A 57,671-nucleotide genomic window follows, 5' to 3' on the forward strand; every position below is an offset into this window, starting at 1 on the left:
CCGGGCGGCCCGCGGCGGCGCCCGTCCGCCCGCTCCGGGCAAGCGCCCGGCCAAGCCCTCCGCCCGGTCGCGCGCCGCCGAGCCGGGGCCCGAACGGGATCCTCGCCAGGCCGCGGGGCGCGACCGCCGTCCGCGGGGCCAGGGCCGTCCGCCCGCCCCGGATCCGACGAAGCGCCGGTCACGCGACCGCAGGCCCGCCCCGGAGACCGGGGCGGGGCGCGAGCGCCGCTGGGGCCGCAAGCGGCGGCAGCCCGACGCCCAGGCCGCCGTGCAGATGCCGCACGACGAGTGGCAGGGGCCGGCGGACGAGTGGCAGGGGCACGCGCCCCACGGCCAGGGAGCGCCCGCCGACTGGCAGGAGCCCGGCGAGCAGTGGCACGGCCAGGCGGAGGACTGGCGGACCACCGGGGGGCAGCCCGTCCCGGACTGGCAGCAGACGGCCGCCGAGTGGGCGGGGCAGGACGAGCAGTGGCAGGAGCCGCCCGCCGGGTGGCAGGACCCCCAGGCCGGCTGGCAGGACCCCGAGTCCGCGTGGCAGGACCCTCAGACCCGGTGGCAGGACGCCGAAGCCGAATGGCAGGACGGGCAGCACGCGCAGGACGGCGGCCCGCACCAGGGCGCCGAGCCCGACAAGCCGGCCAAGAAGCGCCTGCGGGGCAGGAAGGGTGAGCGCACCCGGCGCCCGCGGGGGCCGGCGGGCCGGCCGGACGCCGAACGCCCCGCGCGCGGGCCGGAGGGGCCGGGCCGCGACCCGTCCGCGGGCCGGCGGCCGAAGAAGGCGGGGCGCGCGGGCTCGCTGCCGCCCCGGGTCTTCTACGGCGCCGCCGGCGCCCTCGCCGTGGTCTTCCTGGTGGGGGCGCTGGCCGTGGTGCTCGTGGGCGGCGGCGACGGCGCCTCGGACGGGCGGCAGGCCCCCCAGAGCATGGGCCGCAGCCCGGCCGCCAGCGGACCGGCGCCCGCGTCGTACTCCAGTTCGCCGTCCACCGAGGCGTACCGGGGCATCGCCCAGCGCTCGGCCGACCGGACGCCGCTGACCGCGGCCGAGGCGTTCCCCGAGTCCGCCGACAAGATCACCGTCCAGGACGCCGGGATGCGGCTGACCCTGAAGGTCAAGAGCCTGGACGCCGACTGCTCGCTCGCCGTGTGGGGCACCGACATGGGCGGGCGGCTGCGCGAGCACGGCTGCACCCAGGCGGCGCGTACCCTGTACGCGGACGACGGCGGCGAGTACGCGCTGTCGGTCACGGTGTTCAACCTGAACTCGGTGACGGACGCCGACCGGTTCGTCGACGAGATCGGCCAGGGGCGCGGCGGCGGCTTCGTCCGCCCGCTGCCCGCCGCGTCGCCGCTGGACCGCTTCGGCCAGGGCTTCGGCATGGCCCGGGGCCTGGCGATGGGGCACTACGCGGTGGTGGCCTGGGCGCAGCGCCTGGACGGCAAGGGCGACGAGACCGACGAGACGCTGCTGTCGCTGCTGATCGAGGGCGGCAAGGCCCCGGGCCCGCTCGGCCGCGCGGCCCGCGCCTCCTGACCACCGCCCCGCCCCGCGCGAGGGCCGGCCGGCCGGTCGTCGCCGCCCCGCCCGTGACGCGTCCGAGAATCTCGCGTACCGGCGGGTGACGGCGGAGTGACGGTGGGAAACCCGGTTGCGCGCAGGGTTCGGCACCGCACGCGGGGGAATGATGCGGATTGCCGGGGTGTTGCGGCGTTCACCATGTGAACATCCGAAGCGGTGATGATCATCACCGTGCGCCGGGCGTTTTGTGGTGGTATGTCGTCGGTATCCTTGGTTGGACTGACCAGTCACGCACGCGCCGGGAACGCGGACACGGGGGAAGTTTCGCGATCATGGCGTGTCGGGGATGATCCCGACAGTGATGTAATGTCATCTCACCGCAGCAGGGCCAACGTCGTCCCGAGCTTGCACTGACCCCTTAGCAGTGACACGACGACGACGGGAGGGTTGATGGCTGCTGCTGCGCTCACACCGGGTGCTCCCCAGAACCAGGGGCTGTACGACCGGTCCTTCGAGCACGACGCCTGTGGCGTCGGCATGGTGGCCGACCTGCACGGTCGCAAGAGCCATGACATCCTTCGCAAGGCCCTGACCGTCCTGAAGAATCTGGACCACCGCGGCGCCGTGGGCGCCGAGCCCGACGACGGCGACGGCGTGGGCATCCTCACCCAGATCCCCGACGCGTTCTTCCGCGAGGTCTGCGACTTCGCGCTGCCCCCGGCCGGCGCGTACGCGGCGGGCATCGCGTTCCTGCCCACCGACCCCGACGAGCGGGCCGCCGCCGTCGCGCACATCGAGACGCTGTGCGTGGAGGAGGGCCTCACCGTCCTCGGCTGGCGCGCGCTGCCGCACGACCCGAACTTCGCCGGGCCCGCCGCCCGCCGCGTCATGCCGCACTTCGCCCAGCTGTTCGTGACCGCCGCCGAGGGCGGCGAGCACGCCGGCAAGACCGGCATCGAGCTGGACCGCGTGGTGTTCTGCATGCGCGAGCGCGCCGAGCAGGACGTCAAGGTCTACTTCCCGAGCCTGTCGGCGCGGACGATCGTCTACAAGGGGATGCTCACCACCCCGCAGCTGGAGCCGTTCTTCCCCGACCTGTCCGACCGCCGCTTCGCCAGCGCCATCGCCCTGGTGCACTCGCGGTTCTCCACCAACACCTTCCCGGCCTGGGAGCTGGCCCACCCCTACCGGTTCATCGCGCACAACGGCGAGATCAACACCGTCAAGGGCAACCGGAACTGGATGCGGGCCCGCGAGGCGCTGCTGAAGTCCGACCTGATCCCCGGCGACCTGTCGCGCGTCTTCCCGGTCATCGACATCGAGGCCAGTGACACCGCCTCCTTCGACGAGTGCCTGGAGCTGCTGCACCTGGGCGGCCGGTCGCTGCCGCACGCGGTGCTGATGATGATCCCGGAGGCGTGGGAGAACCACACCGGGATGGACCCCGACCGGCGCGCCTTCTACGAGTTCCACTCCACGCTGATGGAGGCGTGGGACGGCCCGGCCAGCGTGTCGTTCACCGACGGCACCGTGGTCGGCGCGGTGCTGGACCGCAACGGCCTGCGCCCCGGCCGCTACTGGGTCACCGACGACGGCCTGGTCGTGCTGGCCAGCGAGGCCGGCGTGCTGGACATCCCCGCCGCCAAGGTGGTCCGCAAGGGCCGCCTGCAGCCGGGCCGGATCTTCCTGGTCGACACCGAGGCCGGGCGGATCATCGAGGACGACGAGGTCAAGGCCGAGCTGGCCGCCCAGCACCCCTACGGGCAGTGGCTGCACGAGGGCCTGGTCCGGTTCGAGGAGCTGCCCGCCCGCCAGCGCGAGGTCCCCACCCACGAGACGCTGGTCAAGCGGCAGCAGACCTTCGGCTACACCCTCGAAGAGCAGCGGGTGATCCTCACCCCGATGGCCCGCACCGGCGCCGAGCCGGTCGGCTCCATGGGCACCGACACCCCGCTGGCGGTGCTGTCGCAGCGGCCGCGCCTGCTGTACGACTACTTCAAGCAGCTGTTCGCCCAGGTCACCAACCCCCCGCTGGACGCGATCCGCGAGGAGCTGGTGACGTCCCTGCAGTCCACCCTCGGCCCCGAGGGCAACCTGCTCGAACCCGGCCCGGACTCCTGCCGCCGGCTCGTGCTGCCCACCCCGATCCTGGACAACGGCGAACTCGCCAAGATCATCCACATCAACGACGAGGGCGCGCTGCCGCACCTGCAGGCGCACGTCGTGCACGGCCTGTACGAGGTGAGCGGCGGCGGCGAGGCGCTGCGGACCCGCCTGGAGGAGATCTGCGCCGAGGTGTCGCGCGCGATCGCCGCCGGGGCCCGCATCATCGTGCTGTCGGACCGCGGCGCCGACTCGGCCCGCGCGCCGATCCCGGCGCTGCTGCTCACCGGCGCGGTGCACCACCACCTGATCCGGGAGAAGGCCCGCACCCGCGTCGGCCTGGTGGTGGAGACCGCCGAGGCCCGCGAGTGCCACCACATGGCGCTGCTCATCGGGTACGGCGCGTCCGCGATCAACCCGTACCTGGCCATCGAGACCGTCGAGGACCTGGTCCGCACCGGTGACATCGCGCTCGACGCGGCCACCGCCGTACGCAACCTGATCAAGGCGTACGGCAAGGGCATCCTGAAGATCATGTCGAAGATGGGCGTGTCCACGGTGGCCTCGTACACCGGCGCGCAGATCTTCGAGGCGATCGGCCTGGGCGCCGAGGTGATCGACCGGTGCTTCACCGGCACCACCTCCCGCCTCGGCGGCGTCGGTTTCGATGTGCTGGCCCGCGAGGTCGCCGAACGGCACCGCCGCGCCTACCCGCCGCGCGGTGTCGAGCCCGCGCACCGCACCCTGGAGGTCGGCGGCGAGTACCAGTGGCGCCGCGAGGGCGAGGAGCACCTGTTCAACCCCGAGACGGTGTTCAAGCTCCAGCACGCCACCCGCACCCGCCGCTACGAGATCTTCAAGGAGTACACCCGCCGGGTGGACTCCCAGGCCGAGAAGCTGATGACCCTGCGCGGGCTGTTCCGGCTGCGCGAGGGCGTGCGGCCGCCGGTGCCGATCGAGGAGGTCGAGCCGGTCAGCGAGATCGTCAAGCGGTTCTCCACCGGCGCGATGTCCTACGGGTCCATCTCCGCCGAGGCGCACGAGACGCTGGCCATCGCCATGAACCGGCTGGGCGGCAAGTCCAACACCGGCGAGGGCGGCGAGGACCCCGAGCGGTTCACCCCCGACCCCAACGGCGACCTGCGGCGCAGCGCCATCAAGCAGGTGGCGTCCGGCCGGTTCGGCGTGACCTCCGAGTACCTGACCAACGCCGACGACCTGCAGATCAAGATGGCGCAGGGCGCCAAGCCCGGCGAGGGCGGCCAGCTGCCCGGCCACAAGGTCTACCCGTGGATCGCCAAGACCCGGCACTCCACCCCGGGCGTGGGCCTGATCTCGCCGCCGCCGCACCACGACATCTACTCGATCGAGGACCTGGCGCAGCTCATCCACGACCTGAAGAACGCCAACCCGTCCGCGCGGGTGCACGTCAAGCTGGTCGCCGAGGTCGGCGTCGGCACCGTCGCGGCCGGGGTGTCCAAGGCGCACGCCGACGTGGTGCTGATCTCCGGGCACGACGGCGGCACCGGCGCGTCCCCGCTGACCTCCATCAAGCACGCGGGCGCGCCGTGGGAGCTGGGCCTGGCCGAGACGCAGCAGACGCTGCTGCTCAACGGGCTGCGCGACCGCATCGTCGTGCAGACCGACGGGCAGATGAAGACCGGCCGCGACGTGGTGATCGCCGCGCTGCTCGGCGCCGAGGAGTACGGCTTCGCCACCGCCCCGCTGGTGGTGTCGGGCTGCGTGATGATGCGGGTGTGCCACCTGGACACCTGCCCGGTCGGCGTGGCCACCCAGAACCCGGTGCTGCGCATGCGGTTCAGCGGCAAGCCCGAGTTCGTGGTGAACTTCTTCGAGTTCATCGCCGAGGAGGTCCGCGAGTACCTGGCCGCCCTGGGCTTCCGCTCGCTGGACGAGGCGATCGGGCACGTCGAGCTGCTCGACACCACCCGCGCCGTCGACCACTGGAAGGCCGCCGGCCTGGACCTGTCGCCGATCCTGCACCGGCCCGAGCTGCCCGAGGGCACCGCGCTGCGGCAGGTCGCCCAGCAGGACCACGGCCTGGAGAAGGCCCTGGACAACACGCTGATCCAGCTGGCCGAGGGCGCCATCGAGCACGGCCGCCCGGTGCGCCTGGAGATGCCGATCCGCAACGTCAACCGCACCGTCGGCACCATGCTCGGCCACGAGGTGACGCGGGCGCGCGGCGCCGACGGCCTGCCCGACGACACCATCGACATCACCTTCACCGGCTCGGCCGGGCAGTCGTTCGGCGCGTTCGTGCCGCGCGGCATCACGCTGCGGCTGGTGGGCGACGCCAACGACTACGTCGGCAAGGGCCTGTCGGGCGGGCGCATCACGCTGCGGCCGCACCCCGACGCGCCGTTCGCCGCCGAGGACCAGATCATCGCGGGCAACGTGCTGCTGTACGGGGCGACGTCCGGCGAGCTGTTCGCCCGCGGCGTCGTCGGCGAGCGGTTCTGCGTGCGCAACTCCGGCGCCACCGCCGTGGTCGAGGGCGTCGGCGACCACGCCCTGGAGTACATGACCGGCGGCCGCGCGGTCATCCTCGGCCGCACCGGCCGCAACCTGGCGGCCGGCATGTCCGGCGGCATCGGCTACGTCCTGGACCTGGACCCGCAGCTGGTCAACCCGGAGATGGTCGACCTGGAACCGCTCACCGCCGAGGACGCCGAGTTCGTCCGCGGCCTGGTCCAGCGGCACCTGGCCGAGACCGGTTCCACGGTCGCCGAGAAGCTGCTGGCCGACTGGGAGGGCTCCGCCGCCCGGTTCACCAAGATCATGCCGCGTGACTACCGGCGCGTCCTGGAGGCCATGGCCAAGGCCGAGGCCGAGGGACGCGACGTCGACGAGGCCGTCATGGCCGCCGCCAAGGCCTGAGGAAGGGGGTTTCCACACTCATGGCAGACCCGAAGGGTTTCCTGACCGTCCAGCGGGAGCTCCCGAAGCGCCGCCCGGTCGACGTGCGCATCAAGAGCTGGCGCGAGGTCTACGAGGACTTCGGCCCCGACCGCCTGGAGAAGCAGGCCAGCCGCTGCATGGACTGCGGCATCCCGTTCTGCCACCAGGGCTGCCCGCTCGGCAACCTCATCCCCGAGTGGAACGACCTGGTGTACAAGCGGGACTGGCAGGCGGCGATCGAGCGCCTGCACGCCACCAACAACTTCCCCGAGTTCACCGGGCGGCTGTGCCCGGCGCCCTGCGAGAGCGCCTGCGTGCTGGGCATCAACCAGGACCCGGTCACCATCAAGCGGGTCGAGGTCGAGATCATCGACCGGGCCTGGGCCGAGGGCTGGGTGCGCCCGCTGCCGCCGCCGGTCAAGACCGGCAAGAAGGTCGCCGTCGTCGGCTCGGGCCCGGCGGGCCTGGCCGCCGCCCAGCAGCTCACCCGCGCCGGGCACGAGGTGTGCGTGTACGAGCGCGCCGACCGCATCGGCGGGCTGCTGCGCTACGGCATCCCCGAGTTCAAGATGGAGAAGCGGCACCTGGACCGCCGCATCGCCCAGATGCGCGCCGAGGGCACCGAGTTCAAGACCTCGGTGAACGTCGGCGTCGACATCACCGCCGACGAGCTGCGCGCGCGGTACGACGCGGTGCTGCTGGCGGGCGGCGCCACCGCCTGGCGCGACCTGCCCGTCCCCGGCCGCGAGCTCAAGGGCATCTACCAGGCCATGGAGTACCTGCCGCTGGCCAACAAGGTGCAGGAGGGCGACATGGAGGAGTCGCCCGTCACCGCCAAGGGCAAGCACGTCGTCGTCATCGGCGGCGGCGACACCGGCGCCGACTGCATCGGCACCGCGATCCGCCAGGGGGCGCGCTCGATCACCCAGCTGGAGATCATGCCGCAGCCGCCCGCCACGCGGCCCGACCACCAGCCGTGGCCGACGTACCCGATGCTGTTCAAGATGGAGAGCGCCCACGAGGAGCTCGCCGACATGGGCGGCGACCGGCTGTACGCGGTGTCCACCCAGGAGTTCCTCGGCGACGAGGACGGCAACGTCCGCGCCCTGCGCCTGGTGGAGGTGGAGGGCCCGCAGACCGGGTTCAAGCCGGTCCCCGGCACCGAGCGGGAGATCCCCGCCGAGCTGGTCACCCTCGCCATGGGCTTCCTCGGCCCGCAGCGCGAGGGCCTGCTGGAGCAGCTCGGCGTGCAGCTCGACCAGCGCGGCAACGTCGTCCGCGACGCCGACTACGCCACCTCGGTGGACGGCGTGTTCGTCGCCGGCGACATGGGCCGCGGCCAGTCCTTGATCGTCTGGGCGATCGCGGAGGGCCGGTCCGCCGCGCACGGCGTCGACAAGTACCTGTCCGGCGACACGGTGCTGCCGTACCCGATTCCCCCCACCGCGCGGCCGATCGCGTAAAAGATTCACGTACCATCGGGTAAGAAATGTTCGAGGCCGGCCCCGGCGCCCGGGGCCGGCCTCAACCATGGTGCGCCTGCGAAGGGGGGAGCCGGATGCCGCGCCGCCGGATCGACGTCACCACCTGGTACCTGGAGCAACGCGATCCCGGCGAGCTGAATCCGGCCCGCGAGACCTCCGCCGACATCGTCCGCGCCGAGGTCGTCCTCCCCGAGCTGAGCCGCTTCCTCTACAGCGCCGTCGGCGGCGACTGGTACTGGACCGACCGGCTGTCCTGGACGTACGAGCAGTGGCGCAACTGGCTGGAACGGCCCGGCGTCGAGACCTGGATCGCCTACGCCGGCGGCGCCCCCGCCGGGTTCGCCGAACTCGACCCGCAGCCGGACGGCCAGGTCGAGCTCGCCTACTTCGGCCTCCTGCGCCCCTTCCACGGCCGGGGCCTCGGCGGCCACCTGCTGAGCGTCGCCGCCGCCCGCGCCTGGGACCTGGCCGACCGCTGGCCCGGCCGTGAGGCCACCACCCGCGTCTGGCTGCACACCTGCTCCCTCGACGGGCCCGCCGCCCTGCCCAACTACCAGTCCCGCGGCTTCCGCGTCTACGACACCAGGGTCAAGACCAGGGAGGTGCCCCACCAGCCCCCCGGCCCCTGGCCCGGCGCCCGCTGACTGTTCCCGGCCGTCCCCGCGTCCGGTGGAGCGGTTCACTCCTGCCAGCGGGAGCCCGCGTAGGTGCGGATGATCCGGGCCAGCTGGTCGCTGTCGCGGTCCAATTCGCGGAGGTGGGCGAGCACCACCCAGTTGCGCTCCTGGCGGTCGCGGTGGAGGGGCAGCGTGTACGGGCGGATGAGCGAGCTGCGGCGGGGGGTGGGGATGCCCGGCGCGGGCGACACCACCAGCATCAGCGGGCGGGACCCCCTGACGCGCAGCATCGACACCCGGGTGAGGTGCTCCCACCCGTAGAAGGTGGTGCGTCCGCCGTAGCGCACCTGGATCCCGGGCGTGCCGACGTGCACTTCGTACGGCTGCGCGACGGCGAGCAGGTGGTACACGGCACTGCGCAAGGCGCCGACCATGCCCACCACGTACACGGCCCCCAACAGCACCTCAGACGGCGTCCGGTCCGGGTTGTTCATCAGCAGGGCCACGAGGAAGAACGCGAAGGCGATGACCAGCACCAGGGATCCGGCCAGGCTCAGCGCCTGCGCCGTCCTGCGTCCCTTCAGGGTCACCCATTCGGGGACGGACGGCACCGGGGGAGGGGCCGTGACCGGCGGGGCGGGCTCCGGGGGCGGTCCGGTGAGCCGGCGCGTCCCGTCGGTGTCGGGCGGCGGGACGGCGGTGACCCGCTCGGTGACCATGGTGCGCACCGGGCCGGGCAGCCACGCCGTCGGCGCCTCCCCGGGCGGGGCGTCCGACAGGCGGCCGAGCAGCTGCGCGGCCGTGGGACGGCGGCCGGGGTCCTTGGCCAGGCACGCGGCCACCACGTCGCGCAGGGAGGCCGGCACGCCGTCCAGCACGGGCTCCTCGTGGAGGGTGCGGTGCAGCAGCGCCTGGACGGGGCCGTCGCCGAAGGGGCGGACGCCCGCGGCGTGGCACAGGACGACGCCGAGCGCGAACACGTCGGCGGGCGGACCGGCCGGCTCGTCGTTGAGCCGCTCGGGGGCCAGGTAGCCGGGGGTGCCGGACACCGCGCCGGGACGGGTGAGCGCGGTGGCGTCCAAGGCCCGGGCGATGCCGAAGTCGATGACGCGGGGCCCGTCGTCGGCGAGCAGGATGTTGGACGGCTTCAGATCGCGGTGCACCAGCCCGGCCGCGTGGACGGCCTCCAGGGCCTCGGCCAGCCCCGCCCCCAGCCGCCGCACCGTGGCTTCGGGCAGCGGGCCGTGCTCGGCGAGCACCTCGGCCAGCGACGGCCCGGCGATGTAGGCGGTGACCAGCCACGGCGGGTCGGCGTCGGGGTCGGCGTCCACCACGGGCGTGGTGTGGAACCCGCCCACGGTGCGCGCGGCCTGCACCTCGGCGGCGAAGCGGCGGCGGAACTGCGGGTCGGCCGCCAGCTCCGGGTGGACGACCTTGACGGCGACCGCCCTGCCGCCGGGGGAGACGCCGAGATACACCCGGCCCATCCCGCCGGCGCCCAGCCTGGCCCGCAGGCGGTAGCGGCCGATGCTGCGGGGGTCGTGCGCGGCAAGCGGCTGCATCGCACCCTTCCCAACGTCCGGTGACGATCGATGCGTCCGGCCCGTTTCTACCGGTCCGGCGCGGCGGCGCGCCACCGCGCCGGACCGGGCGGCCGTCACCGGGGGAACCGCGCCACCCAGCGGCGCTGCCAAGGGGTCTCGACGGCGCGGGGGTGGTGGTGCTCGCGCGCCCAGGCGACGGCGTCGGACGGGGCGACGCCGGACAGCACGGCCAGGCAGGCGATGACGGTGCCGGTGCGGCCGACACCGCCGCCGCAGGCGACCTCCACGGCCTGGCCCGCGCGGGCCCGTTCGTGCAGTGCGCGGATCGCCCGGACGGCGCCGTCGCGGTCGCGGGGGAGCAGGAAGTCGGGCCAGTCGATCCAGTCGGACGGCCACGTCAACCGGTCCTCGTGGCGGCGCCGCAGCCGGGAGGTGCCCAGGTAGAGGCCGAAGTCGGGCGCCGGGCCGTCGGGCGCGGGGCCGCGCAGCGCGCGCCCGCGGATCCACGCGCCGTCGGGGAGCCGGATGGCGCCGGGCAGCCGCGGGGCGCTCACCGGGCCACGCTCCCCAGGCGCCGCCGGGCGCGGTGGCCGGCGACGTTGACGCGGTTGCCGCACCGCTCGGGCATGCAGTAGCGGCGCTTCCCGGCCCGGCTGGTGTCGACGAACACGCCGCGGCAGCCGGGGGCGGCGCACGCGCGGAACCGCTCGCGGCCCAGCGTGCGGACGACGCCGAACAGCCCGACGCCGACGAGCGCCGCCAGCTCGTCGGCCAGCGGGGCGCCGGGGGCGGTCGGGACGTGCCACTGCCACCGGCCGGCGCCGTCGCGGTGCAGCACGGGCGCCAGACCGGCCCGCCCGATCAGCTTGGCCGCGCCCGCGACGGCGTGCTCCTCGGTCTCGGTCTCCAGGACGACGCGGATCTGCATGCGCAGCACGTGCACCAGGCGCAGGTCGTCGTCGGTCGGCGGCGGCGCGTCGAGCCGCACGCCGTGCTCGGCGAGGAACCGCGCGAGCGCGGCGGGGTCGGGGAGGGCGTCGCCGGCGGCGACGCGCACCGTGGGGGAGGTGTTGACCAGGTCGGACGCCACGGTCGCGCCGGTCGTGTAGTCGCTGAGAGGGATGATCACGGTCGGTCGCCGCTCCATTCATGTAACCGGTGAAACGAGACTATAACCCTTACAGAGGCGGGTCTGCCGCCGTTCCCGGGAAGCGGTGCGCACGCCGCGGCGGCCCGTCCGCGATCGGCCAGGGGGTTGACTGCGACCGCGAAACAGGGATCATCGCTCCTGGCCCCCGGCACCTGGTGCGCCGGCGTGACCCACGACTGGAGGCCGAGTGCGCCCGCCCACCCTGATCGCCCTGCTGGCCGCACTGATCGGCACGCTGCTGTCCGCCTGCGGAAGCAGCCGCGGCGAGTCGCTGCTCGACAAGAAGACCTGGGTGGTCGGCGTGCGGCCCGACCTGCCCGGGCTGGGGCTGCGGCGACCGGACGGCACGTTCGAGGGATTCGACATCGACGTCGCCCGCCATATCGCCCGCGACCTGGGACGGACGGTCGCATTCGTCCCGGTGCTGGCCGCCGACCGCATTCCGGCGCTGGAGGCGAAGAAGGCCGACCTGGTGCTGGCCACCCTTTCGGTCACCCCCGAACGCAAGACCCGCATCGCCTTCGCCGGCCCCTACCTCACCTCCTACCAGGACGTCCTCGTGCGCGCCGGCATGCCGGGCGTCACCGGCCTGCGCGATCTGAAAGGCCGCAGATTCTGCGCGGTGGAGGGCGCGGACCCCGCCACAAGGCTGCTGGCGGTCCGGGGAATGACCGCCACGCTCGTCCCCGCCCAGGACTACGACCGCTGCATGGCCCTGATGCGCTCGAACGGCGTCGACGCGATCACCACCAACGACGTGATCCTCGCCGGACTGGCCAAACGCGCGGGCGGGGGAATGCGGCTGCTCGGCGCGCAGATCGCCGAGCAGAACAGTGGAATCGGAATACGCCGCGGCGACCCGGACGGCTGCGAGGCGCTCAACGGCGCCATCACCCGCATGTACCAGGACGGGACCGCCGCGAAACTGCTGCGCAAATGGTTCGGCGGCACCGGGCTCGACCGGCGCCCCATCATCGAGGTGCCCCAGTTCGAGGGCTGCCTGTGAACGCCGCCGCCGGCGGGCGCCGTCACACGGCCGACCGCCGGTAGAGTCCAGCAGGTCGGTGCCCTGCGACCGCCACACCCCGAGCAGCGCCCTGCCGTCCCCCTGCCCCCGGACCGGTTCGAACTCCGCCCGCGTCGCCGGAATCAGCGTGATCACCCGCAATGCGGGCCGCCCCTGCTGATCACGGAAGACGTCGAAACCGTCTCCGGCGAAGGGGGCCGGCCGCCGGCAGGAACTCGATCCGCGAGCCGGGAATCAGCGGTTCGCAATCAACTCCTCGGGCGGCGTCGCGGTCACCTTCTGGAACCGCACACCGGTGCCGGCCGCCGACACCATCGCCATTTCGGAATCGGCGAGGAAAACGATGGAGAACCCCCGATTGCGCCCGTCGCCATGACCGGCCCCTGCGCTTTCACCGCCCGGCCCAGGTGGCGCCGCATACGGGCGAGCAGCCCCTCATAACGGTCCGGGTCTGCAGAGGGACAACTCACCGGCCAGATCTTAGGGGGACGCCCTCCGCGCACCGGACGCACCGTCCGCGGGCGGCCGCTCACCCTGCGTGCCGGAGGCCGGCGGCCCAAGGCCGTTATGTGCGGTCGGTCAGGCGTTGTTCACCTGCGATCCGCCGGGACGTCAGTCGAGCGCTCTAGTTTCCCACCGGCGTTCCGACCGCCCCGGACCACCGGAACGCGCCAAAGTAACATTGAGTGATGAGGTGCGTACATGACCGTCGACCCTGACGACATCAGCTCCAACCCGTCGCACAACGCGACGTTCGGGCAGATCGTCCAGGCCCGCCTGTCGCGCAGGGCGGCGATCCGCGGCGGCACGCTGCTCGCCGCCGCGGGATTCCTCGGCGCCGGCGCGGGCACCGGCACCGCCGCGGCGGCGGTGACCGCGGCCCCGGCGTCCCACGGCCGCGGCAAGCGCGGCCTGCTCGGATTCAAGCCCGTCCCGACCGGCACCGCCGACAAGGTGACCGTCCCCGACGGCTACACCGCCGACGTCCTCATCCCGTGGGGGACGCCGGTGCGCGCCCGCGGCCCCAAGTGGAAGAAGGACGCCTCCAACACCGCGGCCGAACAGGCGCAGCAGATCGGCATGAACCACGACGGCATGCACTTCTTCCCCCTGCGCGGGGGACACGAAGGACTGCTGGTGCTCAACCACGAGTACGTGGACCAGGCGCTGCTGTTCCCCGACGGCGACACCGTGATGACCAAGGAGAAGGTCGCCAAGGCCCTCGCCGCCCACGGCGTCAGCATCGTCAAACTCGCCCGCGTCAAGGGCCGCTGGCACCACGTCGACTCCCGCTACAACCGCCGGATCACCGGATCGACCCCCGTCACGTTCTCCGGGCCGGTGCACGCCGGCCACCCCGCGCTCAAGGCCGAGAACCCGCCCATGGGCACGCTCAACAACTGCTCCAGCGGCGCCACCCCCTGGGGCACCTACCTGGCGTGCGAGGAGAACTGGAACAGCTACTTCGGCACCACCGACACCTCCTGGAAGCCGTCCCCCGAACTCGCCCGCTACGGGGTGAGCGCCGCGGGCGGCGGCTACAAGTGGCACACCGCCGACCCCCGCTTCGACGTCGCCGTCAACCCCAACGAGACCAACCGCTTCGGCTGGGTCGTCGAGATCGACCCGTTCAGCCCCCACCACACCCCCGTCAAGCGCACCGCGCTGGGCCGCATCAAGCACGAGAGCGCCACCGTCACCGAATCGCGCGGCCGCGTCGTCGTCTACACCGGCGACGACCAGGACGGCGAGTACGTCTACAAGTTCGTCGGCAGCGCCCCCTGGCGCCGGCTTCGCGCACGCGGCAAGAGCCCCCTCGACCACGGCACGCTCTACGTCGCCAGGTTCGACGACGACGGCACGGGCACCTGGCTGCCGCTGACCTTCGGCAAGGGCCCCCTCACCAAGGCCAACGGCTGGAAGGACCAGGCGGACGTGCTGCTGCGCACCCGCCAGGCCGCCGACGCCGTGGGCGCCACCAAGCTGGACCGCCCCGAATGGGTCGCCGTGCACCCCCGCAACAAGGACGTGTACCTCACCCTCACCAACGGCTCCGGCTGGGACAGCAAGGCCAACCCCCGCAAGCCCAACCCCTACGGCCACATCATCCGGTGGCGGGAGAGGCACGGCGACAACACCGCCACCTCCTTCGAGTGGGACATCTTCCTGCTGGCCGGCGACCCCGCCTACGACGCCAACGTCGCCCTGGCGCCCGAGGACGTGTTCGGCTCCCCCGACGGCCTGGGCTTCGACCCGAGCGGCCGCCTGTGGATCCAGACCGACGTGTCCAACTCCTCGCAGAACCTCGCCTCCAAGGGCTACGACAACATCGGCAACAACCAGATGCTCGCGGCGGACCCCCGCACCGGCGAGGTGCGCCGGTTCCTCGTCGGCCCGCGCGGCTGCGAGATCACCGGATTCGCCGTGACCCCCGACGGACGCACCCTGTTCGTCAACGTCCAACACCCGGGTGAGGCGACCACCGCCTGGGGCGCGCCGACCCCCGCCGACCCGCGCGCGGTCAGCAACTGGCCCGACTTCGACCCCGCGGGCCGCCCCCGCTCGGCCACCCTCGTCATCCGCAAGAAGGACGGCGGCGTCATCGGCACCTGACACCCTGCCCCGACCGCTCAGGCGGCCCGCGCCCCCCGAGACGAGCACAGGGCGCGGGCCGTCGGCGCACGGGCGGCGCAGCGGCGGGACACCGCAACCCCGCCCGCCTCCTACAGCAGCGCGCTGATGGGCACCCCCGCCAGATCGCGCACGTCATGCGCCAGGTGCGCCTGGTCGGCGTAACCGGCGCCGTGAGCCACCTCGGCCAGCGGTACGCCCGCCCGGGCCCGCGCCAGAGCACGCTGGAAGCGCAGCACCCGCTGCAGGGTCTTCGGCCCGTACCCGAACGCCGCCAGCGCCCGCCGCCGCAACTGCCGCTCACCCAGCCCCAGCATCCCCGCCACGTCCCGCACCGGCACACCCCGCGACAACGCCCGCACCACCCCCGGCGCGATCGGATCGGGCGGCCCCTCGGCCCGCGCCAGCGCCGCCCCCGCCAGCACCGCATGCGGCGAAGCAGACCCGGCCACCGCCTCCCCGAGACGGTCGGCGTCCGCCCCCCACAGGTCCCGCAGCGGCAGCCGCCCGTCGCGCACCGCGTCCGCCGGCACCCCCAGCACCGGCGGCGCCGCCCCCGGGCCGAACCGGATCCCGACCAGACGCTCACCCGGCCGCAGCTCTGCCAGATCAGGGCCGGTGTCCGGGCCCGCCACGGTCACCCGCGCGTCCCCGCTCCACCAGATCAGGTCCACGCACCCGTCCGGCACCACACGATGCACCTGCGGCCCCGCGTCCGCGGCCGCCTCCCGCGACCACAGGCACACCAGACCCGACCCGGGCGGAGCCGGACCCTCGCGGTAACGCACGACGCCCACCCTCCCCTCCTTACCACCGCACACCGCCGCCGTCCGCATGCGGACCCCGCCTACGGGTAGGGGACCGCTGGTCGACCGCGAGCCGGAAGGGGACCACCACATGGCCACCGAACTGCAGGGCAAGACCATCGCCTTCCTCGTCGCCCCCGAAGGCGTCGAGCAGGTCGAGCTCACCGAACCCTGGAACGCCGTCGAACGGGCCGGCGGCCGACCCGTCCTGGTGTCCACGGAGATGGGCCGCGTCCAAGCCTTCGACCACCTCGACAAGGCCGACACCTTCGACGCCGACGCCGTCGCCGGCGGCACCGACCCCGCCGACTTCGACGCGCTGGTGCTGCCCGGCGGCGTCGCCAACCCCGACCACCTGCGCACCCAGCCCGAAGCCGTCGCGTTCGTCAGGGGCTTCTTCGACCACGGCAAGCCGGTGGCCGCCATCTGCCATGCGCCGTGGACGCTCATCGAGGCCGACGTCGTCCGCGGCCGCACCCTCACCTCCTGGCCCAGCCTGCGGACCGACCTGCGCAACGCCGGCGCCATTTGGGTCGACGAGGAGGTCCAGGTCTGCCGCGCCCGCCACAACACCCTGGTCACCAGCCGCAAACCCGACGACCTCAAGGCCTTCTGCCAGGCAATCGTCGAAGCCTTCCGCGCCTGACCCGCCCGGCCTCGCGGCCGCCCGCGCCGACGCCGCCCGGCGGCACTCCACGCGGCCGCCGGACGCACGGGCGTGTCGGGGCTTGTGCGGGGTGTTGCGGGGAGTTGCGAGCGCGGGTCCGCGGCGGCCGGCGGCAGGCGCGAACACGGTGCGCCAGACGGCTTCCAGCCCGGTGGTCTAGACCTTGCCCTAGACCAGTCGGTGAATCTTCGACGACCGTATCCTGCATGAATATCCGTACTGGCAGGTAACTAAGTAGCGTTGTGCCCGTGACCCGTCGAGCGAAGATTGTCAGCACCATCGGTCCCGCCTGCTCCAGCGAGGAGCAGATCCACGCGCTCGTGGCGGCCGGCATCGACGTCGCCCGCCTCAACATGAGCCACGGCGAACACGCCGTCCACGAGCAGGTCTACCACCGCCTGCGAGCCGCCGCCGAGGCCACCGGCCGCGGCGTCGGCATCCTGGCCGACCTGCAGGGCCCCAAGATCCGCGTCGGACGCTTCCCCGACGGGCCGGTACGCCTGACCCTCGGGGACGAGTTCACCATCACCACCGAGGACGTCCCCGGCAACCGCCAGCAGGTCTCCACCACCTACCAGGGCCTGCCCGGCGACGTCGCCCCCGGCGACACCATCCTCGTCGACGACGGCCGCGTCGCACTGCGCGTCACCGAGGTCGACGGCCCCCGCGTGCGCACCACCGTCACCGTCGGCGGCATGGTCTCCGACAACAAGGGCCTCAACCTGCCCGGCGTCCCCGTCAGCGTCCCCGCCCTCACCGAGAAGGACGAGGCCGACCTGCGCTGGGCGCTGCGCCTCGGCGTCGACATGGTCGCCCTGTCCTTCGTCCGCACCCCCGAGGACGCCGCCACCTGCTACCAGATCATGGACGAGGAGGGCGTCCGCGTCCCCCTCATCGCCAAGATCGAAAAGCCGCAGGCCGTGGAACGCCTCCCCGAGATCGTCGCCGCCTTCGACGGCATCATGGTCGCCCGCGGCGACCTCGGCGTCGAACTGCCCCTCGAGCAGGTCCCCATCGTCCAGAAGCGCGCCATCGAACTGTGCCGCGAAAAGGCCCGCCCGGTCATCGTGGCCACCCAGATGCTCGACTCGATGATCTCCTCGCCGCGGCCCACCCGCGCCGAGACCTCCGACGTCGCCAACGCCGTCTTCGAAGGCGCCGACGCCGTCATGCTGTCCGGCGAGACCAGCGTCGGCCAGTACCCCATCGAGTCCGTCCAGACGATGAGCCGCATCGTCGAGACCGCCGAGAAGGCGTCCCTGCAGGCCACCCACACCCTCACCCGCATCCCCGAGACCGTCGGCGGAGCCATCGCCCGCGCCGCCGCCGAGGTCGGCGCCATCGTCGGCGCCGAGGCCCTGGTCGCCTTCACCATGTCCGGCGAGACCGCCCGCCGCCTGTCCCGCTACCGCTCGCCCATCCCGCTGCTCGCCTTCACCTCCGTGCCCGCCACCCGCGGCCGCCTCGCCCACGTCTGGGGCGTCGAGACCTTCATCGTCCCCCACGTCGACCACACCGACGAGATGTTCCGCCAGGTCGAGCAGGCCCTCCTCGAACTCGGACGCTGCCAGAAGGGCGACCGCGTCGTCGTCGTCGCCGGCTCGCCCCCCGGCACCCCCGGCTCCACCAACGCCCTGCGCGTCCTGCGCATCGGCGACGCCATCTCCGGCGCCATGCGCGAATGACTCACGAGCACCACACGGGGGACGATCGACTTTGTAACGGCTCGCGCACCACTCTTCCCATCAAGGGCACCGGCCGTCTACGGTCCTGGGGATCTCACTGACGTTTCCCTCGTCCCCCCGGTGGTGCGATGAAATCGATCGAAGACTTCCTGACCGACGCCAGCGATTTCATCTGGGGCCCCTGGCTCCTCATCCCCCTCCTGCTGGCCACGGGCGTGTACCTGACCGCCGTCCTGCGCGGCGTGCAGATCCGCCGCTTCCGCCTGGCGTTCTGGCTCGCCTTCGTCAAACGCTCCGACGAGGGCGCCGACGGCGACATCTCCCACTACCAGGCATTGGCCACCGCCCTCGCCGCCACCGTCGGCGTCGGCAACATCGTGGGCGTCGCCACCGCCATCTCCCTCGGCGGCCCCGGCGCCGTCTTCTGGATGTGGTGCACCGGCCTGATCGGCATGGCCACCAAGTACAGCGAGGCGTTCCTCGGCGTCCGCTTCCGCCGCACCGACGCCGCCGGCGAGCAGAGCGGCGGCCCCATGCACTACCTGCGCAACGGCATCAAGGGCCCCCTCGGCGTGTTCCTCGGCGGCTTCTTCGCCATCGCCGGCGCCTTCGCCGCGTTCGGCATCGGCAACATGACCCAGGCCAACGCCGTCGCCTCCAACGTCAACGACGAGTGGGGCCTGCCCACCTGGGCCACCGGCCTGATCATCACCGCGCTCACCGCCGCCGTCATCCTCGGCGGCATCAAGAGCATCGGCCGCGTCACCAGCGCCTTCGTCCCGCTCATGATCGTCCTGTACGTGACCGGCGGCCTGCTCGTGCTGCTCCTCAACGCCGACGAGGTCCCCGGCGCCCTCGGCACCATCGTCTCCGACGCCTTCACCGGCACCGCCGCCACCGGCGGCTTCGCCGGAGCCGCCGTCGCCACCGCCATCCGCTACGGCGTCGCCCGCGGCATCTTCTCCAACGAGTCCGGCCTCGGCACCGGCGGCATCGCGGCCGCCGCCGCCAAGACCACCCACCCCGTCCGCCAGGCCCTGGTGTCGATGACCCAGACCTTCATCGACACCCTCATCGTCGTCACCATCACCGGCCTCACCATCGTCGTCACCGGCACCTGGAAGGCCGACAGCGACGAGGCCGCCGCCTTCACCGCCCGCGCCTTCGCCGAGGGCCTGCCCGGCACCTGGGGCAGCGTCATCGTCACCATCAGCGTCGTCTTCTTCGCCTTCTCCACCCTGCTCGGCTGGTCCTACTACGGCGAACGCTGCATGGAGTACCTCTTCGGCCGCAAAGCCGTACTGCCCTACCGCGTGGTCTTCATCGTCGTCTCCTACATCGGCGCCACCACCACCCTCACCGCCGTGTGGACCTTCTCCGACGTCATGAACGGCCTCATGGCCCTGCCCAACCTCATCGGCCTGCTCCTGCTGTCCCCCCTCGTCTGGCGCGAGACCCGCGACTACTTCCAGCGCGGCCCCCAGGACGAACTCAAACCGCAAACCACCACCAACTGAACCCCTCAACGGCCCGCCCTTCCCAACCGAAGGGCGGGCCACCCCCAAACCCAAGGGCAGTCAGGACGCCTCTCATGCGCGGACGCGTCGGTCAGTACTTGGGGCCCACGAACTCGTCCAGCCGCGCCACCGCGTCCCTCCGCGCCACCGAGATGTTCTTGCGGTTCATCTGCCTCCACGCGATGCCGAGCCGGTCGAGGGCGTCCGTGAAGAGCCGCTGGATGTCCTTGGACTCGTTGGTGAACGTGTAGCGGGGGTACTCGTACCAGCGGTCGCCGTCCTTGAGCGGCCGACGGACGCGGTTCATGCTCCGGCAGCCGTCCGAGTGGATCAGGCCGCGGATGAACTCTTCGGTGTGCTCGTCGACGATCTTCTGCTGCCGGTCCGCCAGCTCGATCTTCCGCGTGTGTTTCATGCCGGGCCCGTGCTGCGGGAACAGGCAGGGCCAGTGCTTGGATGTGGCGCGCAGGACGACGCAACCGGTTCTGTGGCGTCGCCCCACCGTGAGGCCCGGCATGACCTGGGTGATCGCCGTGGCCGCGGCTTCGCGGATCCCAGGCCAGCTTTCGCTGCAGGCGAGCTCGAACCCGTGGCCGCCCTGTTCTTTCGGGCGCGTACCGACGATGTAGCCGTCCCCCAGGTAGAGCCCGAGGAGGTAGGCGTACGCCCGGTGATCCAGTTCGCGGCCGTGACAGCGCGGGCAGAGGCACTTGGGTGTTCCGATGCGCGTCCGGGAGCGCGGACCCCGTCGGGTGCCGCGGCGCCAATGGCGCACGGCGGAGACGGAGACACCGCATAACTGCGCGACCGTCCGGTCGGTGAGCCCCTGAGCCTTGAGCTGAAGGGCGCGATCGACGACTCCTCTGTCGTACATGGAGGAATCGTCGCACAGTGCTACGACAAAATCGCTGTGCGTGAGTCCCGGAGCAGGCGGATATGAAAAATCCGCCGTCCCGCAGACGGCGGCCGAGTGCCCCGAGTGGGATTCGAACCCACACTGAACGGTGTTTGAGACCGCACTCTCTGCCAATTGGAGTATCGGGGCAGGTCCGAGCAGATCGGACATCTCTATGAAGCTGTGAGCGCGGCGGGTCTGGGGCGACCTGCCGCAGACCAGATTAGCGGGTCCCGGTAGTCTCGTGCGCGTGACGCAGAGCGCTCGGCGAGTTGTGATCGCAGAAGATGAGGCCCTGATCCGCCTGGACCTCAAGGAGATGCTCCAGGAGGACGGTTACGAGGTCGTCGGGGAGGCCGGAGACGGGGAGGCCGCCGTCCGGCTGGCCACCGAGCTGCGGCCGGATCTGGTCATTCTCGACGTCAAGATGCCCGTGCTGGACGGTATCTCGGCGGCCGAGCGGATCTCCGCCGAGCGGATCGCGCCGGTGGTGATCCTCACCGCGTTCTCGCAGCGCGAGCTGGTGCAGCGGGCCACCGAGGCGGGCGCGATGGCGTATCTGGTCAAGCCGTTCACCAAGACCGACCTCGCGCCGGCGATCGAGATGGCGGTGAGCCGGTACACCGAGCTGCGGGCGCTGGAGGCCGAGGTCGCCGGGCTGCAGGAGCGGCTGGAGACCCGCAAGATCGTCGATCGGGCGAAGGGGCTGCTGCAGGCGGCCAACGGGTGGACCGAGCCCGAGGCGTTCCGCTGGATCCAGAAGACGTCGATGGACCGCAGGCTGACCATGCGCGCGGTGGCGGAGGCGGTGCTGGCCGGGGCCGCGGGGGAGGGCCCCGCGAAGTCCGCAGGTGAGGCGGGGGGCAGGCCGTCGGGCGGCACCGCCAGGCCCGCCGGGCCGCGTCCGGATGCCGCCGGCGGCGAGGCCGGTGCTAACGCCGGGTCGAACGGCGGCAGCGGCCCCCGGCCCGGCGGCGCGGCGCAGGGCTGAGCCGCACCGCCGGGCCGCGGCCCCGAGTCGCGCGCACCGCCCTGAGGCAGGGCGGTCACTGTGTGTGATGGTCGCTGGTGGTGGCGCTGTTTTTTGGCCACGGAGCCGTAACGACTGAGTAACCCTTCTGTCCGGGGGAGCTGTTCTGGCGAGGGTCGTCGGTGTACGACATACCTGGCCCCCGAGTGACCGATATCTCCCGCTTGACGTCGGTGTCGGGGTTGGATCTCGTACCCGATCCCTTCCGGATCCGGATGGAAAGGTTGGCACCTTGCGGCGCAACATGATGAGGGTCACCGGTGCGGTGGCGATGAGCGCGGTGCTGGCGCTCGGTGCCGTCGCCTGCGGCGGCGATGACGGTGGCAGCGGCGGTGGCGGCGGCGACAGCGTCACCATCGGGTTCATGGGGGACCTCACCGGCGAGAACTCCGGCCTGGTGATCCCGCCCAAGCAGGGCGCCCAGCTGGCGATCGACCAGTACAACGCCAAGAACCCCAAGGTCAAGATCAACTTCAAGACCTATGACAGCCAGGGCAAGCCGGAGCAGGCCAGCCCGCTGGTGCAGGGCGCGATCAAGAACGACAAGATCGTCGCGCTGATCGGCCCGGCGTTCTCGGGCGAGTCGCAGGCCACCGGGCCGATCCTGGAGGAGGCCGGGGTGCCGAGCGTGTCGCCGTCGGCGACCGACATCACGCTGGCGCAGAAGGGCTGGAAGTACTGGCACCGGGTGGTGGCCGACGACTCGGTGCAGTCCGCGGGGGCCGCCGAGTTCATCACCGGCTCGCTGAAGGCCAAGAAGGTCTTCACCGTCCACGACAAGCAGGTCTACGGCAAGGGCCTGGCGGACGCGATCGCCAAGGCCGTCCAGGCCAAGGGCGCGCAGACCGGCACCGAGGGCGTGGACGACAAGGCCACCGACTACTCGTCCACGGTGAACAAGATCAAGCAGTTCAACCCGGACGTGGTGTACTACGGCGGCTACTACTCGGTGGCGGGCCGGCTGTTCAAGCAGCTGCGCGAGGCCGGGTACCAGGGCAAGGTGATGTCGGGCGACGGGTCGGTGGCGACCGGTCTGATCGACGGCGCGGGTGAGAAGAACGCGCAGGGCGCGCTGCTGTCGTGCGGGTGCAACATCGACGCGTCCGGTAAGAGCGGCAAGACGGCCGCGGACTTCGCCGCCGCCTACAAGCAGAAGTACAACGCCGACGTGGCCATCTACTCGGCCGAGGGCTACGACGCGGCGACCGCGCTGATCAAGGCGATCGAGGCGGGCAACACCGACTCCAAGTCGATCAACGAGTTCCTGAAGACCGTCAGCTTCGAGGGCGCCGGCAAGCAGATCAAGTTCGCCGAGAACGGTGCGCTCGCGACCGAGGACATCTTCATCTACGAGGTGCAGGGCCGGGCGATCACGCTGCTGGGCAACAGCAAGGAGGCCAAGGCCAGCAGCTGAGGCGGATGACGCCCTGCTCGGCCCGTGCCCTCCGCGGTGGTTCGTGAGGGCGACATGTTGGCGTGGGGGCGGGAGCGCCGCGAGCGCTCCCGCTCCCTTCAACAAAGGCTCCTAAGGTGTTCGAAGACTTCATCTCACAGTTCTGGCCGTCGACCGTCGACGGCCTGGCGCTGGGCGCCATCTACGCGCTCGTCGCCCTCGGGTACACGATGGTCTACGGCGTGCTGCGACTGATCAATTTCGCGCACGCGGAGATCTTCATGGTCGGCACCTTCGCCGCGCTGGGCACGGTGCAGGTGCTGGGCGTGTCGGATGTGGGCGGCGTCGCGCTGATCGGCGTGGTGGCGGTCATGGCGGTGGTGGCGGCCGTGATCTCCGGCGGCGGGGCGATGCTGCTGGAGCTGGTGGCCTACCGGCCGCTGCGCAAGAAGGGGGCGTCGCGGCTGGCGGCGCTGATCTCGGCGATCGGCGCGTCGATCTTCCTGCAGCAGCTGTTCGCGACGCTGCTGGTCCCGGCGCTGTTCGGCACCTCCAAGGAGGGCGGGCGGCTGCCGGTGGACGAGCATTTCGTGGCGCGCAGCAACGTCATCGACCTGGGGCCGATCCAGGTCAGCAACGACAAGTTGATCATTTTCGTCGGCGCGATTCTGATGATGGTGGCGCTGGACCAGTTCGTGAACCGCACGCGGCTGGGCCGGGGCATCCGGTCGACGGCGCAGGACCCGGAGACAGCGGTGTTGATGGGTGTCAACATCGACCGGGTGGTGTCGGTGACGTTCGCGGTGGGCGGCGCGATGGCGGGTGTCGCCGCGGCGCTGTACTTCCTGCGGTTCGAGCAGGCCTGGTACTTCACGGGGTTCCTGCTGGGCATCAAGGCGTTCACGGCGGCGGTGCTGGGCGGTATCGGCAACATCCGCGGGGCGCTGGTCGGCGGTTTCGCGCTCGGACTGTTCGAAATGTACGGTTCGAGCCTTTTCGGGTCGGAGTGGCGGGACGTCGTGGCGTTCTCGGTGCTGATCCTCGTCCTCATGTTCCGTCCCACCGGCATTCTCGGTGAGTCTCTTCAGCAGGCGCGCGCATGAACCTGACAAAGAACAAGGGCAACGGAGGGTCGCGGGCCGGGAGGCTGTCGCTGGACCCGGTGCGGGACTGGTGGGCGTCGGCGCCCGGCTGGGTGCGCTGGACGGTGTACCTGCTGCTGGTGGTCGGGGCGCTGGTGCTGCCGAGCGAGTCGATCGGGTCGTTCATGGCGCCGAGCGGCAGCGACTGGGCGACGATGCTGAGCGACCAGATCGCCATCTACGTGCTGCTGGCGCTGGGGCTGAACGTGGTGGTCGGCATGGCCGGCCTGCTCGACCTGGGGTATGTGGCGTTCTACGCCGTGGGCGGGTACACGATCGGCATCTTCGCCACCAAGTACGGGTGGAACTTCTGGGAGACGCTGCTGCTGGCGATCCTGCTGGCGGCGCTGTCGGGGGTGATCCTGGGGGCGCCGACGCTGCGGCTGCGCGGCGACTACCTGGCGATCGTGACGCTGGGGTTCGGAGAGATCGTCAAGCAGACGGCGGCCAACAGCGACTACGTCAACGGGCCGCGGGGCATCCAGGGCATTCCGCATCCGCCGTCGCTGTCGGAGCTGGAGTTCCTCGGTGTGCAGCCGCTGAAGTACGGGCTGCTGGACTCGCGGCCGTACTACTACATGCTGGTGGTCTTCATCGTGCTGACGATCATCTTCGTCAGGCGGATGGAGAACAGCCGGGTGGGCCGGGCCTGGGCGGCGATTCGGGAGGACGAGGACGCGGCGGAGCTGATGGGCGTGCCGACGTTCCGGTTCAAGCTGGCGGCGTTCGCGATCGGCGCGGCGATCGGCGGCAGCGGCGGCGTGGTGTTCGCGGCCAAGCAGACGTCGATCAACCCGGAGAACTTCGTGTTCCTGGTGTCGGCGCTGATCCTGGCGTCGGTGGTGCTGGGCGGCTCGGGCAACATCCCGGGCGTGATATTGGGCGCGTTCATGCTGGCGTGGCTGCCGGAGCGGTTCCGGGAGCTGCAGGACTACCGGATGCTGCTGTTCGGTGCGGCGCTGGTGGTGATGATGGTGTTCCGTCCGGAGGGCCTGTGGCCGTCGCGGCGCCGCAAGGCGGAGCTGGAGGAGGGCACCGGCGGAATGGGCAGCATGGGCGCCGAGGTCGCGGCTCCGGCCGCGGTCGGCGCGGGCGTCGCGGGCGATGCCGCGGAGGTGAAGAAGTGAGCGAGGCTTCGCAGGGCGCCGCGGCCGCGGGGAGGCCGGCGGGCACGCCGGTGCTGCAGCTGCAGGACGTCACGATGCGCTTCGGCGGCGTGGTGGCGTTGAACAAGGTGTCGCTGGAGATCGGCGAGGGGGAGATCTTCGCCCTGATCGGTCCGAACGGCGCGGGCAAGACGACGGTGTTCAACGTCACCACGGGCGTGTACCGGCCGAGCGAGGGGCGCGTGGTGTTCAACGGCACGCGCATCGACGGCAAGAAGCGGTTCGCGGTCACCAAGCTGGGGGTGGCGCGGACGTTCCAGAACGTGCGGCTGTTCCACAACATGACGTCGCTGGAGAACGTCATGGTGGGGGCGGACGCGCATCACCGCACCGGGTTCGTGGGCGCGGCGCTGGGGCTGCCGTGGCACCGGCGTGAGGAGCGCGACGGCCGGGCCAAGGCGCGGGAGCTGCTGGAGTTCGTGGGCATTCCGCACCGGGGCGACGAGGCGGCCAAGAACCTGCCGTACGGCGACCAGCGGCGGCTTGAGATCGCGCGGGCGCTGGCGACCGACCCGAAGCTGCTGCTGCTGGACGAGCCGGCCGCGGGCATGAACCCGGCGGAGAAGATCGAGCTGCAGAAGCTGATCCGCAAGATCCGCGATTCGGGCCGGACGGTGCTGCTGATCGAGCACGACATGGGCCTGGTCATGGGGATCAGCGACCGGATCGCGGTGCTGGACTTCGGGCAGAAGATCGCCGAGGGCCTGCCCGCCGAGGTGCAGAACGACCCGCGGGTCATCGAGGCGTACCTGGGAGCCGCAGCCGATGCTTCTTGAGATTTCCGACATCCACGTCCACTACGGCAAGATCGCCGCGCTGAAGGGCGTGTCGGCGGAGGTGGACCAGGGCGAGATCGTCACGTTGATCGGCGCCAACGGCGCCGGGAAGACGACGACGCTGAAGACGATCTCCGGGCTGCGGCCGCTGTCGGCGGGCCGGATCGTGTTCGACGGGCAGGACATCAGCCGGATGCCGGGGCACAAGCGGGTGCTGGCGGGCATCGGGCAGTCTCCGGAGGGGCGGGGCATCTTCCCCGGTATGACGGTGGAGGAGAACCTGCTGATGGGCGCGTACGCCCGCAAGGGCGATGTGTCCAAGGAGCTGAAGGAGGTCTACGAGCTGTTCCCGCGCCTGGCCGAGCGCAAGAACCAGGCGGGCGGCACGATGTCGGGCGGCGAGCAGCAGATGCTGGCGATCGGGCGGGCGATGATGGCCGACCCGAAGGTGCTGCTGCTGGACGAGCCGTCGATGGGGCTGGCGCCGCTGCTGGTGCAGCAGATCTTCTCGATCATCCAGGAGATCAACCGGCGGGGCTGCACGGTGCTGCTGGTGGAGCAGAACGCGCAGCAGGCGCTGCAGATCGCGCACCGTGCGTACGTGCTGGAGACGGGGCGGGTGGTCAAGTCGGCTCCCGCCCACGAGCTGCTGAACGACCCCGAGGTCCGGGCCGCCTATCTGGGCGGTGACCTGGGCGAGGCGGCCGCGTCGGCGCCGGTGGACGCCGTGCCCGAGCCGGGCGCGGCGGAGGACGCCGTCCCGGAGGGCACGGTCGTCGACGAGGAGGTCCGCAAGGACTGACCTGCCGCTGGTCGCGACCGCCCCCGGCCCGGGCCCGCCCGGAGCCCGGGGGCGGTCCGTGTTCTCCCGGTGGGGCGCCCCTGGGAGTCGCGGCCCGCGCTTGGGCCGGCACGGGGGCATCGAGGGCGTGCGGCCCGCGCGCGTGTGGACGTGCCGATACGTGCACAGGGGCCGGTCCCCGGGCAGAAAACGAGGACCAGCGGCCTGCTCGGCAGGCGCACCGGTCCCGAGTCCGAGGCCCGAGATCACCTTTGGGGCCGTACGGGTCTTCCCCGGAAGCGTACGTTGTCTACTCAGTGATCTCGGGCCGTTCCAACCAACGTTACCGATCGGACGCCTTCGTCCGCAAAGGAACCGCCGCAGCGGGGAGGCGTTCCCGCGGGCGCCCGGTCATCCGGCGGCCGGCGGCACCGGGTTGTCACCGCCGGCGGGCGGGCGGTCGCGGAGCATGCAGGTCAGGCGGGCGGTGCAGATCCGGCGGCCGTCGTCGTCGGTGATCACGATGTCGTAGGTGGCGAGGCTGCGCCCGGCGTGCAGCTTGGTCGCGACGCCGGTGACGTACCCGTCGGTGGCCGACCGGTGGTGGGTGGCGTTGATCTCGATGCCGACGGCGACGCGGTCGCGGCCGGCGTGCAGTGCGGCGCCCGTCGAGCCGAGCGACTCGGCGAGCACGCAGGAGGCGCCGCCGTGCAGCAGCCCGTACGGCTGGGTGTTGCCCTTGACCGGCATGCGGCCCACCACCCGGTCGGCCGTGGCCTCGAGGATCTCCACCCCCATGGCCTTCGGCAGGTGGCCCTGGGCCACGCTGTTGAGCAGTTCGACGAGCTCCTGCTGGTCGTCCGTCATCGAGCCTCCCTCAAACCGTCGTACGCGCAGACTAGAGTCAAGCTGTGGCGACCCAAGAATCGACCCCTGACAAGCAGCAAGACCGGCTCCTCCTGCTCGACGGCCACTCGCTGGCCTACCGGGCGTTCTTCGCGTTGCCGGTGGAGAACTTCAGCACCACCGACGGTCAGCCCACCAACGCGGTGTACGGCTTCACCTCGATGCTGATCAACCTGCTGCGCGACGAGCAGCCCACCCACCTGGCGGTGGCGTTCGACCGGTCCGAGCCCACGTTCCGGCACGAGCAGTACGTGGAGTACAAGGCGGGCCGGCAGAAGACGCCCGACGAGTTCCGCAGCCAGGTGAGCCTGATCTTCGAGGTGCTGGACGCGCTGCGCATCCCGCGGCTGTCGGTGGCCGGGTACGAGGCCGACGACATCATCGCCACGCTGGCCACCCAGGCCACCGCCGCGGGCATGCAGACGCTGGTGGTCACCGGCGACCGGGACGCCTTCCAGCTCGTCGACGACAACGTCACGGTCCTGTACCCGGTGCGCGGGGTGTCGGAGCTGACCCGCTACGACCCGGCCGCGGTGGAGCAGCGCTACGGCGTCCCGCCCGAGCGGTACCGCGAGCTGGCCGCGCTGGTGGGCGAGAGCAGCGACAACCTGCCGGGCGTGCCCGGCGTCGGCCCCAAGACCGCGGCCAAGTGGCTCAACAAGTACGGCGATCTGGACACCCTGGTCGCCCACGTGGACGAGATCAAGGGCAAGGCGGGCGACAACCTGCGCGAGCACCTGGCCCAGGTGCTGCGCAACCATCAGATCAACAAGCTCGACCGCGAGGTCGCCCTGGAGGCGGCGCCGCCGCAGCTGACCATGGGGCGCTGGGACCGCGACGAGATCCACACCCTGTTCGACTCGCTGCAGTTCCGGGTGCTGCGCGAGCGGCTGTACGCGACGCTGTCGTCGGTGGAGCCGGAGGCCGACGAGGGCTTCGAGGTGGAGCTGGCCGAGCTGGAGCCGGGGGGGCTGGGGGCGTGGCTGGACGAGCACGCCGCCGGCGCCGACCGCACCGGCCTGGCGGTGTCCGGCTCGTGGGGCCGCGGCACGGGCGAGGTGACGGCGCTGGCGCTGGCGTCCCCCAAGGGCCCGGCGGTGCACCTTGACCCGGCCGAGCTGATCGAGGACGACGAGCGCGCGCTGGCCGCGTGGCTGGCCGACGCGTCCCGTCCCAAGGCGATCCACGACGCCAAAGGGCCGATGCTGGCGCTGGCCGCCCGCGGGCTGACGCTGGCGGGCGTCACCAGCGACACCGCCCTGGCCGCCTACCTGGCCCTGCCGGGGCAGCGCACGTTCGACCTGGGCGACCTGGTGCTGCGCTACCTGCACCGCGAGCTGCGCGACGAGTCCGACGACTCCGGGCAGCTGACGTTGGACGGCTCCGGCGAGGCCGAGGCCGCCCGCGACCTGGCCGTGCGCGCCCGCGCCGTGGCCGAGCTCGCCGACGCCCTCGACCGCGACCTGGAGCGCCGCGGCGCCACCCGCCTGCTGCACGAGGTCGAGCTGCCCCTGGTCGGCGTGCTGGCCGACATGGAACGCGCGGGCATCGCCGTGGACACCGGGCATCTGGCGGGGCTGTCGTCCTCGCTGGGCGGCCAGGTCAAGGAGGTCGAGCAGCTGGCGCACACCGCCGTCGGCCACGAGTTCAACCTGGGGTCGCCCAAGCAGGTGCAGCAGGTGCTGTTCGACGAGCTGAAGCTGCCCAAGACCAAGCGCACCAAGACCGGCTACACCACCGACTCCGAGGCGCTGACGAACCTGCTGGCCAAGGAGGGGCACCGGGTCCTGGAGCACATCCTGCGCTGGCGCGAGGTGGCCAAGCTCAAGAGCATCGTCGACTCGCTGATCCCGATGGCCGACGACGCCGGGCGCATCCACACCACCTTCAACCAGATGATCGCCGCGACCGGGCGGCTGTCGTCCACCGACCCGAACCTGCAGAACATCCCGATCCGCACCGCCGAGGGCCGGCAGATCCGCGAGGCGTTCGTCGTCGGCGAGGGCTACGAGTGCCTGCTGACCGCCGACTACAGCCAGATCGAGCTGCGGATCATGGCGCACCTGTCGGAGGACGAGGCGCTGCTGGAGGCGTTCCGGCAGCGCGCCGACTTCCACACGATCACCGCCTCCCGCGTGTTCGGCCTGCCGCCCGAGCAGATCGACTCGGAGCTGCGCGCCCGGATCAAGGCGATGAACTACGGGCTGGCCTACGGCCTGTCGGCGTACGGGCTGTCGCAGCAGCTGCGGATCCCGGCCGACGAGGCCCGCGAGCTGATGGAGGAGTACTTCCAGCAGTTCGGCGGCGTCCGCGACTACCTGCGCGAGGTGGTGGCCCGCGCCCGCCAGGACGGCTACACCGAGACCATCCTGGGCCGCCGCCGCTATCTGCCCGACCTGACGTCCGACAACCGGCAGCGGCGCGAGATGGCCGAGCGGATGGCCCTCAACGCCCCGATCCAGGGGTCGGCCGCCGACATCATCAAGGTCGCCAGCCTCAACGTCGACCGGGCCCTGCGCGAGCACGGCCTGCGTTCGCGCATGCTCCTGCAGGTGCACGACGAGCTGGTGTTCGAGGTCGCCCCGGGCGAACTCGACCGCCTCCAGGACCTCGTCCGCGAGCAGATGGTCGGCGCCTACGACCTGCGCGCCCCCTTGGAGGTCTCCATGGGCACCGGCCGCACCTGGCAGGCCGCCGCCCACTGACCCGGCGCCCTCGGGCTCCGTCCGGTGGGGGCCGGCCCCGGCAGGTCCCGACCGGACCGCGGGCGCCCGCCGGTCCCGACGGTGTCCGCCGCTTGCGTCTCAGACGTCGCCTGGTCGGCCGGTGCGACGTGGATGACCGCCGGCGGGCGCGTCGGGGGGAAGCCGTGTTGGGGCAACGGCGCGTCCAGGTCGTGGATCTTCTTCCGGGCGACGGGCGCCCGGGACCGCTTCGGCGCGGGGGCGGGGGCCGTCGAGCGTCCGGCGGCGGCCCTGGCCGGTCTTGTCGGCGGTCGGGGGCGCCGGGGCGGTCGTGCGGTGCGGTGCCTTCTTCGGGCCGGCAGGGGCTGTTTTCATCAGGGGTGAGGATGCGGCCGGGGGCGGGGGAGCGGCGAGGCGACACGCGGACGCGGGCCGGTGATCTTCGCTGGGCTGGTGACATTTTGCGATCGGATGACCGCGCTCGGCGATCAAGGCGGGTCGGAGGGGTATTCGGGAAGGCGCGTACATCTCAGCAGGGCGGGGCCGCCGGAGCGGGCGTCAGAGTTACCGGCATGTCGGGTTGGCAGACCTCTGTCCGTTGTGGACGGAGGAGCCGTACGCTTTCCCTGGCCGCGTTCCGTGGGCCGTTGGAGGGGTCGTGCCGCTTCTTCACAAGATCGCCGGGCTGGTGATCGTCTGTGCCGTGATCCTGGGGCTCGTCCTCCCGCGGGACGAGCGCGGGGCCGGGCCGGAGCCCGCGGCGGCGCGGGCGGCGGCGCGGTCGGCGCCCCAGGCGGCCGGGGACGCGCCCGCGCGGCCGGCGCGGCAGGAGCGCACGACGCCCGCGCGGCCCTCGCCCTCAGTGACGGCGATCGCGCAGGCGCGTCCGGAGGCCGCGCGGATCCGGGCCAACGAGCTCGGGCAGATTCCGGTACTCATGTACCACCGGATCGTAAAAAAGCCGGAAATGTCGCTTGACCGGTCCGTCCAGGAGTTCCGGGACGAGCTCATCCGGCTGGCCAAGTCCGGGTACGTCCCGATCACGGCCGGCGAGTTCGCGGCGGGGCGGATCGACGTCCCGGCCGGGCGGCACCCGGTGGTGCTGACGTTCGACGACAGCACGCCCGGGCACTTCGCGCTGGACGCCGGCGGCAACCCCGCGCCCGACACCGCCGTGTCGGTCCTGCTGGAGGTGGCGCGGCAGTACCCCGGGTTCCGGCCGACGGCCACGTTCTACCTGAACAAGGACCCGTTCCAGCTCGGCGACCGGACGGCCCAGGGGCTGCAGTGGCTGGTGCGGCACGGGTTCGAGCTGGGCAACCACACCCTGTCGCACAAGAACCTGGCGGAGATGTCGCGGTCCGCCGTCGAGAAGGAGATCGGCGACATCGAGGGGCGGATCGCGTCGCTGGCCGGTGTGCACACCACGACGCTGGCCTACCCGTTCGGGTCCGAGCCGAAGCAGGCCGCCTGGGCGCAGGCCAAGGCGGGCTCCTACCGGTTCAACGGGATCTTCCTGGCCGGTTGGCGGCCCTCGGAGTCCCCGTTCAGCAGGGACTTCGACTGGCGGCGCATCCCCCGGGTGCGGTCCGAGGGCAAGATCGCCGAGGACGACTGCACGCGGTACTGTTCCATCGCCTGGCTCGACTGGTTGGACAAAAACCCCGCGGAACGGTACATCTCTGATGGGGATCCGAATACCATTTCGTTCCCTAGGACCGCGGAAGGCAAGCTGGCCAGTAGGTTCCGGGCGTACGCCCGTGCCTACTGAGGGCCGCTCGGCCATACCCTCCGATTGACCCCGCGCTGTGCGTCCCATATTCTGATCGCTGCGCTGTGGGCCTGCGCGTGTCTCGGACGGAGCAGGCTCGCGCTCGGTCAGGTCGTCGACATCGGTTCGGTATGACTGACGCGGCTTGCGCCGCGTCCCTTCCGGTCCTCGGCAGGGCGGAAATGGGCCCGCCGCGCATCCGTCAGACAACTACGCATGTCCGTATCCGGAGCCAGCCGACACATGACGAGCAGCACCGAGGCGACCTCGACCACTCCGCAGGTGGCGGTCAACGACATCGGGTCCGAGGATGCCTTCCTCGCCGCGATCGACGAGACCATCAAGTACTTCAACGACGGCGACATTGTGGAGGGGACGGTCGTCAAGGTCGATCGTGACGAGGTTCTCCTCGACATCGGCTACAAGACCGAGGGCGTCATCCCCTCCCGAGAGCTGTCCATCAAGCACGACGTCGACCCCAACGAGGTCGTCGCCGTGGGCGACCACGTCGAGGCCCTGGTCCTCCAGAAGGAGGACAAGGAGGGCCGGCTGATCCTGTCCAAGAAGCGCGCCCAGTACGAGCGCGCCTGGGGCACGATCGAGAAGATCAAGGACGAGGACGGCATCGTCACCGGTACCGTCATCGAGGTCGTCAAGGGCGGTCTCATCCTCGACATCGGCCTGCGCGGGTTCCTGCCCGCCTCGCTGGTCGAGATGCGCCGGGTGCGCGACCTGCAGCCCTACGTCGGCCGCGAGCTCGAGGCCAAGATCATCGAGCTGGACAAGAACCGCAACAACGTGGTCCTGTCCCGCCGCGCCTGGCTCGAGCAGACCCAGAGCGAGGTCCGCCAGACCTTCCTCAACACCCTGCAGAAGGGCCAGGTCCGCAAGGGCGTGGTCTCCTCCATCGTCAACTTCGGCGCGTTCGTCGACCTGGGCGGCGTGGACGGCCTGGTGCACGTCTCCGAGCTGTCCTGGAAGCACATCGACCATCCGTCGGAGGTCGTCGAGGTCGGCCAGGACGTCACCGTCGAGGTCCTCGACGTCGACATGGAGCGCGAGCGGGTCTCCCTGTCGCTCAAGGCGACCCAGGAGGACCCCTGGCAGCAGTTCGCCCGCACCCACCAGATCGGGCAGGTCGTGCCGGGCCGCGTCACCAAGCTGGTGCCGTTCGGCGCGTTCGTCCGCGTCGAGGAGGGCATCGAGGGCCTGGTGCACATCTCCGAGCTGGCCGAGCGCCACGTGGAGATCCCCGAGCAGGTGGTCCAGGTCGGCGACGAGATCTTCGTGAAGATCATCGACATCGACCTCGACCGGCGCCGCATCAGCCTGTCGCTCAAGCAGGCCAACGAGGGCGCCCTGGGCATCGAGGAAGAGGACTTCGACCCCACCCTCTACGGCATGCCCGCCGAGTACGACGAGCACGGCAACTACAAGTACCCCGAGGGCTTCGACCCGGAGACCGGGGAGTGGCTGCCGGGCTACGAGCAGCAGCGGGAGACCTGGGAGCGCCAGTACGCCGAGGCGCGCGCCCGCTTCGAGGCGCACCGCCGCCAGATCGAGGAGGCCCGCAAGGCCGAGGCGGAGGCCGAGGGCGGCCTCGGCGGCGACGCCTCCTACTCGGGCGGTGAGAGCGACTCCGGCGGCGCCCTGGCCACCGACGAGGCCCTCGCCGCGCTGCGCGAGAAGCTCTCGGGCGGCCAGTAAGCGGCCCCCCGTTCAGGGCCCGCTCGCCGCGTCCTGAACGGCCCGTGACAGCCGGTCCGGGACGTGGCTCCAGGGGGAGACCCCGGGGCCGCGTCCCGGGCCGATGCGCCCGTCTCTCAGCGCAGCCTGCCCCGCAGGCGGCCGGCCCGGCGGCGGCACGCCCGGCGTCCGGCCACGGAGCCGTCGGCTGGGCCTCTCACGCACCCTCACGGCGGTCGGCCGTGTGCGCATGCGCCGTGCCTTCGCCCTGAACCCCGATCGGGCTGGGCGCTCCGCCTGTGACGGGGCCCGCCTACAGGCGGACCTGCGACACAGGACCCCGCGGGCAGCGCCGGGAGGAACACCCCTCCTCTCGAAGATCCGTGCGGTACCCGCCGGTGGACCCGCCGCGGTTCGGCGGCTGAACCGGTCCGGACCAAGGTGCGCGGTGGCGCGCGCACCACCCGCCCCCGCCGCCGACGTTCCGCGGACGCCGGGGTCCGCTCTGGCGCCCCGGGAGCCATCCGGTCGGCATGTGCTCGTCCCGGCGGCATGCCGGTGGACGTGCTGCAGGGCGTCGGCCGATGCCCCGGCTGGGCCCGCATGCGGTATCTCCCGCTGTGCGTGATGGCCGGTGGTCTCGTGCACGCCCGCGTGAGCGGCCCTGGATCCGGCCGGGCTCGAGGGGCGCACAAGGCCGTGACCGCCTGCCGCCGGCGTCTTCGGGGCGGCGAGAGGTGTCGTGCCCGGTCACGGGGAACGGGACGTCCTCGGAGCCGTACTCGACCGGCCCCAACGGGTCGGCGGATCTGGTCGTAGACGAGCTGCGCCAGCCGCTCCTGGCTCGTCAGGGCCGGATCTACGGCTCCCGGTCGGGCGCCCTCGGCGACGCACGTTGTGCGTGCCCGGTCGGCAGTCGTCTGCCTAGGTGCACCCGTTGGTCTAGGTGCACCCGTTGGTCGCCCCGCTTTCGGCCGGGGCTCTGCGGGTGTGCGACGACCGTGATCGCCTGCTGTGGCGCGTCCTGGCGGTGGCCGGTGGGCGTGTCGTGGCGTTGCGATCGGAATCCGGTGTTCCGGTCGCCTCTGACAGCTCGCGCTGTGCGCGTACGCCTATGGGCCCGATGTCGGCTGGGGTCCAGAGGGGCGTGCGGGGGCAGCGGCCGTCTGCACGCGTCCTGACGGTGGCGTGCCGGTGGACGTGCTGCGGGGGTCGGCCAGCGCCCGGTTCGGGTCGCATGCGGTACCTCGTGCCGTGTCCGTGCGGTCGGGGGGTTCACTCATGTGCACGCCCGCAGGAGCCCTGGGGGCGGCCGGGATGCCGAGGGTGCATGAGGGCCGTGTTCGACCGTCGTCTGCGCCCGCGTCCCCGTGGCGCCATGCCGATAGGGGTGTCGCGGCTCTGCGGACGGACCAGGGTGCTCCGGTTCCGGCCGCCTTCGGTGGCTCGCGCTGTGTGCGTGTGGTCGGTGCTGGCTTGTGTTCGTGCGCCCGTAGGCATTCCGGTATGAGCCGGGGCTCTGCGGGTGCGCGGCGGCCGTGATCGCCTGCCGTGCGTGCTCGGTCGGCTTGCGCGTACGCCCATGAGCCCGATGTCGGCTGGGGCTCTGGGGGGCGTGCGGGGCAGCGGCCGTCCGCTGTGCGCCTCCTTGCGGCGGGCATCCGGCGGACGGGGCGCGGCATAGGCCGGCGCCCCAGCGGCACTGCCCCGCCGACCGGGACCGGACCGCATCTGGCGGGAGTACGCGCGCTCGGTGTGGAATTTGTCACGCCCGGTCACCCGCCGGGCCTGCGGCGCAGTGGTGACGGCTGACGGGTGCAGCGCGCGGGTTGCGGTGGGCCGCGGGCCCCTGGCTGCGGTCTCGCGCCCCGGAGAGGGCGCCGGTGTGGTGGATTTTGGGGAGTCGCAGCGGCGTGGGACGCTCGGCGGGTCATAGGATCAACGGCCGGAGGTGCGGTTCGTGGATCGGCCTTCGGCCGTGATCCTCGTGGCGCCCGCCGGACCCCTCCGGTCCCTGTCGGCGGCCCCGCCCGCCCGTCCCGCCCGTTTTCCTGCTCGTCCCCGGGGAGCACACGTTCAATTGGCCAGCACAGAGGTAGGCACCCGGACCGGCGGCCCCGCGCAGGCCGGTCCTTCGATCGTCCCGCAGGGGCCGGCGCGGCTGGTGCTGATCGCCGTCACCGTCGCCGTGCTCGCGCAGACCCTGCGCTTCTCGCTGCCCCAGTTCGACCACTTCACCGATTCCGCCGGCGCCGGCGTGGCCGGTGCGGCCGTGCTGGCGGTGTTCCTGGCGGGGTTCGCCGGGCCGCTGGTGCGCCGGGCCGCCGGGCCCCGCGGGCTGCTGCTGGCCGGGGTCGGCGGGCTGCTGGCGGTGCGGCTGGTCGCCGAGGCGATCGAGCCGCGCGCGTGGCTGGCGTTCCTCGGCACGGCGATCGGCATGGTCGCGGTGGCGGCGCTGTACGAGGGGGCGCGCGGCCTGTCCGGGGTGGGGTTCGCCACCGCCACGGTCGCGGGCCTGTCGGCCGACACCGCGGTGCGCATGGCGTTCGGCACCTGGGACCCGGTGTGGCGGCCCGGGGTGTGGCCGTGGCTGCCGTGCCTGGCGTTCGTGGGCCTGGGGGCCTTCGCGCTGTACCGGGAGCTGTCGTCCGGGCCGGTGGAGGCGCCGGGCATCTCCTGGCGGGACGCGCTGGGCGCCTCGGCGATCGGGCCGTTCCTGGCGCTGCAGACGCTGGTGCTGTCCAGCCCGGCGTTCGTGGCGTCGTCGGGGTGGCGGTCGCTGACCGAGGCGCACATGGTGGTCGTCGCCGGGCAGGGGCTGGCGCTGGCGTTCCTGGCGTCGGGCCTGGCGGTGCGGGCGGTGCCGGGCGGCGTGTGCGTGCTCGGCGGCACCCTGCTGGGCGTGGGCGCGGGCGCGGTCGCCGGCACCTACGCGGTCAGCGGCATCGAGGTGGTGCCGGTCGTGGTCGTGGGGCAGGTGCTGTCGGCGTGGCTGCTGGCGGTGGCGTGCCGCGCGCCGCTGCGCCGGGCCGGGACGGGCGGCCCGGTGTGGCGGATCGACGTGGGCGCCGCGCTCGGCGGGTTCCTCGTCGCGCTGATCCTCATCCCGTACCAGATCAGCGCGATCGAGCCGCTGCCGGTGCCGAACAACGTGCTGCCCGGCCTGGCGGGGATCCTGCTGGGCGCGCTGTCGGCGATCGCGGCCGCGCGGGGCGGCCCGCTGCCGGCGCTGGCGGGGGTGCGGGCGCTGACCGCGGGGGCCGCCGCGCTGGTGCTGCTGCTCGGCACGCTGATCTTCACGTTCACCACCCCGAACCGGGAGGCCGGCGCGGCGGCCCGGCCGGACGGGCAGGTGCGGGTGATGACCTACAACATCCACGACGCGGTCGACCAGGACGGCCGGCTCGACCCCGAGGGCATCGCGCGGGAGATCGAGCGGCAGCGCGTCGACGTGGTGCTGCTGCAGGAGGCCGGACGCGGGTCGCTGCTGTCGGGCACCACCGACGTGGGGGTGTGGCTGTCGCGCCGCCTCGGCATGAAGCTGCTGTGGGGGCCGGCCGCCGACGGGCAGTTCGGCAACGCGATCCTGACGTCGCTGCCGGTGCGCAGCTCGGGCACCGGGCGGATGGCCAAGACCGACTGGTCGCAGATCCGCGGGTACGTGTGGGCGCGGCTGGCGGTCGGCGGCACCACGATGGACGTGTGGTCCACGCACCTGGAGGGCGGCGCCGACCAGGACGCCGAACGGGTCCGCGAGGTCGCCACGCTGCTGCGGGCGTGGGGCGGCGCCCCCCGCACGATCATCGGCGGGGACTTCAACGGCGGGCCGGGCAGCGCGGCGGTCGGCCGGATGCTGGACGGCACCGAGCTGCGCAGCGCCGCGTTCGGCGGCGACCCGTCGCCGACCACGGCGGCCGGCGAGCGGGTCGACTGGATCTTCGGCACCGACGACCTGATGTTCTCCGACTACCAGGTGGTGCGGTCGCGGGCGTCGGACCACTATCCCGTCGTGGTGACCGTCCGGATCGGGCGGTAGCCGGGCCGCGGGCCCGCGGCCCCCGCTAGGGTCGGCCCATGCAGGAGCCGCAGGTCGTGATCGAGCGGGCCGGGCCCGCGGACGCCGGGGAGATCCTCACCGTGCAGCGCGCGGCCTACCTGGCCGAGGCGCAGCTGTACGGCGACCCGTTCCTCCCTCCGCTGGTGGAGTCGCTGGAGCAGCTGCGCGCGGTGCTCGCCGGCGACGCGGTGGTGCTGAAGGCGGTGGCCGGGCACCGCCTGGTGGGGGCGGTGCGGGCGCAGTTCAGCGAGCGCACCTGCCTGATCGGGCGGCTGGTCGTCGCGCCGGACGCGCAGCGCCGCGGGATCGGCGGCCGGCTGGTGGCGGCGCTGGAGGAGCAGGTGGCGGGCCGTGTCGACGCGTGCGTGCTGTTCACCGGCCATCTCAGCGAGGGCGGTCTGCGGCTGTCCCGGCGGCTCGGCTACCGGGAGACGCACCGCGAGCGCGTCGCGGCTCACCTGACGCTGGTGCACATGCGCAAGGACCTGGCGCCCGCGGCGGCCGCCGGCTGACCCCGGCCCCTGGGCCGCCGATCGAGCGGTCGTTAGGGTGGGGGCGTGCTGAAGGTGGGACTGACCGGCGGGATCGGATCGGGTAAGAGCGAGGTGTCGGCGCGGCTCGCCGCGCACGGCGCGATGGTGATCGACGCGGACCGGATCGCCCGGGAGGTGGTCGAGCCCGGCACGCCCGGGCTGGCGGCGGTGGTGCAGGAGTTCGGCGAGCAGGTGCTGCGGCCGGACGGCGCGCTGGACCGCGAGCGGCTGGGGTCGATCGTGTTCTCCGACCCGGACCGGCTGGCCGCGCTGAACGCGATCGTCCACCCCCTGGTGGGGGAGCGGGTGGCGGAGCTGATGGAGGCCGCCCCCGAGGACGCGGTGGTGGTGTACGACGTGCCGCTGCTGGCAGAGAACGGCCTGGCCGGCATGTACGACGTGGTGGTGGTCGTGGACGCCCCCGTGGAGACGCAGGTCCGGCGGCTGGTGGAGCACCGCGGGATGGCCGAGGAGGACGCGCGGGCGCGGATCGCCGCCCAGGCCACCCGGGAGCAGCGCCTGGCGCTCGCCCACCGCGTCATCGACAACTCCGGGAGCCTGGAGGAGCTGCACGCCCAGGTCGACGCGCTGTGGGACGAGCTGGCCCGCCGCGCGCACGCCGCCCCGGCGGGGTGAGGGCGGTGCGGGTCTCGTGGGCGACCGACCAGGGCAGCCCCGCGCGGCGCAACGAGGACTTCGTGGCCGCCGCCCCCGGCGCGGTGGTGGTGCTGGACGGCTGCGGCCTTCCCCTGGGCACCGACCTGGGGTGCGTGCACGGCACCGCCTGGTACGCCCGTTCGCTGGGCACGCGGCTGCTGGCGCGGCTGCTGGACGGGCTGAACGAGGCGCCGCAGGCCGGGCCGCCGGTCGGCCCGCCGGAGGGGGCGCACCGCCCCGCGGCCAGGCCGCTGGTGGGGCGCCTGGCCGGGGCGATCGCCGACGTGGCGGCCTCGCACCGCACCACCTGCGATCTTCGGAATCCGGCCACGCCGGCGGCGACGGTGCTGGCGCTGCGGGTGCGCGGCGACGTCCTGGACTACCTGGTGCTCGCCGATTCGACCCTGGTGCTGGACGGCCCGGACGGCCTTCAGACGGTCACAGGCGGCCATGTGTACGCCAGCGCGGATCCGACCGCCGCCGAGCACGCCATCACCGGCACGGTGCCGCTGAGGGGCGTACGGCGGGCGCTGCTGCTGACCGACGGCGCCACCCGCCTGGCCGACCGGTTCGGCGTCACCGACTGGGCCGGACTCGTGGAGATCGTCGAGCGGCAGGGGTCGGCGGCGCTGGTCGCCCGGACCCGGGAGGTGGAGCGCACCGACCCCCAGGCCGTCCGCTGGCCGCGCGGCAAGCCCCACGACGACGCCACCGTCGCCTACTGCACGTTCCAGTAGGGCCGGTAGGGGGCCGGTAGGGGGCCGTCCCCCGGGCCGCCGGGTCAGAACTCGGCGTCCATGGGGAGTCGGCGGACCTCGGGGAGGTAGGCGTCCAGCTCGCCCGGCTCGAAGCGGCACATGCCGATGGCGTACCAGAACTCGGAGGTGGCGTCGCCCTCCCACTTGTAGTCGCCGGACGGCGCCAGGGCGGCCCAACCGGAGGGCAGCCCCAGCAGGGTGACGCGGCGGGCCGGGGCGGCGGGGTCGGACACGTCCCACAGGATGATGGCGCCGTCGTCGCCGGCGCTGGCCAGCAGGGTGCCGTCGGGGGAGAACGACAGCGACCACACGCGCCGGGTGTGGCCGGAGAGGGTGTGCAGGGCGCGTCCGTCCCTCGGGTCCCACAGCCGCACGACCAGGTCGTCCCCGGCGGTGGCCAGCAGCGTGCCGCCGGGGTGGAACGCGGCGCACCACAGCCGTCCGGCGTGGCCGGTCAGGACGCGGCGCGCCTGCCCCGAGTGCGGGTCCCACAGCCAGGCGGCGCCGTCGTTGCCGGCGCTGACGAGGGTGTCGCCGGTGGCGTCGAACTGCACCCGGTAGACGCGGTCGGTGTGGCCGCGCAGCGTGGCGACGCATTCGCCGGTGCGGGCGTCCCAGAGGCGGACGAGGCTGTCGTCGCAGCCGGTGGCGACCAGGCGGCCGTCGGGGGAGAAGTCGATGGACCGCACCCGGCCGCGGTGGTCGGCCAGGTTGACGGTCTCGCGGCCGGTGGTCCAGTACCACAGCCGGACGGTGTCGTCGTCGTTGGCGGTGGCCAGCACGTCCCCGTCGGGGCTGAACGCCTGCGCCCACACGTGGTCGGTCTCGGCGTTGAGCTCCCGTTCGAACACGCCGGTGCCGGCCTGCCACAGGTGGACGCCGCCGTCGTTGGTGGCGGTGGCCAGCTGCGCCCCGGCGGGGTTGAACGCGGCGGAGGTGAGGTTGTCGGCGGCGCCGCGCAGCTCCCGCACCAGCCGTCCGGTGCGCGGCTCCCACAGCCGCACCAGGCCGTCGTTGCCGCTGGAGGCCAGCAGCCCGCCGTCGGGGGAGAAGGACACGCCGGTGACGCGGCGGCCGTGTCCGCGCAGCACGGCCCTGCACTGCCCCGTCTCGGCGTCCCACAGGCGGGCGGTGCCGTCGTTGCTGCTGGTGGCGAGCTGGGATCCGTCGGGGCGGAACGCGAACGGCCACACCGCCCCGCGGTGCCCGGCCAGTTCCACGCGCAGCCGCCCGGTCTCGGGGTCCCACAGGCGGATCGTCCCGGCGCTGTCGGCGGTGGCCAGGCGCCCCCCGTCGGGGCTGAAGGCCGCCTGGTAGATGGCGCCGCCGTGGCCGGTGAGGGTGCGGTGGGGGCGTCCGTCCCGCCACAGCCGCACGGAGCGGTCGGTGTCGCCGGTCACCATCAGGTCGCCGTCGGGGTGGAACGCGACGGCGTAGACGCGGCCCGTGTGGCCCACCAGTTCGTGCCGGATCTCCCCGGTGCGGATGTCCCAGAGCCGGACCACGCCCGCCTCGTCGCCCGCGGCCAGCAGTGCGCCGCCCGGGTGGAACACCGCGCGGTAGACGGCGCCGCGGTGGCCGGTGAGCGTGCGTTGCAGCCGCCCCGTCGTCAGGTCCCACACGCGCAGGACGCCCCCGGCGTCGCCCGTCACCATCAGGGTGCCGGCGGGGTCGAACACCGCGGTGTAGATGGGGGCGGTATGGCCGGGAAGCTCGTGGCGTTCCTCGCCGGTGGCGCAGTCCCACAGGCGGATGGTGCCGTCGGCCGCGCCCGCCGCAAGGAGCACGCCCTGGTAGGGGCCGTCGGTGCGGGGCGGGCCGACGACGACGGGCCACACCCCTTCGGGGTGCACGGTGAGCGTGTGCGTGCAGCGGCCCGTCGCCAGGTCCCACAGCCGGATCGTGCCGTCGGCCGACCCGGTGGCGAGCAGGTTGCCGGTGCCGTCGAACACGACCGCGTAGGTGCGGTCGCGGTGGCCCATGAGCGTGCGCAGGGGCGTGCCCGTCACCGCGTCGCACACCAGCACGCCGCCGTCCTCGCCGCCCACCGCCAGGATCGACCCGCCCGGGCTGTAGGCCAGCGGCTGCGGCAGGCGGCTGGTGGCGAAGTGGAACCCGTAGGGGACGCCGATCCCGGCGGGGGCCACCTGCAGGTCCACGGGGCGGCCGGGGGCGATGGCGGCCTCGCGCAGCTCGGGCGCGGACGCGATGCGTTCGGGCAGGTTCGCGTCGATGAGGGCGGCGCGGGTCCAGCGGCTGCCGTCCACCGCCGCGTCCCGCAGGTCGGCGCGGGCCAGCCGCGCCCGCGACAGGTCCGCGCCGCGCAGGTCCGCGCCGGTCAGCCGGGCCCCGTCGAGCCGCGCCCCGGCCAGTGCGGCGTCCCGCAGCACCGCGTGCGACAGGTCGGCGCCGACCAGCTGCGCGTCGGTCAGGTCCGCGCCGGTCAGGTCGACGCCCTGCAAGTCGCGGTAGGACAGGTCCTCGCCGGCCAGGCGGGCGCCGCGCAGGTCGGTGCGCGCGGACGTGCGCAGCCGCGTGGTGATCTTGATGGCGTTGGAGCGGGCCACGTCGCCGGCGCCGGCGTCCGCCAGCACCCCGGCCGCCCACTCCTGGCAGGCGCGCGTGTCGGCCAGGTCGCACAGGAAGTCGACGGTCAGCTGCGACAGCGTCCGGGAGGCGAGCGCGCGGGGGGCCGGGCCCTTGGCGAACTCCTCGGCGATGTGCCGGGCGACGAGCCACTCCACGACCGACCCGTGGATGAAACCGAACAGGCCCTCGTCGGTGCGCACCAGCAGGCTCCCCGCCCCGACCGCGTGCGTCACCTGGTGCGGCGACATGCGCCCCTCGGTGAGGCCGGTGAGCGTGTCGGCCACGTCGGCCAGTTCCGCCAGGCGCAGGAACGACTCGTTGGTCTCCCACAGCCGCAGCGCGAGCGTCCCCACCGCCTGCCACATCGCCTCGACGGTGAGCCCGGCCGGGCCCCCGGAGTGGCGGACCCGGTCGGCCTCGTACGCCAGCCACGACGACAGGATCTCCCGGTACAGGTCCGCGGGGCTGACGGTGTGGCGGGCGTGCGCGACCGCCCGCAGCCGCTCCTCGGGCAGGTCGGCGATGAAGCTCAGCATGCGCGGGTTGCTGGTCAGGCCCAGCAGCTCCTCCAGGCCCGCCAGGATGCGCAGCCGCTCGTCGGCCACGCGTTCGTCGCCGTAGCGGTTCACCAGGTACGCGCGGACCTGCGCGGGGGTGAAGTCCTCCAGGCTCAGCACCCGGCGGTGCGGCAGCACCCCCACCTTCTCGCCCAGCGCGGTGAACACCTGCGCCTGCGACTTGAAGTGCTGCGTGCGGCTCGCCACCACGATCTTCGCCTTGTCCTGGGCGGCCTGCAGCAGCGTGTCCAGGTGGTCGGCGGCCTGGTCGTAGGTGACGCGGGTGACCAGCTCGTCGAACCCGTCGAACAGCAGCACGATGCGGCCCTGCCGCAGCATGTAGTGGAACGCCTTGAGGTCGATCAGCTCCTCGCCGTGGTTGGCCAGGTGCGCGGCGACCAGGCCGTCCACCGAGTGCGCCTTGTCCAGCGCGCGCAGCTCGATGAGGATCGGGATGACGTGCGGCAGCTCCTCGGGGATGCGGCGGGCCAGCTCCCGCAGCGCGAACGTCTTACCGCGCCCGAAGTCGCCGAGCAGCAGCAGGAACCGGCCGTGGTCGGCGGCCAGCAGGCGCAGCATCTCCTCGACGACGTCCTCGCGCACGCCGTTGCCGGCGGCGTCCGCGGGCGACCGGTCCAGCTCGCGGAAGCGCTGCGGCACGTACAGGGACGGCGGGTACAGGGGGCCCGACGACAACCGCGCCGTCTGGCCCGCCACGTACTCCGACAGGTCCAGCAGCCCCTGGAACTCGGTGAGGCTGCGCACGCGGATGCCGCGGCGCAGCGCGTCCTCGCGCAGCGACCGGGGCGGGGGCGGCCCCACGTAGACCAGCTCCGAGCCGTGGTCGGACCCGTCGGCGTGGACGTGCCGGACGAAGGCGTCCACGTCCGCCTCCGTCACCTGCCCCACGTGCGCGCCGATGCGGTACTGGCGGACGAAGCCGTCCTCCAGGTGGGTGAGCAGCAGGTGCGGCGGGTCCTGGCCCCCGTCCGGGCGGGGCGCGGGCACCACGCGGCGTATCTGGGCGCGTTCGAACCGGGTCTCGCAGGCTTCGGCGATGCGGTCCAGCAGCCGCGCCGTGGGGTCGGGCGTGGGGGCGGCGCGCCCGTCGTCGCCGGCCCGCTCGATCGGCGGCGTGGGGGCGGGCGGCGCGACCTGCTCGCGCGGCGGGGGGAACGTCCCGCCGACGCGGGCCCAGGACCGTTCCAGGCGTTCGGGGCCGCGCCGCTCCGCCTCGTCGGGGATCCAGCGTTCCAGGCCGTCGCGCCGTATGACGACGGTCTGGTGGCGGCCGGGGCCGAGCGCGGGCACGACGGGCGCCTGGGACGGCATCAGCCCGATCGCGCCCAGCTCCGAGGGCGTCCCCTGGAAGAACAGGTTGACGTGGGCGCCCAGCAGGGAGTCCACGGTGCCTGGGTCGCGCAGGGCGTCCGGCTCCCCGGCGACGGGGCTGTGCGCGACGGCCCCCAGGCGCAGCCAGCCCTCCTCCTCGAAGTGCCGCAGCCGTTCGGTGAACCAGGCGGCCTGGGCGCGCCCCACCTCGCCGTAGCGGTCCTCCGGGCGGTGGGTGAGCGGCAGCGTCGAGTTGAGCCCGGCCACGACCACCTTCAGGTCGTTGACGGGGAACAGCGTCCAGGGCTGGGCGCTGTCGAAGATGAGGCTGTCCAGCCCCTGGTAGAAGTCCTTGAACAGCGCCGCGAAGTGCCGCCACTTGGGCCAGTACGGCGGCTGCGGCTCGATGTCGTCGGCCTCGCAGCTGGAGAAGTACGCCTGGCACGCCGCCCGGGTGACGTCGTGGGGGCCGGGCACGACCACCACCCGCTGCGCCTCCAGGCCCAGCAGCGCCCGCAGGCTGGTCAGGAACGACAGCGCCTCGGCGAACTCCTTGCGGCTGCCCGAGTGGGTCAGGTCGCCCGTCACCACCAGCAGGTCGGGCCGCGGCACGCCCGCGTCGGCCAGCCGCGTCACATCGCTCCAGATGCGGTCCTGCAGCTCGGTGGCGGTGGTGGGCTCGTCCGGCTCGGCGAGGGTGCGGCCGAACCGGGGCCCGGACACGTGCAGTACGCTCAGCTGCTCGCGCGGCCCCGGGGCGTCGGCCTCGCCCGGGAAGGCGGGAGGCACGACGGGCGTGCGGCGCGCCGCGCGTTCCCCCGTGGGCTCGGGCAGCGCACCGCCGGGCGGCTGCGCAGCGGGCTCGGGGAGCGCCCCCGGCGCTCCGGGGAAGGCCGGGCCGGAGTTCGGCCGCGCGTGCCCGGCCAGTGCCTCCTGGATGCGCCGCATCAGCAGCGCGCGCGCTTGCGCGGGGTCCTCTACCCCGACCAGGTCCACGTAGGTGATGGTCGACAGCAGCCCGTCGATGTCGCAGTCCTCGATGCGCACCGTGACGAGCTTGCGCGCGGGGTCGTCGGGGTCGGCGCGCAACGCCGTCATCCACTCCCAGCGCCCGTACCGCGACCGCAGGTAGTTGCGCGACAGCACCGCGATGACCACCTTGGCCTCCGACAGGCCGCGGTCCATGAAGTCGATGAAGTTGGTGCCGGGGACGAAGTCCCACGCCTGCATCATCGTGCGGTGCCCGGCCGTCTCCAGCTGCCAGGCGATCCACGCCGCCCAGCGCTCGTCGGCAGGGGAGTAACTGATGAAGAAGTCAGTCGGGCGGTCCTGCCCGGACGAGCCGGTAGGGGGTGTCATGCGGTCAGTATCGCGCGCGCGAACCGGCCCGTGCACCGCTGCAACGCCTGCGCCGTAAGGGCTGCGGGCCTCCTGCGCCCGACCTCCGGGAACGCGGGGCGGGGGGCGCTGTTGTGGGATCATGGCGGCCGTGGCCCCATCCAGCCAGACCATCAGGCGCGCTCTGGGCGCTCTCGGCGTGCTCGACTGGATCCGGATCGGCCTGCTGCTTTTGGGGCTGGTCTTCGTGGTCACCGGACTGCTGCCCAGCGCCGACGCCCGCGCCAGCCTCGAACGCATCGCCCCCCTGCTGCTGTTCCTGTTCAGCGTCATCGTGCTGGCGGAGCTGACCAAGGAGGCGGGGGTCTTCGACGCCATCGCCCTGGGCATGGCGCGGCTGGGGCGCGGCGCCTATCCGGCGCTGTTCCTGCTGTGCGTGGCGTTCGCCTCGGCCACCACCGTGTTCCTCAACCTGGACACCACCGCGGTGCTGCTCACCCCCGTCATGCTGGCGCTGGCCGCCAACGCGCGCATCGCGGCGCTGCCGCTGGCGATGACGACGGTGTGGCTGGCCAACACCGCCAGCCTGCTGCTGCCGGTGTCCAACCTGACGAACCTGCTGGCGGCCGACCGCGTCGCTTTGGAGACCCCCGAGTTCGCCGCCCGCATGTGGGCTCCGCAGCTGGCCGCGCTGGCGGTGACGATGACGCTGCTGTGGGTGTTCTACTGGCGGCGCCGGATGCGGGGCGCCGACCGTTACGAACCGCCGCCGCCCGTCCCCGTGCGCGACCGGGTGCTGTTCGCGGCGACGGGCGGGGCGTGCATGCTGTTCATCGGCTCGATCCTCGCGGGGGTGCACACGGGGATCGCGCTGGGCCTGGCCGCCACCGCCGCCGCCGTGGTCGCCGTGGCGGCGTTCGCCGTCCGCGCCCCCGCCGCGCTGCGGCCGTCCCTGATCCCCTGGCAGCTGATGGTGTTCGTCACCGGGCTGTTCCTGGTCGAGCCGACGCTGGAGCGGTACGGGCTGGACGAGGCGATGCGCGGGCTCGTCGGCGCCGACGACGGCCTGGGCGGCGCGCTGCGGGCGGCCTTCGCCGGCGGCGGCCTGGCCAACGTCATCAACAACCTGCCCGCCTACGTGGCGGGCGAGTCGGCCGTTCCGGTGGCCAACCACGACCAGCTGCTGGCGCTGCTGATCGGCACCAACGTCGGCCCCGTCATCACGCCGTGGGGGTCGCTGGCGACGCTGCTGTGGTTCGAGTGGTGCCGCCGCTGGGACGTGCGGGTGCCGATGGTGAAGTTCGTGGCGACCGGCGCGCTGCTGGCGGTGCTGGGGTGCGCCGCCAGCGTGGGCGTGCTGCTGCTGGTGCCCTGACCCCTAGGCGGTCACCGGCGCAGGCCGTCGGCGGCGGTGGCGGCGGCGGTGGTCTCCAGAAGGCGGTCCAGCAGGTTCGGACGGGCCGCCACGAAGCCGCGCTCCTCGGCGGGCAGGTCGATGTCGAGCTCGTAGGGGGAGCCGTCCAGGCCGCGCAGTTCCGCGCCCGCCTCGGCGGCCAGCAGCGCACCGGCGGGAAGGTCGACCATCTCGGGCCGGTAGCCGACGATGCCGTCGATGTCGCCGCGGGCCAGCATCACCCACGCCACCAGGGGCGCCCACAACTGCAGCAGGCGCCCGCACCCGGCCTCCAGCGACGTGCGCAGGCCCAGCGCGACCGGGTCGCCCCGCCCCACCTCGTGGCCCTGCGTCCAGGCCAGGACGGGATGCTCGACCCGCCCCGGGCCGTCCAGGCGCAGCCGTGCACCGTCCGGCCCGCGGGCGCCCTTGCCGCGCGCCGCCGACCATGTGCGCGCCGTGACGGGGTCGTGGACGACCCCCAGCACCGGAACCGACCCCGCGCACAGGGCCAGCCCCACCGCGTACACGGGCATGCCGATCGCGACGTTGTTCGTGCCGTCCAGCGGGTCCACCAGCCACACCATGCCGTCGCCGCCCTCCAGGACGCCCGACTCCTCGGCGATGATGCGGTGGCCCGGGTAGACGGCCCGCAGCCGGCGCAGGATCAGCTCCTCGGCCGCGGTGTCCAGGTCGGTGACCACGTCGCCGCGGTCGCCTTTCGCACGCACCCGCAGCGGCCCGCACGTGCGTGCGCGCAGCAGCGCCCCCGCCGCCTCGGCGGCGTCCACGGCGACCCGACGCGCCTGGACGAGGTCGACCGGATCGGCCTGGGCGGGGCTAGGGGTTCTCATCGGGCCTCTCCAATCGGGGGCGGACGCTAGGGCTGCACCGAGCGGTGCTGTGCCGGGGTGTCATCGGGCCCCGGACGGGGCGGGGCGGGTTCGGTGGACGACTGGCGTGCGGCGCCCGCGCCGGTGCCCCCCGGGCGGGCGGGGTCGGCGGACGCGGCCGGGACGGAACGCGGCGGCAGCGAGTACTCGGCGGCGATGCGCTGCGCCGAACGCAGGGCGGCGCGGGCGGCCTCGTCCGGGTCGCAGTTCGCCCGCCGCACCTGGTGCGTGGGGAGGTCGAGCGGGCCCAGGGACAGGTCGCCCCCGTCGGGGAGCTGCCGGCCCAGCGCCACCGTGGCGGCGTCCGGCTCGCCCTCGACGACGGTGCTGTGGAACGCGCCCGCGGGCAGGCTGTAGGTCTCGCCGGTGCGGTGCGTGGCGGCGTCGCCGGGGGAGTACCGGACGGTGCGGCCGGTGGCGCGCAGCTCGTCCACGCCGCCGCGGCTCACCACTTCGAACACCCGGTGCGTGGCCGGGTCCTCCTCGACGACGCGTGCCCGCATGTTCCGCACCTTTCCGTACAGGACGAAGCTGACCAGGTCCCAGCTGTGGCAGTGCACCAGCGACGTGGTCGACGGCGCGGGCGTGATGTGCGGGGACCAGATGTGCAGGCACACCCCCAGCGCACCGCGCCGCTCCACGGGCAGGCACAGGAAGCCCAGCGGATGCCGCACCGGGGCGATGGGGGACCGGCCCCGCGCGACGTCCACCAGGACGTCGCGCGCCCACGCCGGCAGCGACCCCGCCGCGGTACCCGCGGCGATCTCGCCGTAGACGGCGCCGTAGACGCCGCCGTGCAGGTCCGGAAAGCGCATCACCGTCACTCGTAGGGGTCCTTGGCGCGCAGCGCCTTGCGGATGATGTCGATGACGTCGCGGTCGGTGTAGGAGCCCGGCAGTTCGATCCCGGTGACCTCGAACAGCTTGCGCGCCTCCTCGACGGTCGGCTCGTCGTCCAGCGGCGCCAGCCGGGCCTGCTCGACCGGCACCCGGCGCGCCTGGTCGAGGCTGGTCTGCAGCTCGGCGGCGCACCAGGCGTAGAAGAACTTGCCGCTGTCGACCACCAGCGCCTCGCCGCGCGGGTCGTCCCGCGTGATCACCAGGCGGGACGCGGCCAGGTCGTAGCGCAGCGTCGTCATCGTCTGCGACAGGCCGATGTCGATGTCGAGCATGTTGAAGCGCTGCTTGTGCCAGCAGGCCGCCAGGATCGTGGCGTAGGCCTCCTTGCGGGTGCGGTCCAGCGTCCACGGCTCGCCCGTGGCGTCCGGCCGGTCCGACACCGACCGGCGGTGCCGCGCGTAGGACTCGCACACGGTCACGTTGGTGGGGTCGATGATCTCCAGTCGCACCAGCAGGGTGCGGCGCTCGCGGCGGGCCGCGGCCACGCACTCCGGCAGCGTCCGCGCCCGGATGTAGGTGCCGGTGCCGCCCTTGAAGAACCACCGGTCGGTGTCGCGGCGCGCCTCGGCGAGCACCTGCCCGACCTGCGCCCCGTCGATGACCCGCACCACCGCCGTCTCGTCCAGGGCGCGCTTGGTGGCCGACACCACGCCCTCGAAGCGCTCGATCTGCGTCAGCCGCTCGCTCAGCCCCTCCAGCGTGGCCGAGGACGACCGCAGCGTGTCGCGGACCTCGGCCTCCACCGGGACGCGGCGGGCGCGGTCGCGCAGCACCGAGGTGGCCAGAAGGCCGATCACCGCCAGGATCGCGCTGTCGGTCACCTCGTCCGGCACCTGCACGCCGAGGCCGATCACGGCGACGACGACGGCCAGCACCAGGGCGATGAGGGCGTCGGCGTTCTTCCCGAGCCAAAGCGCGAATCGCGTCATCGCAGCACAGTTTCCCGTCCATCGGCGGCGCCGTCATCGTAACCGCGGCGCCACAGCGGGGCCACCGTCCCCGGCGTGCGATCGATGTGCCCGCGGTGCGGTGCGCGGGCGGCCGCCCGGGGCCCGCCGGGGACGCCGGTGCCGGATCGTCTGCACAAGGGGACCGCCCATTACGGATGTGCCGCTACACGCACTGCGGTTCCACTGGAACGTTGTAAACGGGACAGGGGTGTTCGACCCGGGCTATAGGCTCGTCACCATGCGAATCCGGGGCTGGTGGGAGGGCTTTCGGGGGTGGTGGTCGGAGCTGTGGCCGACCCGCCGCTCCCAGGCGCTCGACCTGTCCCTCGCCGTGGCGCTCGCCGTGGTCGACGGCATCTTCCTCTGGTACGCCACGCAGGACTTCTGGCTTCCGCCCGTCGCCGTGTCGCTGTGCAGCGCGCTGCTGGCCCTCGGGCTGGTGGTGCGGCGCCGCCACCCGGTCGCCCTGGCCCTGGTCTCCGTCGTCTCGGGGGCGGCCATGGGCGCGGGCGCCTTCGCGACGCTCGTGATCCTCTACTCGCTGGGCGCCTACGCCGCGTCCCGGCGCACCGTGCTCACCATCGCGACGCTCAACTTCGCCGCCTACCTGCTGGTGCCGGGGCCGACCGCCGCCGAGCAACCCTTCCTCGAGCTGCTGGTCGGGGGCGTCACGTTCATCTTCTCCCCGGTGCTGCTGGGCCTGTACATGGGCGCCCGCAAGCAGCTGTTCGCCTCCCTGCAGGAACGCGCCGAGCGCCTGGAACTGGAGCAGCACCTGCTCGCCGAACGCGCGCGCGCCGAGGAACGCACCCGCATCGCCCGGGAGATGCACGACGTCGTCGCCAACCGCATCAGCGTCATGGTGGTGCACGCGGGGGCGCTCAAGGCCGTCGCCGCCCGCGACCCCGCGCGGGCGGCCGAGACGGCGGCCGTCATCGGCGACATGGGACGGCAGGCCCTGGAGGAGCTGCGCCAGGTCATCGGCGTGCTGCGGCACGGCGAGGACGTGCTGCCGCAGACCTCCCCGACGCTGGCCGACGTGCGCGACCTGGTCGACCAGTCCGGCGCGGCCGGGCTGCGCGTCGACCTGCGGGTCCGGGGCGAGGAGCGGCCCATGCCCCCGGCGGTCGGCCGCGCGGTGTACCGGCTCGTCCAGGAGGCCCTCACCAACGTCCACAAGCACGCGGGCGACGCCGACACCTGCGTCGACCTGCGGCTGCGGCCCGAGGCCGTCGAGGTCGAGGTGACCAACGCCCCGCCGCGCTCGGCGCCCGCCCACGGCCTGCCCAGCGGCGGCAACGGCCTGGTGGGGCTGCGCGAGCGGGTCACCGCCCTCGGCGGGGTGTTCACCGCCGGGCGGTGCGACGGCGGCGGCTTCCGCGTCCGGGCCCGCCTGCCCCTGCCCGCCGCCTCCTCGACGCGCTGACCGAACGTGCTGATCAAGGCTGTGACCTGCAGAGACGCCGTCCGGTACGAGATTGTCGGACCCCCTGCATAAAGTGGGGAACGGCGGACCGCCCCGGTCCGCCGCGTACCCGTACGGGGGGAGGCGGAATGCGGCCGATCACCGACCTGCAGCGCAAGGTCGCGCCGTTCGAGGTCGTCACGGAGATGACGCCGTCCGGCGACCAGCCCGAGGCGATCAGCGAGCTGGCCCGGCGGGTGCAACGCGGCGACAAGGACATCGTGCTGCTCGGCGCCACCGGCACCGGCAAGACCGCCACGATCGCCTGGCTGATCGAGAAGCTGCAGCGCCCCGTCCTGGTGATGCAGCCCAACAAGACGCTGGCCGCGCAGTTCGCCAACGAGCTGCGGGAGATGCTGCCGAACAACGCCGTCGAGTACTTCGTGTCGTACTACGACTACTACCAGCCCGAGACGTACATCCCGCAGACCGACACCTACATCGAGAAGGACTCCTCGATCAACGACGAGGTCGACCGGCTGCGCCACTCGGCCACCACCTCGCTGCTGACCCGCCGCGACACCGTCGTGGTCGCCTCGGTGTCGTGCATCTACGGCCTGGGCACCCCGCAGGAGTACGTCGACCGGATGGTCCCGCTGCGCGTCGGCGACGAGATCGAGCGCGACGAGCTGCTGCGCCGGCTGGTCGAGATGCAGTACACCCGCAACGACCTGTCGTTCACCCGCGGCACGTTCCGGGTCCGCGGCGACACCATCGAGATCATCCCGCAGTACGAGGAGCTCGCCGTCCGCATCGAGATGTTCGGCGACGAGATCGAGAAGCTGGCCACCCTGCACCCGCTCACCGGCGAGGTCCTGTCGGAGGACGAGGAGGTCTACGTCTTCCCCGCCTCCCACTACGTCGCCGGGCCCGAGCGCATGGAGCGCGCCATCCGCGACATCGAGGCCGAGCTGGAGGAGCGGCTGGCCGAGCTGGAGCGGCAGGGCAAGCTACTGGAGGCGCAGCGGCTGCGCATGCGCACCACCTACGACATCGAGATGATGCGCCAGGTCGGCACCTGCTCGGGCATCGAGAACTACTCCCGGCACATCGACGGCCGCCCCGCCGGGTCGGCGCCCAACACCCTGCTGGACTTCTTCCCCGAGGACTTCCTGCTGGTCATCGACGAGTCCCACCAGACCGTCCCGCAGATCGGCGCCATGTACGAGGGCGACGCCTCCCGCAAGCGGATGCTGGTCGAGCACGGCTTCCGCCTGCCGTCGGCCATGGACAACCGCCCGCTGAAGTGGGAGGAGTTCCTGGAGCGCATCGGGCAGACCGTCTACCTGTCGGCCACCCCCGGCCCCTACGAGATGGAGCGCGTCCAGGGCGACGTCGTCGAGCAGGTCATCCGCCCCACCGGGCTGCTCGACCCGGAGATCGTGGTCAAGCCCACCAAGGGCCAGATCGACGACCTGGTGCACGAGATCCGCGAACGCACCGCCCGCGACGAGCGCGTCCTGGTCACCACGCTGACCAAGAAGATGGCCGAGGACCTCACCGACTACCTGCTGGAGCTCGGCATCCAGGTGCGCTACCTGCACAGCGAGGTCGACACGCTGCGCCGCATCGAGCTGCTGCGCGAGCTGCGCTCCGGCGAGTTCGACGTGCTGGTCGGCATCAACCTGCTGCGCGAGGGCCTGGACCTGCCCGAGGTGTCGCTGGTGGCGATCCTGGACGCCGACAAGGAGGGCTTCCTGCGCTCGGAGACCTCGCTGATCCAGACGATCGGCCGCGCCGCCCGCAACGTGTCCGGCCAGGTGCACATGTACGCCGACACCGTCACCCCCTCCATGCAGCGGGCGATCGACGAGACCAACCGGCGCCGCGCCAAGCAGCAGGCCTACAACGCCGAGCACGGTATCGAACCGCGCGCGCTGCGCAAGCGGATCGCCGACATCCTCGACTCCCTGGCCCGCGAGGACGCCGACACCCAGACCCTCATCGGCGGCGCGGGCCGCCAGCAGAGCCGCGGCAAGGCGCCCGTGCCCGGCCTGGCCTCGCGCACCCGCGAGGCCGGCCGCCACGCCGCCGACCTGGTCGGCGAACGCCCCCGCGAGGAGCTGGAGTCGCTCATCGAGGAGATGACCGCCCAGATGCACCAGGCCGCCGCCGACCTGCAGTTCGAGCTCGCCGCCCGGCTCCGCGACGAGATCAAGGAGCTCAAGCGCGAACTGCGCGAGATGAGGGAGGCCGGCGTCCGCTGACCCGCCCCCGCCCGCCCTGCCGCCGCGCGCCCGCGCGTCCCGAAGGCGCCCGCCGGGTCACTCCGGGGAGCTCGGCGCCGGTGCGCGACGGCCGGTCGACCGCGAGGCGCCCGCGGAAGATCCCGGCGACGCGGCCGCCGGGATCTTCGGACGTCAGGCCGAGGGCAGCGCGATGGGGCGGCCCGGGGCGGGGAGGTGGAGGCGGTCGGCGAGGGCGGCCGCGGTGAAGGCGGCCTCGACGTCGGCGGGCCCCTCGGTGAAGTGGGTCCAGCCCTCGATGTGCAGCGGGACGACGTGGCGGGCGTCGAGGATGCGGGTGGCCTCGGCCATCGCGGCGGCGCCCAGGGTGAATTGCGCGTCGCCGATCGGGGGAGTGCGGACCGCGCCGCCGAACAGCAGCGCCACGTCGATGCGCGGGAAGCGCGTCGCGATCTCGCGGACGACGTCCAGGGAGGCGTTGTCGCCGCTGACGTACACGGTCGGCAGGCCGGCGCCGGTCAGCACGAATCCGATGACCTCCCCGGTGATGTGCTCGGTGCCCGGCGGGCCGTGCAGGGCCGGCACCGCGGTGATCCGCACGGTGCCGAGGTCGTGGTGCCGCCACGGGGGCAGGGCGGTGACGCCGGGGACGCGGCCCGCCGCGGCGGCCGTGCTCAGCACCAGCGGGACCGCGCCGAGCAGGGCCCGGCCGGCGCGGTCGAGGTTGTCGGGGTGCTGGTCGTGGGAGAGCAGCACGGCGTCGACGGCTCCGATCCCGGCGGCGTCGACGGCGGGCGGGGCGGTCTTGGTCAGGACGTGGTCGCCGATCGGGTGGTCGCCGGGCGGGTCGAAGGTGGGGTCGGTGAGCAGGCGCAGGCCGCCGAGCTCCAGCACGGCGGTCGGGCCGCCGACCGGCAAGATCGTCATGGTCATGGGACGTACTGTGCCGCGCCGGGCGAAGCCGCAGGAGTGGCGTGAACGCCATGGGCCGATAGAATCCGGCCATGCCCCGGGACCCCAGGACGATCGGCGTGGTGCTCGGCGACGACGCGCCGATGCTGGAGATCGGCGTGCCCGCGCGGGTGTTCGGCCAGGCGGTGCGCGGCGGCCCCGCATTCGAGGTGGTGGCCGTCCCCGAGCGGCCCGGCCCGCTGACGACCAGCGCGGGCATCCAGATCAGCGCCCCGCACCCGCTGGAGGCGCTGGACCGGGCCGGCACGGTGATCGTCCCGGGCTGGCGGGACCCGGCTCAGACGTCCATCGCGCCGCCCGTCCTGGAGGCGCTGCACGCCGCCCACGCCGACGGGGCGACCGTGGTCGGGCTGTGCCTGGGCGCCTTCGTGCTGGCCGAGGCGGGCCTGCTGGACGGGCGCCGGGCCACCACGCACTGGCGCCACACCGCCGACCTCGCCGCCGGATATCCGGGCGTGACAGTGGTCGACGACGTGCTGTACGTGGACGACGGCACGATCGTGACCAGCGCGGGGAGCGCCGCCGGCATCGACGCCTGCCTGCACCTGCTGCGGCGCGAGCACGGCGCGGCGGTGGCCAACGCGGTCGCGCGGGCGCTGGTGGTGGCGCCGCAGCGGACCGGCGGGCAGGCCCAGTTCGTCGAGCGCCCGGTGCCCGAGCCGCCGGTGGGCGACGCGATCGGCGATGCGGTGGCGTACGCGCTGGAGCATCTGGACGATCCGCGTCTGGACGTCGACCGGCTGGCCGCGGCGGCGCACATGAGCCGCCGCACGTTCGACCGGCGCTTCCGCCAGTCCACCGGCGAGTCGCCGCTGCGCTGGCTGCTGACCCAGCGGGTGCTGCGCGCCCAGCACCTGCTGGAGAGCACGGACCTGGGCGTCGACGCGGTGGCGCGGCGGTCCGGGTTCTCCGACGGCGTGGCGCTGCGTCCGCACTTCCGCAGGCTCGTGGGCGTTCCCCCGCAGGCGTACCGCAACGCTTTCCGCGCCGCATGACCCAGGAGGTTTTCGCGTGCCGTATCCCGATCCCGACCGTGTGCTCGGCTGCCTGTTCGGCGGCGCCATCGGAGACGCGCTCGGCGCGCCCGTCGAGGGCGTGCCCCTCGCGGAGATCCGGCGCCGGTACGGGGCCGACGGAATCACCGGGTACGTCCCGGGGCGGCTGCCCGCCGGGTCGATCACCGACGACACGCAGCTGACGATGTTCACCGCGCAGGCGCTGGTGCAGGCGTCCGTGCGGGCCAGGGCCAGGGGCATCGGCGGGGCGACGCTGGGCCTGCTGCAGTCGGCGTACCTGACCTGGCTCGCCGGGCAGGGCGTGCCGATGCCGCCGCAGCACTCGCTGTACGGCCCGCTGAACATGGACCCGGCCATGACAAGCCGCCGGGCGCCGGGGCGGACCGTGCTGTCCGCGCTGCTCAAGGCGGCCGAACGGCAGCGTCCCGGCTGGCCGCTGGGCACGGTCGACGAACCGATCAACGACTCCAAGGGGTGCATGGGCGCCGTCCGGGCCGCGCCGTGCGGGATCGCGGCGGGCAGCGCCGAGCGGGCCTTCGAGCTGGGCCGCCAGACGGCGGCGCTGACGCACGGGCACCCGACCGGCCAGCTTCCCGCGGGGGTGCTCGCCGCGGCGGTGCACGGCCTGGTGCGCGGCGCCGGGCTGCGGGAGGCCCTCGACACCGCCCGCGGCCTGCTGCGCAAGCACCGGAGGCACCGGGAGACGACCCGCGCCCTCGACCGGGCGGTCGAGCTGGCCGCCGAGCCGCCGTCGCCGGAGCGGCTGGAGACCCTCGGCGGCGGCTGGACCGGGGAGGAGGCGCTGGCCATCGGCGTGTACGCGGCCCTTTGCGCCGAGCGGGAGGGCGCGCCGCAGGCCGTGGGGCGGCGCGGCCTGCTGCTGGCCGTCAACCACTCCGGCGACAGCGACTCGACCGGCGCCGTCTGCGGGAGCCTGCTCGGCGCCCGGTACGGGGCGGCGGCGTTCCCGCAGGCGTGGCGGGACGGCCTCGAAGTGCGCGCGATGGTGACCATGATGGCCGACGACTGCGCGCAGGAGTTCGGCCCCAACCCGCCCACCGGCCCCTACGGCGAGCCGCCGATGTCGTGGCTGATGCGCTACCCGGAGGCGTGACGGGCATGGACCGCGTGGGCCGTGCGGCCGGCGATCGGCGGACGGACGTGGCGCCGCGCGCGGCGGAACCCGGCGACCTGGCGGGGCTGGCCGCGATCGAAAGGTCGGCGGACACGCTGTTCGCCCCGCTGGGGATCGTGTTCCCGCCCGGCCCCACCGCGATCGAGCAGGTGATCGGGGAGGCGGCCGGGGGGAACGCGGAGATCCTCGTCGCGGGCAGGCCGCCGGTGGCGTTCGCGGCGGTGCGTCCCCTGGACGGCGCGCTGCACCTGGAGCAGGTCGCCGTGCACGCCGACCACGTCCGCAAGGGCGTCGGCACACGGCTGCTGCGGGCGGTGCTCTCCCGAGCCGGGGCTCGCGACGTGACACTGATCACTTTCCGGGACGTGCCGTGGAACGCCCCCTGGTACTCCCGGCACGGCTTCGCCGAGTTTCCGCAGGAACGGTGGGGGGCCGGGCTGCGCGCCCACTGGGACGCCGAGGGCGCGGCGGGGCTGCGCGCGCTCGGCGCCCGGGTGGCGATGCGCAGACCGGGCGGGAACTCGGGGCGCGGCGGGTTCGTCTGATCATGCGGGGACGAGGGAAGGGAGGGCGATGACGGGGCCGCGCTCCTGGCCGCGGCGGGTACGGGACCGCCTCGGTGACAGGGGTCTCGCCATCGCCCTCCTGCTGGTCTTCGTCGCGGCGGCGTTCACGCCGCTGGTGGCGTTCCCCGCGGTGCGCTGCGAGGTCTTCGGCAAGGGGTGCCCGCGGGCGGTGCACACGCTGCAGGCCGTGCCGGCCGCCTCCGCCCCGGCCGCCCCGCTGACCCCGGTGGAGGCCGCCACGCGGGGCGCGTACGTGGCGCTCGGCGACTCCTACTCCTCCGGCCTGGGCGCCGAGACGACGGCGGCCGACCACAACCCGCTCAACCGGTGCCACCGCACGTCCAACGCCTACTACCACCAGGTGGCCAGGGAGTTCCGGTTCGCCGGCGGCACCGCGTTCTGGGCCTGCTCGGGCGCGACCACCGCCGACGTCCTGAACGGCAAGTCCGGCGAGCCCGCCCAGCTCGGCCGCGTCG

At 73.1% G+C, this 57,671-nt stretch carries 39 protein-coding genes, 1 tRNA gene and 1 pseudogene (1 of these 41 running past the window's edge); 29 read left to right on the forward strand and 12 right to left on the reverse strand.

The window, feature by feature from the left end; translation table 11 throughout:
- The 4 genes from ABD879_RS10620 to ABD879_RS10635 form a co-directional block, all read left to right on the forward strand.
- Positions 1 to 1,531: hypothetical protein (locus ABD879_RS10620; protein ID WP_345019991.1), on the forward strand; the 1,531-nt coding region annotated here is incomplete at its 5' end.
- A gap of 435 nt (positions 1,532 to 1,966) precedes the next feature.
- Positions 1,967 to 6,520: a glutamate synthase large subunit gene (gltB, locus tag ABD879_RS10625; RefSeq protein ID WP_345019993.1), complete on the forward strand. Its 4,554-nt coding sequence runs from the start codon at positions 1,967 to 1,969 to the stop codon at positions 6,518 to 6,520.
- A gap of 20 nt (positions 6,521 to 6,540) precedes the next feature.
- Positions 6,541 to 8,004 carry a glutamate synthase subunit beta gene (locus tag ABD879_RS10630; RefSeq protein WP_345019995.1) on the forward strand — a complete coding sequence of 488 codons (1,464 nt, stop codon included), beginning with the start codon at positions 6,541 to 6,543 and terminating at the stop codon, positions 8,002 to 8,004.
- A 95-nt stretch (positions 8,005 to 8,099) separates the two neighbouring features.
- Positions 8,100 to 8,669: a GNAT family N-acetyltransferase gene (locus tag ABD879_RS10635; protein ID WP_345019997.1), complete on the forward strand. Its 570-nt coding sequence runs from the start codon at positions 8,100 to 8,102 to the stop codon at positions 8,667 to 8,669.
- A gap of 35 nt (positions 8,670 to 8,704) precedes the next feature.
- Here ABD879_RS10635 and ABD879_RS10640 read toward each other — a convergent pair whose 3' ends face one another.
- From ABD879_RS10640 to ABD879_RS10650, 3 genes are all read right to left on the reverse strand, one after another.
- Positions 8,705 to 10,204 carry a serine/threonine-protein kinase gene (locus ABD879_RS10640; protein WP_345020000.1) on the reverse strand — a complete coding sequence of 500 codons (1,500 nt, stop codon included), beginning with the start codon at positions 10,202 to 10,204 and terminating at the stop codon, positions 8,705 to 8,707.
- A 95-nt stretch (positions 10,205 to 10,299) separates the two neighbouring features.
- Entirely contained in the window at positions 10,300 to 10,740 is a 441-nt protein-coding gene (locus ABD879_RS10645) for a protein-tyrosine phosphatase family protein (protein ID WP_345020002.1), read from the reverse strand.
- Positions 10,737 to 11,315, reverse strand: a complete 579-nt coding sequence (locus ABD879_RS10650; protein ID WP_345020004.1) for a CGNR zinc finger domain-containing protein — start codon at positions 11,313 to 11,315, stop codon at positions 10,737 to 10,739. The genes ABD879_RS10645 and ABD879_RS10650 overlap by 4 nt, the downstream gene beginning before the upstream one ends.
- A gap of 208 nt (positions 11,316 to 11,523) precedes the next feature.
- On the opposite strand from ABD879_RS10650, the gene ABD879_RS10655 reads away from it, so the two are divergent.
- Positions 11,524 to 12,342: a transporter substrate-binding domain-containing protein gene (locus ABD879_RS10655; protein WP_345020007.1), complete on the forward strand. Its 819-nt coding sequence runs from the start codon at positions 11,524 to 11,526 to the stop codon at positions 12,340 to 12,342.
- A gap of 723 nt (positions 12,343 to 13,065) precedes the next feature.
- Positions 13,066 to 14,976, forward strand: a complete 1,911-nt coding sequence (locus ABD879_RS10660) for a PhoX family protein (RefSeq protein WP_345020009.1) — start codon at positions 13,066 to 13,068, stop codon at positions 14,974 to 14,976.
- A 110-nt stretch (positions 14,977 to 15,086) separates the two neighbouring features.
- Here ABD879_RS10660 and ABD879_RS10665 read toward each other — a convergent pair whose 3' ends face one another.
- Entirely contained in the window at positions 15,087 to 15,791 is a 705-nt protein-coding gene (locus tag ABD879_RS10665; RefSeq protein WP_345020011.1) for a DUF6597 domain-containing transcriptional factor, read from the reverse strand.
- 100 nt (positions 15,792 to 15,891) lie between these two features.
- Between ABD879_RS10665 and ABD879_RS10670 the strand changes: the two genes are divergently transcribed.
- The 3 genes from ABD879_RS10670 (at position 15,892) to ABD879_RS10680 (ending at position 19,669) form a co-directional block, all read left to right on the forward strand.
- A complete protein-coding gene (locus ABD879_RS10670) occupies positions 15,892 to 16,446 on the forward strand; it encodes a type 1 glutamine amidotransferase domain-containing protein (protein ID WP_345020013.1) in 555 nt (184 codons plus the stop codon).
- Between the two features lie 269 nt (positions 16,447 to 16,715).
- Positions 16,716 to 18,152: a pyruvate kinase gene (gene pyk / locus ABD879_RS10675; protein ID WP_345020015.1), complete on the forward strand. Its 1,437-nt coding sequence runs from the start codon at positions 16,716 to 16,718 to the stop codon at positions 18,150 to 18,152.
- 128 nt (positions 18,153 to 18,280) lie between these two features.
- On the forward strand, positions 18,281 to 19,669 hold the full coding sequence (locus ABD879_RS10680; protein WP_345020018.1) for an alanine/glycine:cation symporter family protein: 1,389 nt from the start codon (positions 18,281 to 18,283) through the stop codon (positions 19,667 to 19,669).
- Positions 19,670 to 19,760: 91 nt separating this feature from the next.
- Here ABD879_RS10680 and ABD879_RS10685 read toward each other — a convergent pair whose 3' ends face one another.
- On the reverse strand, positions 19,761 to 20,543 hold the full coding sequence (locus tag ABD879_RS10685) for a helix-turn-helix domain-containing protein (protein WP_345020020.1): 783 nt from the start codon (positions 20,541 to 20,543) through the stop codon (positions 19,761 to 19,763).
- Positions 20,544 to 20,640: 97 nt separating this feature from the next.
- Positions 20,641 to 20,714: transfer RNA gene (locus ABD879_RS10690), tRNA-Leu, on the reverse strand.
- Positions 20,715 to 20,838: 124 nt separating this feature from the next.
- On the opposite strand from ABD879_RS10690, the pseudogene ABD879_RS10695 reads away from it, so the two are divergent.
- The 6 genes and pseudogenes from ABD879_RS10695 to ABD879_RS10720 form a co-directional block, all read left to right on the forward strand.
- Positions 20,839 to 21,399, forward strand: a pseudogene (locus tag ABD879_RS10695) (ANTAR domain-containing response regulator); the annotation flags it as partial.
- Between the two features lie 439 nt (positions 21,400 to 21,838).
- Positions 21,839 to 23,008, forward strand: a complete 1,170-nt coding sequence (locus tag ABD879_RS10700) for a branched-chain amino acid ABC transporter substrate-binding protein (RefSeq protein ID WP_345020021.1) — start codon at positions 21,839 to 21,841, stop codon at positions 23,006 to 23,008.
- Between the two features lie 62 nt (positions 23,009 to 23,070).
- Positions 23,071 to 24,090 carry a branched-chain amino acid ABC transporter permease gene (locus ABD879_RS10705; protein WP_425549626.1) on the forward strand — a complete coding sequence of 340 codons (1,020 nt, stop codon included), beginning with the start codon at positions 23,071 to 23,073 and terminating at the stop codon, positions 24,088 to 24,090.
- Positions 24,087 to 25,256: a branched-chain amino acid ABC transporter permease gene (locus ABD879_RS10710; RefSeq protein WP_345020023.1), complete on the forward strand. Its 1,170-nt coding sequence runs from the start codon at positions 24,087 to 24,089 to the stop codon at positions 25,254 to 25,256. The genes ABD879_RS10705 and ABD879_RS10710 overlap by 4 nt, the downstream gene beginning before the upstream one ends.
- A 74-nt stretch (positions 25,257 to 25,330) precedes the next feature.
- Positions 25,331 to 26,071: an ABC transporter ATP-binding protein gene (locus ABD879_RS10715; protein ID WP_345020093.1), complete on the forward strand. Its 741-nt coding sequence runs from the start codon at positions 25,331 to 25,333 to the stop codon at positions 26,069 to 26,071.
- Complete coding sequence (locus ABD879_RS10720) at positions 26,061 to 26,873, forward strand: ABC transporter ATP-binding protein (protein WP_345020025.1); 813 nt, start codon at positions 26,061 to 26,063, stop codon at positions 26,871 to 26,873. Before ABD879_RS10715 ends, ABD879_RS10720 begins: the two co-directional genes overlap by 11 nt.
- A gap of 390 nt (positions 26,874 to 27,263) precedes the next feature.
- On the opposite strand, the gene ABD879_RS10725 is transcribed toward ABD879_RS10720, so the two are convergent.
- Positions 27,264 to 27,719 (reverse strand): PaaI family thioesterase, encoded by a 456-nt coding sequence (locus ABD879_RS10725; RefSeq protein ID WP_345020027.1) that lies wholly within the window; start codon positions 27,717 to 27,719, stop codon positions 27,264 to 27,266.
- A gap of 44 nt (positions 27,720 to 27,763) precedes the next feature.
- On the opposite strand from ABD879_RS10725, the gene polA reads away from it, so the two are divergent.
- The 7 genes from polA (at position 27,764) to ABD879_RS10760 (ending at position 39,883) form a co-directional block, all read left to right on the forward strand.
- Positions 27,764 to 30,463: a DNA polymerase I gene (gene polA, locus ABD879_RS10730; RefSeq protein ID WP_345020028.1), complete on the forward strand. Its 2,700-nt coding sequence runs from the start codon at positions 27,764 to 27,766 to the stop codon at positions 30,461 to 30,463.
- A 637-nt stretch (positions 30,464 to 31,100) separates the two neighbouring features.
- Positions 31,101 to 32,213, forward strand: a complete 1,113-nt coding sequence (locus ABD879_RS10735; protein ID WP_345020030.1) for a polysaccharide deacetylase family protein — start codon at positions 31,101 to 31,103, stop codon at positions 32,211 to 32,213.
- A 243-nt stretch (positions 32,214 to 32,456) separates the two neighbouring features.
- Positions 32,457 to 33,920: a 30S ribosomal protein S1 gene (gene rpsA, locus ABD879_RS10740; protein ID WP_345020032.1), complete on the forward strand. Its 1,464-nt coding sequence runs from the start codon at positions 32,457 to 32,459 to the stop codon at positions 33,918 to 33,920.
- Positions 33,921 to 35,979: 2,059 nt separating this feature from the next.
- Positions 35,980 to 37,935 carry an endonuclease/exonuclease/phosphatase family protein gene (locus ABD879_RS10745; protein ID WP_345020033.1) on the forward strand — a complete coding sequence of 652 codons (1,956 nt, stop codon included), beginning with the start codon at positions 35,980 to 35,982 and terminating at the stop codon, positions 37,933 to 37,935.
- 38 nt (positions 37,936 to 37,973) lie between these two features.
- The gene (locus ABD879_RS10750) at positions 37,974 to 38,468 is read left to right on the forward strand and encodes a GNAT family N-acetyltransferase (protein WP_345020034.1); all 495 of its coding nucleotides are present in this window, start codon (positions 37,974 to 37,976) and stop codon (positions 38,466 to 38,468) included.
- A gap of 45 nt (positions 38,469 to 38,513) precedes the next feature.
- Positions 38,514 to 39,125 carry a dephospho-CoA kinase gene (coaE, locus tag ABD879_RS10755; protein WP_345020035.1) on the forward strand — a complete coding sequence of 204 codons (612 nt, stop codon included), beginning with the start codon at positions 38,514 to 38,516 and terminating at the stop codon, positions 39,123 to 39,125.
- Positions 39,126 to 39,130: 5 nt separating this feature from the next.
- Complete coding sequence (locus tag ABD879_RS10760; RefSeq protein WP_345020037.1) at positions 39,131 to 39,883, forward strand: PP2C family serine/threonine-protein phosphatase; 753 nt, start codon at positions 39,131 to 39,133, stop codon at positions 39,881 to 39,883.
- A 44-nt stretch (positions 39,884 to 39,927) separates the two neighbouring features.
- On the opposite strand, the gene ABD879_RS10765 is transcribed toward ABD879_RS10760, so the two are convergent.
- The gene (locus ABD879_RS10765) at positions 39,928 to 45,741 is read right to left on the reverse strand and encodes a WD40 domain-containing protein (protein WP_345020038.1); all 5,814 of its coding nucleotides are present in this window, start codon (positions 45,739 to 45,741) and stop codon (positions 39,928 to 39,930) included.
- Positions 45,742 to 45,862: 121 nt separating this feature from the next.
- On the opposite strand from ABD879_RS10765, the gene ABD879_RS10770 reads away from it, so the two are divergent.
- Positions 45,863 to 47,095: an ArsB/NhaD family transporter gene (locus ABD879_RS10770; RefSeq protein WP_345020040.1), complete on the forward strand. Its 1,233-nt coding sequence runs from the start codon at positions 45,863 to 45,865 to the stop codon at positions 47,093 to 47,095.
- A gap of 11 nt (positions 47,096 to 47,106) precedes the next feature.
- On the opposite strand, the gene ABD879_RS10775 is transcribed toward ABD879_RS10770, so the two are convergent.
- The 3 genes from ABD879_RS10775 to ABD879_RS10785 are packed head-to-tail and all read right to left on the reverse strand — an operon-like array spanning position 47,107 to position 49,834.
- Positions 47,107 to 47,967, reverse strand: a complete 861-nt coding sequence (locus ABD879_RS10775) for an inositol monophosphatase family protein (RefSeq protein ID WP_345020042.1) — start codon at positions 47,965 to 47,967, stop codon at positions 47,107 to 47,109.
- A 26-nt stretch (positions 47,968 to 47,993) separates the two neighbouring features.
- Positions 47,994 to 48,821, reverse strand: a complete 828-nt coding sequence (locus tag ABD879_RS10780) for a hypothetical protein (protein ID WP_345020044.1) — start codon at positions 48,819 to 48,821, stop codon at positions 47,994 to 47,996.
- A 5-nt stretch (positions 48,822 to 48,826) separates the two neighbouring features.
- Positions 48,827 to 49,834, reverse strand: a complete 1,008-nt coding sequence (locus tag ABD879_RS10785) for a hypothetical protein (RefSeq protein WP_345020046.1) — start codon at positions 49,832 to 49,834, stop codon at positions 48,827 to 48,829.
- Between the two features lie 259 nt (positions 49,835 to 50,093).
- Between ABD879_RS10785 and ABD879_RS10790 the strand changes: the two genes are divergently transcribed.
- Both ABD879_RS10790 and uvrB read left to right on the forward strand, forming a co-directional pair.
- Positions 50,094 to 51,281, forward strand: coding sequence for a sensor histidine kinase (locus tag ABD879_RS10790; protein WP_345020048.1), 1,188 nt, complete (start codon positions 50,094 to 50,096; stop codon positions 51,279 to 51,281).
- A 128-nt stretch (positions 51,282 to 51,409) separates the two neighbouring features.
- Entirely contained in the window at positions 51,410 to 53,527 is a 2,118-nt protein-coding gene (gene uvrB / locus ABD879_RS10795; protein ID WP_345020050.1) for an excinuclease ABC subunit UvrB, read from the forward strand.
- Positions 53,528 to 53,680: 153 nt separating this feature from the next.
- Here uvrB and ABD879_RS10800 read toward each other — a convergent pair whose 3' ends face one another.
- A complete protein-coding gene (locus ABD879_RS10800; protein ID WP_345020052.1) occupies positions 53,681 to 54,439 on the reverse strand; it encodes an MBL fold metallo-hydrolase in 759 nt (252 codons plus the stop codon).
- A gap of 71 nt (positions 54,440 to 54,510) precedes the next feature.
- On the opposite strand from ABD879_RS10800, the gene ABD879_RS10805 reads away from it, so the two are divergent.
- The 4 genes in view from ABD879_RS10805 to ABD879_RS10820 are tightly spaced (at most 28 nt apart) and all read left to right on the forward strand, a layout consistent with a single transcriptional unit that may run on beyond the window.
- The gene (locus ABD879_RS10805) at positions 54,511 to 55,473 is read left to right on the forward strand and encodes a GlxA family transcriptional regulator (RefSeq protein WP_345020054.1); all 963 of its coding nucleotides are present in this window, start codon (positions 54,511 to 54,513) and stop codon (positions 55,471 to 55,473) included.
- A 16-nt stretch (positions 55,474 to 55,489) separates the two neighbouring features.
- On the forward strand, positions 55,490 to 56,608 hold the full coding sequence (locus tag ABD879_RS10810) for an ADP-ribosylglycohydrolase family protein (RefSeq protein ID WP_345020056.1): 1,119 nt from the start codon (positions 55,490 to 55,492) through the stop codon (positions 56,606 to 56,608).
- A 5-nt stretch (positions 56,609 to 56,613) separates the two neighbouring features.
- Entirely contained in the window at positions 56,614 to 57,174 is a 561-nt protein-coding gene (locus tag ABD879_RS10815; RefSeq protein ID WP_345020058.1) for a GNAT family N-acetyltransferase, read from the forward strand.
- A 28-nt stretch (positions 57,175 to 57,202) separates the two neighbouring features.
- Positions 57,203 to 57,671, forward strand: partial view of an SGNH/GDSL hydrolase family protein gene (locus ABD879_RS10820; protein WP_345020062.1) — the 5' end (the start) only. The gene runs 590 nt beyond the window's last position; the window shows 469 of its 1,059 coding nt (coding positions 1-469); it begins with the start codon at positions 57,203 to 57,205; its stop codon lies beyond the right edge, outside the window.

The organism is Actinomadura keratinilytica, from assembly GCF_039539665.1.
Lineage (GTDB): Bacteria > Actinomycetota > Actinomycetes > Streptosporangiales > Streptosporangiaceae > Spirillospora > Spirillospora keratinilytica.

Coding starts and splice junctions, on each gene's coding strand:
- gltB (WP_345019993.1), top strand. CDS start 1,967: ATGGCTGCTGCTGCGCTCACACCGGGTGCTCCCCAGAACCAGGGGCTG.
- ABD879_RS10630 (WP_345019995.1), top strand. CDS start 6,541: ATGGCAGACCCGAAGGGTTTCCTGACCGTCCAGCGGGAGCTCCCGAAG.
- ABD879_RS10635 (WP_345019997.1), top strand. CDS start 8,100: ATGCCGCGCCGCCGGATCGACGTCACCACCTGGTACCTGGAGCAACGC.
- ABD879_RS10640 (WP_345020000.1), bottom strand. CDS start 10,204: ATGCAGCCGCTTGCCGCGCACGACCCCCGCAGCATCGGCCGCTACCGC.
- ABD879_RS10660 (WP_345020009.1), top strand. CDS start 13,066: ATGACCGTCGACCCTGACGACATCAGCTCCAACCCGTCGCACAACGCG.
- ABD879_RS10670 (WP_345020013.1), top strand. CDS start 15,892: ATGGCCACCGAACTGCAGGGCAAGACCATCGCCTTCCTCGTCGCCCCC.
- ABD879_RS10680 (WP_345020018.1), top strand. CDS start 18,281: ATGAAATCGATCGAAGACTTCCTGACCGACGCCAGCGATTTCATCTGG.
- ABD879_RS10685 (WP_345020020.1), bottom strand. CDS start 20,543: ATGTACGACAGAGGAGTCGTCGATCGCGCCCTTCAGCTCAAGGCTCAG.
- ABD879_RS10700 (WP_345020021.1), top strand. CDS start 21,839: ATGATGAGGGTCACCGGTGCGGTGGCGATGAGCGCGGTGCTGGCGCTC.
- ABD879_RS10710 (WP_345020023.1), top strand. CDS start 24,087: ATGAACCTGACAAAGAACAAGGGCAACGGAGGGTCGCGGGCCGGGAGG.
- ABD879_RS10715 (WP_345020093.1), top strand. CDS start 25,331: ATGCGCTTCGGCGGCGTGGTGGCGTTGAACAAGGTGTCGCTGGAGATC.
- ABD879_RS10720 (WP_345020025.1), top strand. CDS start 26,061: ATGCTTCTTGAGATTTCCGACATCCACGTCCACTACGGCAAGATCGCC.
- ABD879_RS10725 (WP_345020027.1), bottom strand. CDS start 27,719: ATGACGGACGACCAGCAGGAGCTCGTCGAACTGCTCAACAGCGTGGCC.
- rpsA (WP_345020032.1), top strand. CDS start 32,457: ATGACGAGCAGCACCGAGGCGACCTCGACCACTCCGCAGGTGGCGGTC.
- ABD879_RS10750 (WP_345020034.1), top strand. CDS start 37,974: ATGCAGGAGCCGCAGGTCGTGATCGAGCGGGCCGGGCCCGCGGACGCC.
- ABD879_RS10765 (WP_345020038.1), bottom strand. CDS start 45,741: ATGACACCCCCTACCGGCTCGTCCGGGCAGGACCGCCCGACTGACTTC.
- ABD879_RS10770 (WP_345020040.1), top strand. CDS start 45,863: ATGGCGGCCGTGGCCCCATCCAGCCAGACCATCAGGCGCGCTCTGGGC.
- ABD879_RS10775 (WP_345020042.1), bottom strand. CDS start 47,967: ATGAGAACCCCTAGCCCCGCCCAGGCCGATCCGGTCGACCTCGTCCAG.
- ABD879_RS10780 (WP_345020044.1), bottom strand. CDS start 48,821: ATGCGCTTTCCGGACCTGCACGGCGGCGTCTACGGCGCCGTCTACGGC.
- ABD879_RS10785 (WP_345020046.1), bottom strand. CDS start 49,834: ATGACGCGATTCGCGCTTTGGCTCGGGAAGAACGCCGACGCCCTCATC.
- ABD879_RS10790 (WP_345020048.1), top strand. CDS start 50,094: ATGCGAATCCGGGGCTGGTGGGAGGGCTTTCGGGGGTGGTGGTCGGAG.
- uvrB (WP_345020050.1), top strand. CDS start 51,410: ATGCGGCCGATCACCGACCTGCAGCGCAAGGTCGCGCCGTTCGAGGTC.
- ABD879_RS10800 (WP_345020052.1), bottom strand. CDS start 54,439: ATGACCATGACGATCTTGCCGGTCGGCGGCCCGACCGCCGTGCTGGAG.
- ABD879_RS10805 (WP_345020054.1), top strand. CDS start 54,511: ATGCCCCGGGACCCCAGGACGATCGGCGTGGTGCTCGGCGACGACGCG.
- ABD879_RS10815 (WP_345020058.1), top strand. CDS start 56,614: ATGGACCGCGTGGGCCGTGCGGCCGGCGATCGGCGGACGGACGTGGCG.